General features: G+C 68.2%; 54 protein-coding genes (2 of these 54 running past the window's edge). 24 read left to right on the top strand and 30 right to left on the bottom strand.

What is annotated here, in order from left to right:
• Together H0B43_RS18505 and H0B43_RS18500 are read right to left on the bottom strand one after the other, a co-directional pair.
• A protein-coding gene (locus H0B43_RS18505) for an MBL fold metallo-hydrolase (RefSeq protein WP_185726601.1) crosses the window boundary here: on the bottom strand, nt 1-655 show its 5' portion. Its footprint begins 308 nt before the window's first position; 655 of the gene's 963 nt are visible here — the first part of the coding sequence; it begins with the start codon at nt 653-655; its stop codon lies beyond the left edge, outside the window.
• A 186-nt stretch (nt 656-841) separates the two neighbouring features.
• Nucleotides 842-1897, bottom strand: a complete 1056-nt coding sequence (locus H0B43_RS18500; protein WP_185726602.1) for a YeiH family protein — start codon at nt 1895-1897, stop codon at nt 842-844.
• Between the two features lie 101 nt (nt 1898-1998).
• Here H0B43_RS18500 and H0B43_RS18495 point away from each other — a divergent pair, with 101 nt between their 5' ends.
• Complete coding sequence (locus H0B43_RS18495; RefSeq protein ID WP_185726603.1) at nt 1999-2904, top strand: LysR family transcriptional regulator; 906 nt, start codon at nt 1999-2001, stop codon at nt 2902-2904.
• A 10-nt stretch (nt 2905-2914) separates the two neighbouring features.
• Here the strand turns inward: H0B43_RS18495 and H0B43_RS18490 are convergent, their stop codons facing one another.
• The 3 genes from H0B43_RS18490 to H0B43_RS18480 form a co-directional block, all read right to left on the bottom strand.
• The gene (locus H0B43_RS18490; protein ID WP_185729908.1) at nt 2915-3646 is read right to left on the bottom strand and encodes a sulfite exporter TauE/SafE family protein; all 732 of its coding nucleotides are present in this window, start codon (nt 3644-3646) and stop codon (nt 2915-2917) included.
• A gap of 46 nt (nt 3647-3692) precedes the next feature.
• Entirely contained in the window at nt 3693-4736 is a 1044-nt protein-coding gene (locus H0B43_RS18485; RefSeq protein ID WP_185726604.1) for a phosphotransacetylase, read from the bottom strand.
• 88 nt (nt 4737-4824) lie between these two features.
• Complete coding sequence (locus H0B43_RS18480) at nt 4825-6195, bottom strand: aspartate aminotransferase family protein (RefSeq protein WP_185726605.1); 1371 nt, start codon at nt 6193-6195, stop codon at nt 4825-4827.
• Between the two features lie 218 nt (nt 6196-6413).
• Between H0B43_RS18480 and ald the strand changes: the two genes are divergently transcribed.
• Together ald and H0B43_RS18470 are read left to right on the top strand one after the other, a co-directional pair.
• Complete coding sequence (gene ald, locus H0B43_RS18475) at nt 6414-7535, top strand: alanine dehydrogenase (protein ID WP_185726606.1); 1122 nt, start codon at nt 6414-6416, stop codon at nt 7533-7535.
• A 103-nt stretch (nt 7536-7638) separates the two neighbouring features.
• Nucleotides 7639-9102 (top strand): PLP-dependent aminotransferase family protein, encoded by a 1464-nt coding sequence (locus tag H0B43_RS18470; protein ID WP_185726607.1) that lies wholly within the window; start codon nt 7639-7641, stop codon nt 9100-9102.
• Here the strand turns inward: H0B43_RS18470 and H0B43_RS18465 are convergent.
• The 5 genes from H0B43_RS18465 to xsc all read right to left on the bottom strand — a co-directional run bounded on the left by H0B43_RS18465 (nt 9072) and on the right by xsc (nt 15244).
• Nucleotides 9072-10514 (bottom strand): sodium:solute symporter, encoded by a 1443-nt coding sequence (locus tag H0B43_RS18465; protein ID WP_185726608.1) that lies wholly within the window; start codon nt 10512-10514, stop codon nt 9072-9074. The genes H0B43_RS18470 and H0B43_RS18465 overlap by 31 nt on opposite strands.
• Complete coding sequence (locus H0B43_RS18460) at nt 10511-10732, bottom strand: DUF3311 domain-containing protein (protein ID WP_185726609.1); 222 nt, start codon at nt 10730-10732, stop codon at nt 10511-10513. The genes H0B43_RS18465 and H0B43_RS18460 overlap by 4 nt, the downstream gene beginning before the upstream one ends.
• A complete protein-coding gene (locus H0B43_RS18455; RefSeq protein ID WP_185726610.1) occupies nt 10729-12402 on the bottom strand; it encodes an amidohydrolase in 1674 nt (557 codons plus the stop codon). The genes H0B43_RS18460 and H0B43_RS18455 overlap by 4 nt, the downstream gene beginning before the upstream one ends.
• Before the next feature lie 123 nt (nt 12403-12525).
• The gene (locus H0B43_RS18450; protein WP_185726611.1) at nt 12526-13281 is read right to left on the bottom strand and encodes a sulfite exporter TauE/SafE family protein; all 756 of its coding nucleotides are present in this window, start codon (nt 13279-13281) and stop codon (nt 12526-12528) included.
• A gap of 154 nt (nt 13282-13435) precedes the next feature.
• Nucleotides 13436-15244 (bottom strand): sulfoacetaldehyde acetyltransferase, encoded by a 1809-nt coding sequence (gene xsc, locus H0B43_RS18445; RefSeq protein ID WP_185726612.1) that lies wholly within the window; start codon nt 15242-15244, stop codon nt 13436-13438.
• Between the two features lie 198 nt (nt 15245-15442).
• On the opposite strand from xsc, the gene H0B43_RS18440 reads away from it, so the two are divergent.
• Genes H0B43_RS18440 through H0B43_RS18430 form a run of 3 tightly spaced genes read left to right on the top strand, consistent with a single transcriptional unit; the run spans nt 15443 to nt 18977 of the window.
• Entirely contained in the window at nt 15443-16270 is an 828-nt protein-coding gene (locus H0B43_RS18440; protein WP_185726613.1) for an IclR family transcriptional regulator, read from the top strand.
• A 15-nt stretch (nt 16271-16285) separates the two neighbouring features.
• Entirely contained in the window at nt 16286-17254 is a 969-nt protein-coding gene (locus H0B43_RS18435) for an AAA family ATPase (RefSeq protein WP_185726614.1), read from the top strand.
• A 10-nt stretch (nt 17255-17264) separates the two neighbouring features.
• Entirely contained in the window at nt 17265-18977 is a 1713-nt protein-coding gene (locus tag H0B43_RS18430) for a cobaltochelatase CobT-related protein (protein WP_185726615.1), read from the top strand.
• Between the two features lie 88 nt (nt 18978-19065).
• Here H0B43_RS18430 and H0B43_RS18425 read toward each other — a convergent pair whose 3' ends face one another.
• Together H0B43_RS18425 and H0B43_RS18420 are read right to left on the bottom strand one after the other, a co-directional pair.
• Nucleotides 19066-20100 (bottom strand): glutamate ABC transporter substrate-binding protein, encoded by a 1035-nt coding sequence (locus H0B43_RS18425; protein ID WP_213015174.1) that lies wholly within the window; start codon nt 20098-20100, stop codon nt 19066-19068.
• Between the two features lie 36 nt (nt 20101-20136).
• The gene (locus H0B43_RS18420; protein WP_185726616.1) at nt 20137-20865 is read right to left on the bottom strand and encodes a GntR family transcriptional regulator; all 729 of its coding nucleotides are present in this window, start codon (nt 20863-20865) and stop codon (nt 20137-20139) included.
• Nucleotides 20866-21224: 359 nt separating this feature from the next.
• Between H0B43_RS18420 and uvrA the strand changes: the two genes are divergently transcribed.
• Entirely contained in the window at nt 21225-23765 is a 2541-nt protein-coding gene (uvrA, locus tag H0B43_RS18415; protein ID WP_185950070.1) for an excinuclease ABC subunit UvrA, read from the top strand.
• On the opposite strand, the gene H0B43_RS18410 is transcribed toward uvrA, so the two are convergent.
• The 5 genes from H0B43_RS18410 to H0B43_RS18390 form a co-directional block, all read right to left on the bottom strand.
• Entirely contained in the window at nt 23752-25248 is a 1497-nt protein-coding gene (locus tag H0B43_RS18410) for an amino acid permease (protein ID WP_312033704.1), read from the bottom strand. The genes uvrA and H0B43_RS18410 overlap by 14 nt on opposite strands.
• A gap of 154 nt (nt 25249-25402) precedes the next feature.
• On the bottom strand, nt 25403-26065 hold the full coding sequence (locus tag H0B43_RS18405; RefSeq protein ID WP_185726617.1) for a class I SAM-dependent methyltransferase: 663 nt from the start codon (nt 26063-26065) through the stop codon (nt 25403-25405).
• A gap of 68 nt (nt 26066-26133) precedes the next feature.
• Complete coding sequence (locus H0B43_RS18400; protein WP_185726618.1) at nt 26134-26571, bottom strand: VOC family protein; 438 nt, start codon at nt 26569-26571, stop codon at nt 26134-26136.
• A 90-nt stretch (nt 26572-26661) separates the two neighbouring features.
• Complete coding sequence (locus tag H0B43_RS18395) at nt 26662-28248, bottom strand: MFS transporter (protein WP_185726619.1); 1587 nt, start codon at nt 28246-28248, stop codon at nt 26662-26664.
• A 162-nt stretch (nt 28249-28410) separates the two neighbouring features.
• On the bottom strand, nt 28411-29424 hold the full coding sequence (locus H0B43_RS18390; RefSeq protein WP_185950069.1) for an alcohol dehydrogenase catalytic domain-containing protein: 1014 nt from the start codon (nt 29422-29424) through the stop codon (nt 28411-28413).
• 526 nt (nt 29425-29950) lie between these two features.
• Here H0B43_RS18390 and H0B43_RS18385 point away from each other — a divergent pair.
• The 7 genes from H0B43_RS18385 to H0B43_RS18355 all read left to right on the top strand — a co-directional run bounded on the left by H0B43_RS18385 (nt 29951) and on the right by H0B43_RS18355 (nt 37916).
• Nucleotides 29951-30106, top strand: coding sequence for a hypothetical protein (locus tag H0B43_RS18385; protein ID WP_185726620.1), 156 nt, complete (start codon nt 29951-29953; stop codon nt 30104-30106).
• A 330-nt stretch (nt 30107-30436) separates the two neighbouring features.
• Nucleotides 30437-30745, top strand: a complete 309-nt coding sequence (locus H0B43_RS18380) for a WhiB family transcriptional regulator (RefSeq protein ID WP_312033705.1) — start codon at nt 30437-30439, stop codon at nt 30743-30745.
• A gap of 22 nt (nt 30746-30767) precedes the next feature.
• Entirely contained in the window at nt 30768-31445 is a 678-nt protein-coding gene (locus tag H0B43_RS18375; RefSeq protein WP_185729911.1) for a GntR family transcriptional regulator, read from the top strand.
• Nucleotides 31446-31640: 195 nt separating this feature from the next.
• The gene (locus H0B43_RS18370) at nt 31641-32456 is read left to right on the top strand and encodes a hypothetical protein (RefSeq protein ID WP_185726621.1); all 816 of its coding nucleotides are present in this window, start codon (nt 31641-31643) and stop codon (nt 32454-32456) included.
• Between the two features lie 332 nt (nt 32457-32788).
• The gene (locus H0B43_RS18365; RefSeq protein WP_252190122.1) at nt 32789-34210 is read left to right on the top strand and encodes an amino acid permease; all 1422 of its coding nucleotides are present in this window, start codon (nt 32789-32791) and stop codon (nt 34208-34210) included.
• Nucleotides 34211-34351: 141 nt separating this feature from the next.
• Nucleotides 34352-35680 (top strand): hypothetical protein, encoded by a 1329-nt coding sequence (locus tag H0B43_RS18360; protein WP_312033706.1) that lies wholly within the window; start codon nt 34352-34354, stop codon nt 35678-35680.
• A 67-nt stretch (nt 35681-35747) separates the two neighbouring features.
• On the top strand, nt 35748-37916 hold the full coding sequence (locus tag H0B43_RS18355; protein ID WP_185729912.1) for a serine/threonine-protein kinase: 2169 nt from the start codon (nt 35748-35750) through the stop codon (nt 37914-37916).
• A gap of 3 nt (nt 37917-37919) precedes the next feature.
• Here the strand turns inward: H0B43_RS18355 and H0B43_RS18350 are convergent, their stop codons facing one another.
• Complete coding sequence (locus H0B43_RS18350; RefSeq protein ID WP_185726624.1) at nt 37920-38135, bottom strand: hypothetical protein; 216 nt, start codon at nt 38133-38135, stop codon at nt 37920-37922.
• 204 nt (nt 38136-38339) lie between these two features.
• On the opposite strand from H0B43_RS18350, the gene thiS reads away from it, so the two are divergent.
• From thiS to H0B43_RS18335, 3 genes are read left to right on the top strand one after another with little or no spacing between them, the layout of a single operon-like run.
• Nucleotides 38340-38537 carry a sulfur carrier protein ThiS gene (gene thiS / locus H0B43_RS18345; protein ID WP_185726625.1) on the top strand — a complete coding sequence of 66 codons (198 nt, stop codon included), beginning with the start codon at nt 38340-38342 and terminating at the stop codon, nt 38535-38537.
• Nucleotides 38530-39300, top strand: a complete 771-nt coding sequence (locus H0B43_RS18340) for a thiazole synthase (RefSeq protein WP_185726626.1) — start codon at nt 38530-38532, stop codon at nt 39298-39300. The genes thiS and H0B43_RS18340 overlap by 8 nt, the downstream gene beginning before the upstream one ends.
• A 42-nt stretch (nt 39301-39342) precedes the next feature.
• Nucleotides 39343-40152 carry an MBL fold metallo-hydrolase gene (locus tag H0B43_RS18335; protein WP_185726627.1) on the top strand — a complete coding sequence of 270 codons (810 nt, stop codon included), beginning with the start codon at nt 39343-39345 and terminating at the stop codon, nt 40150-40152.
• A 2-nt stretch (nt 40153-40154) separates the two neighbouring features.
• Here the strand turns inward: H0B43_RS18335 and H0B43_RS18330 are convergent, their stop codons facing one another.
• Nucleotides 40155-41030, bottom strand: coding sequence for an alpha/beta fold hydrolase (locus H0B43_RS18330; RefSeq protein ID WP_185726628.1), 876 nt, complete (start codon nt 41028-41030; stop codon nt 40155-40157).
• Nucleotides 41031-41113: 83 nt separating this feature from the next.
• Between H0B43_RS18330 and H0B43_RS18325 the strand changes: the two genes are divergently transcribed.
• On the top strand, nt 41114-43036 hold the full coding sequence (locus H0B43_RS18325) for a BTAD domain-containing putative transcriptional regulator (RefSeq protein WP_185726629.1): 1923 nt from the start codon (nt 41114-41116) through the stop codon (nt 43034-43036).
• Between the two features lie 33 nt (nt 43037-43069).
• On the opposite strand, the gene H0B43_RS18320 is transcribed toward H0B43_RS18325, so the two are convergent.
• Nucleotides 43070-44068 (bottom strand): PHP domain-containing protein, encoded by a 999-nt coding sequence (locus H0B43_RS18320; RefSeq protein ID WP_185729913.1) that lies wholly within the window; start codon nt 44066-44068, stop codon nt 43070-43072.
• A 45-nt stretch (nt 44069-44113) separates the two neighbouring features.
• Entirely contained in the window at nt 44114-44989 is an 876-nt protein-coding gene (locus tag H0B43_RS18315) for a LysR family transcriptional regulator ArgP (protein ID WP_185726630.1), read from the bottom strand.
• Nucleotides 44990-45061: 72 nt separating this feature from the next.
• Here H0B43_RS18315 and H0B43_RS18310 point away from each other — a divergent pair, with 72 nt between their 5' ends.
• The 5 genes from H0B43_RS18310 to H0B43_RS18290 all read left to right on the top strand — a co-directional run bounded on the left by H0B43_RS18310 (nt 45062) and on the right by H0B43_RS18290 (nt 47909).
• Nucleotides 45062-45682, top strand: a complete 621-nt coding sequence (locus H0B43_RS18310) for a LysE/ArgO family amino acid transporter (RefSeq protein ID WP_185726631.1) — start codon at nt 45062-45064, stop codon at nt 45680-45682.
• A 47-nt stretch (nt 45683-45729) separates the two neighbouring features.
• Nucleotides 45730-46311 carry a hypothetical protein gene (locus tag H0B43_RS18305; RefSeq protein ID WP_185726632.1) on the top strand — a complete coding sequence of 194 codons (582 nt, stop codon included), beginning with the start codon at nt 45730-45732 and terminating at the stop codon, nt 46309-46311.
• On the top strand, nt 46311-46721 hold the full coding sequence (locus tag H0B43_RS18300) for a TIGR03668 family PPOX class F420-dependent oxidoreductase (protein ID WP_185726633.1): 411 nt from the start codon (nt 46311-46313) through the stop codon (nt 46719-46721). The genes H0B43_RS18305 and H0B43_RS18300 overlap by 1 nt, the downstream gene beginning before the upstream one ends.
• A 24-nt stretch (nt 46722-46745) precedes the next feature.
• Complete coding sequence (locus H0B43_RS18295; RefSeq protein WP_185726634.1) at nt 46746-47414, top strand: SDR family oxidoreductase; 669 nt, start codon at nt 46746-46748, stop codon at nt 47412-47414.
• A 153-nt stretch (nt 47415-47567) separates the two neighbouring features.
• The gene (locus tag H0B43_RS18290) at nt 47568-47909 is read left to right on the top strand and encodes a hypothetical protein (RefSeq protein WP_185726635.1); all 342 of its coding nucleotides are present in this window, start codon (nt 47568-47570) and stop codon (nt 47907-47909) included.
• Between the two features lie 3 nt (nt 47910-47912).
• Here H0B43_RS18290 and H0B43_RS18285 read toward each other — a convergent pair whose 3' ends face one another.
• A complete protein-coding gene (locus H0B43_RS18285; protein WP_185726636.1) occupies nt 47913-48560 on the bottom strand; it encodes a maleylpyruvate isomerase family mycothiol-dependent enzyme in 648 nt (215 codons plus the stop codon).
• A 175-nt stretch (nt 48561-48735) separates the two neighbouring features.
• Complete coding sequence (locus H0B43_RS18280) at nt 48736-49695, bottom strand: alpha/beta fold hydrolase (RefSeq protein WP_185726637.1); 960 nt, start codon at nt 49693-49695, stop codon at nt 48736-48738.
• 115 nt (nt 49696-49810) lie between these two features.
• Between H0B43_RS18280 and H0B43_RS18275 the strand changes: the two genes are divergently transcribed.
• Nucleotides 49811-50566, top strand: a complete 756-nt coding sequence (locus H0B43_RS18275) for a GntR family transcriptional regulator (protein WP_185726638.1) — start codon at nt 49811-49813, stop codon at nt 50564-50566.
• A gap of 19 nt (nt 50567-50585) precedes the next feature.
• Here H0B43_RS18275 and H0B43_RS18270 read toward each other — a convergent pair whose 3' ends face one another.
• The 7 genes from H0B43_RS18270 to H0B43_RS18240 all read right to left on the bottom strand — a co-directional run.
• Nucleotides 50586-51287 carry a phosphonatase-like hydrolase gene (locus H0B43_RS18270; RefSeq protein WP_185726639.1) on the bottom strand — a complete coding sequence of 234 codons (702 nt, stop codon included), beginning with the start codon at nt 51285-51287 and terminating at the stop codon, nt 50586-50588.
• 49 nt (nt 51288-51336) lie between these two features.
• On the bottom strand, nt 51337-52464 hold the full coding sequence (locus H0B43_RS18265; protein WP_185726640.1) for a TIGR03364 family FAD-dependent oxidoreductase: 1128 nt from the start codon (nt 52462-52464) through the stop codon (nt 51337-51339).
• Nucleotides 52465-52714: 250 nt separating this feature from the next.
• A complete protein-coding gene (locus H0B43_RS18260; protein WP_185726641.1) occupies nt 52715-53806 on the bottom strand; it encodes a DUF6777 domain-containing protein in 1092 nt (363 codons plus the stop codon).
• 71 nt (nt 53807-53877) lie between these two features.
• Complete coding sequence (locus H0B43_RS18255) at nt 53878-54252, bottom strand: nuclear transport factor 2 family protein (RefSeq protein WP_185726642.1); 375 nt, start codon at nt 54250-54252, stop codon at nt 53878-53880.
• A 170-nt stretch (nt 54253-54422) separates the two neighbouring features.
• Nucleotides 54423-55832: an MFS transporter gene (locus H0B43_RS18250; protein ID WP_185726643.1), complete on the bottom strand. Its 1410-nt coding sequence runs from the start codon at nt 55830-55832 to the stop codon at nt 54423-54425.
• A gap of 74 nt (nt 55833-55906) precedes the next feature.
• Nucleotides 55907-56635, bottom strand: a complete 729-nt coding sequence (locus tag H0B43_RS18245; protein WP_185726644.1) for an enoyl-CoA hydratase/isomerase family protein — start codon at nt 56633-56635, stop codon at nt 55907-55909.
• A 4-nt stretch (nt 56636-56639) separates the two neighbouring features.
• Nucleotides 56640-56953, bottom strand: the final stretch of a protein-coding gene (locus H0B43_RS18240; RefSeq protein ID WP_185726645.1) for an acyl-CoA dehydrogenase family protein. The gene runs 886 nt beyond the window's last position; the window shows 314 of its 1200 coding nt (coding positions 887-1200); the start codon falls outside the window, past its right edge; the stop codon is at nt 56640-56642.

Genomic DNA, 56953 nt, shown 5'->3' with positions numbered 1-56953 from the left:
GGACCTCGGCGCCGAGCGCCTTGATCGCGTCGAGGGTGCCGGTGGACCAGTCGCGGTGGAAGGCGTCGCCGGTGTACAGCGCGGCCTGCGCCTCGACGAGGTCGCCGGCGAAGAGGATCTTCTGCTTCGGCAGCCACGCGACGACGTCGCCTTCGGTGTGCCCGCGGCCGAAGTGCTGCAGCACCAGGTCGCCGCGTCCGCCGCCGAGGTCGATGGTGAGCTTGTCGGCGAACGTCAGGGTGGGCCAGGTGAGTCCGGGAACCGAGTCGGCGCCCTTCGCGAGCCGCGGCATGCGCCCGAATTCGCTGGCCCAGTCTTCCTTTCCACGCTCCTCGATGAGGGCGCGGGTGGTCTCGTGCGCCACGATCGTCTCGGCGTCGAACGCGGACGCACCGAGCACGCGGACGGCGTGGTAATGCGAGAGCACCAGGTAGCGGACCGGCTTGTCGGTGTGCTCCCGCAGCTTGCGCAGCCAGTCCTGGGCCGCGACAGGGGTGGCGAGAGCCTCGAAGCAGATGACGAAGTCTTCACCCTCGATGGCGCCGATGTTGGGATCCCCCTCGGCGGTGAGGGCGTACACGCCGTCGGCGAGGACCTCGAGGGTCTGCTCTTTCTCACCGAGGTCGGCTGACGAAGCGAAGCTCGTGGGGCTCATGCGATCCACCTAACTAATCAAAGGTTTGACTGATGGGTGCCACAGTAACCGGGATCACAGAATAATGAAAGCCTTGATTAAAATTTGTCCGGGATTTCTCCGTCCCCGGCCCACCCACCGCGACGAACGGGACGCTCGTTGCATCTGACGCAACGAGCGTCCCGTTCGTTCGGGAGAGGAGGGTGGTCACCCGGCCAACAGGACCCCGACCAGCGCAATCGACGCCACCCAGATGGTGGAGATGGTCGCGAGGACGAAGGGGCGGGCGCCGACCTTCTTGATGGTGGAGACGTGGACGCCGGCGCCGAGGGCGAACATGGCGGCGGTGAGGAGGGCGGTCTGGACGATCTTCGCGTCGGCGAGGAGGCCTGCGGGCAGCATGCCGGTGGACCGCAGGCCGACGCAGGCCAGGAACGCGAGGACGAACAGCGGGATCAGCGGGGGACGCTTCACGTCGGCGTCGCTGCCGGCGAGGGTGCGCTGCCGCACGCTGAGCACCGCCATGACCGGGGCGAGCATGAGCACGCGGGCGAGTTTCACCACTGCCGCCACACCGAGGGCGGCACCACCGATCGCGCCACCTGCGGCGACCACCTGCGCGACCTCGTGGATCGACCCGCCCGCCCACAGGCCGGCGTCGGTGTCGGACAGTCCCAGGGCCCGCGCGAGGAGGGGGATCGCGGGGATCATGAGGGTGCCGAAGATGACGACGAGCGCGACCGCGGTGATCACCTCTTCCTCCTCTGCGTCCACCACCCCGTCCACCGCCGCGACCGCGGCTGCACCGCAGATCGAGAAGCCGCACGCGATGAGCAGGCGCTGCGTCCAGCTGAGGCCGAGGAGCTTGCCCGCGAACATCGTTCCGACGATCCCGAGACAGACGATCGAGACCACCACGACGATGACGCCCCAGCCGAGTCCGAGGATGTCGCTGAGCATCAACTGGAGTCCGAGGAGGGCGATGCCCACCCGCAGCAGTTTCTTGGCGGAGAACTGCAGTCCGGGACGAAGCCGCTCGGGCAGACGCACGAGGTTCGACAGGACGGCGCCGAGCACGATGGCGATCAGCAGCGGGCTGACCGTCGGAAGGAACCGTCCGACACCCATGGCGACGGTGGTGGCCACGACGCACAGCGCCAGACCCGGCAGGAGAGTGGCCGTGGCGTTCTGCAGTCGCGGCAACGCTCCCGGGCTCTCGACGCGCTGGTCCTCGGACTTCGATTCGCTCAGTTCGGTGCTCATGTTTCTACGGTCCGTCAGTGCGGCACTTTGCGATAGCCGTCATTTCGGCATGAACACATATCATTTCGATATGTCTTGCGCCGTGGTCATATACTCGGCGTATGTCCCGCAAATGGCCGGAGTTTCCCGTGCTCGAGTTACTCGTCGGCGTCGACGACCACGGAAGCCTCAGCGCCGCTGCCAGACTCGCGGGAATGGCGCAGCCGAATGCGAGTCGCGCCATCAAACAACTCGAGCGCCAGTTCGGCATGACGCTGTTGCAGCGCAGCCCGACGGGCTCGATCCTCACGCCCCAGGGAACCGTCATCGCGCACTGGGCGCGCCGGGTGCTGTCCGATACGCGCCGACTGCTCGACGTAGCCGAGGGGCTGCGCGCGGAGCGTACCGCCGAGTTGACGGTGGGCGCCAGCATGACGGTGGCGGAACACCTGATGCCGGGCTGGCTGGGGCAGTTCCGCCGATTGCACTCCGACGTGACCATTCACCTGCAGGTGCACAATTCGACTCAGGTGTTCGAACGGATCAACAGCAGGACCTGCGACGTCGGATTCGTCGAATCGCCGACGGTACCGCGCCCGTTGAAGAGTCTGACCGTCGCCCGCGACCGGTTGGTCGTCGTCGTTCATCCCACCCATCCGTGGGCGCGGCGGCGGAAGGCCCTGTCCGTCAGCGAGTTGGCTCTGACACCGCTACTGGTCCGGGAACCGGGATCCGGCACCCGGACCACTCTCGACGTGGCGTTGCAGGAATACGACCGGGCGGCACCACTTCTCGAGCTCGGGAGCGCCGCGGCGATCCGCACCAGCGTGCTGGCCGGGGTCGGCCCCGCCGTGATGAGCACCCTCGCGGTCGCGGAACAGGTTGCCGCCGGCGAGCTGAAGGTGATCGACGTCGACGGCCTCGAACTCGACCGGGTGCTGCGGGCCGTGTGGCGGGGTGCACGTCAGCTCGACGGTCCCGCGGGCGAACTGGTGCGTCTGGTCCGCCGAGTCGGCACGGGAACCTGAGCTCTGCCGCTCATCCCAGGATGCAGGTGGTGGCACCGGCTGCGATGACGAGCACGATGACGGCGGAACGAAACACCCCGGGCGGGAGGCGGCGGGCGATCGCCAGTCCCGAGAGGTTGCCGACCAGCGCGGCCGCCACGAACACCGGGAGCCGTGGCCAGAACATCGACTCCGTGATCTCGTCGTGGAACCACAGGACGCCGAGGGCCATGACGTTGGCGACGATGAAATAGCCTGCGAGATCGGCGATGAACGCCAGCGGGGGCAGCCGCGCCCGCATCAGCAACAGAACCGGGGGCGGCCCGTTGAGGGAGGTCGTGGTTCCGAGGTAACCGCCGACCGACCCGGTGAGAACATGCGCGACCGTGGACGGCGCCCGGGCGGTCTCCGTCCGGTTCGGGAGTGCCATCGCCAGCCCGCACAGCATGACGACGGCCCCCGCGGCCGGTTTCAGATACTGCTCCGGCAGCAGTCCGAGGGTGACCGCACCCAGCCAGGCACCGGGCAGGCTGCCACCACCGAGCAGGGCCACCCGTCCCCAGCTGATGTGGTCTCGCAGCTGGTACGCCGCACCGATCCGCGTGATCAGCCCGGCCGTGAGATTGACGAATACCACTTCGGGAACGGCGAATCCGACCATCAGCATCACCGGCGTCGCGATCAGTGCCGTCCCGAACCCGGTGGCGCCGCCGATGACCGAGGCGATGCCGATGCACAGGGCACCGACGAGGAGCATCGTCAACGCGACTCCCTTCTCGATTCCGACGGCACGTTCCGTGTCCGACGCGTCAGGTGGCCAGGGATTGAACGGCACTCACGAGCGCCATCAGTTCGATGTCGCCGGCGGTGCATCCGCGGGAGAGGTCGTTCCACGGCGCGGCCAAGCCTTGCAGGATGGGCCCCAAGGCTATTGCACCTCCCAGCCGCTGGGCAATTTTGTACCCGATGTTGCCGGCGTCGAGATTCGGGAACACCAGGACGTTCGCCCGGCCCGCGACGCGTGAGTCGGGGGCCTTGGACGCGCCGATCTCGGCGACCAGCGCGGCGTCGAACTGCAGATCTCCGTCGACGTGCAGTTGCGGGTCCCGGACGCGGACCAGTTCCGCGGCCTCGCGTACCTTTTCCACGCGCGGATGCCGGGCGCTGCCCTGGGTGCTGAACGACAGCATCGCCACGATCGGTGTCTGCTCGGTGAGGTGGAAGTGGGTGGCGCCGGCCGCCAGTGCGATGTCGACCAGTTCGCCGACCGTGGGATCGGGCACGACGGCGCAGTCGGAGAACGTCAACTGCCGGCCGTCCGGCAGCAACATCAGGAACGAGCTCGACAGGATGCTCGACCCGGGGGCGAGACCCACGATCCGCAGTCCGGCCCGGAGCACGTCGGACGTCGGTCTGCCCGCACCGGCCACGCCGGCGTCGACCACTCCGGCGCGCAGCGCCGCCGCGGTGAGGCACACCGGGTCGGACATTGCCGAGTCGATCCGGTCGGGGTACCGCGCGAATCCCTCTTCGACGGCCCCGCGGATCGCGGGGTCCGCGGCCGCCTCGGCGATGTCGACGACCAATTCCTCGGCCAGCGGGATGCCCGACGTCTCGGCGACGCGGCGGATGACGTCCCTCCGCCCGAACAGGCGCGGCGAGACGACGCACTTGTGGTGCAGGGTGTGGGCGGCGCGGATCGCGCGTTCGTCTTCGCCGTCCGCGAGGCCGACGATCCGGTTCTGCCCCCGCAGGGCGGCGACCCAGCTGTCGATCAGCGACGAATCATTCTGTCGCACAGTGCCGGAAGGTGGTGCAGTGTAGGTAGGTGCAGCGGTGACTCCCGGGGCCATGGCCTCGCTCTCCCATCGATACGAAAAAGGGGTGGCGGCCGTCGATGGTCGACGACCGCCACCCGCTGGAATGAGGGAAGTCGAAACCCTACGGCTGGATTGCCTTCTCGATGTCGGTGAGCATGCTGTCGACGCCGTGGAGCAGTTCCGACAGCACCTCGTCGTCGGCGACGAGGGGCGGCGAGATCATCAGCATCGTCGCGCCGCGGTCGTCGCCGCGCAGGATCACCTTGGTGCGGGCGAACGCCTCGGGCAGCACCTTGCGCAGCACGGTGAGCGACTCCTGCTCGGTGAACTCGCGGCCGTTGTCGCTGTCGGCCATCAACTCGATCGCGTAGAAGTACCCGGTTCCGCGCACGTCCTTGACGCACCGGTGCGCACTCTTCAGCGAATCGAGTGCTGTCCGCAGCTTCGGGCCCCGGGCGGCGACGTTGCCCAGCACGTTCTCGTCCCGCATCGCGGTGATGTTCGCGACCGCGACCGCCGTCGACACCGGATGCCCACCCCACGTGGCGCCGTGGGTGAACACGCCGCCCTTGGGCGAATCGTAGAGCTCGCGCACCAGTTGCTCGCGCACGATGAGCCCGCCGAGCGGGGCATAGCCGGACGTCGAGCCCTTCGCGAAGGTGATCATGTCCGGAACCACACCGGTGAGCCCGTGCCCGAACCAGTGCCCGAGGCGACCGAACGAGCAGATCACCTCGTCGGAGACCAGGAGAATCCCGTGCTTGTCGCACAGCGCGCGCAGTGCCGGCCAGTATCCGTCCGGTGGGACCAGGGCTCCGCGGCCGTTCTGCACCGGCTCGGCGAAGACGGCGGCGATGGTCTCGGCGCCCTCTTCCTCGATGACGGCCTCGATCGCGGTGATGCAGTCGAGCTGGTCGGCAGGGCCGCAGTCGCCGAGGTAGCCGAGCGTGTTGGGTACCGACCGGACGCCAGGCAGTAGCGGGCCGAAGGGATCCTTGATCTTCGGCAGCTGCGTCACCGACAGCGCGCCGAGAGTGGTTCCGTGATAAGCCATCTCGCGGCTGATGATCTTGGTTCGCTGGGGGTTGCCCTGGCTGCGGTGGTACTGCCGGGCGAACTTGACCGCGGTCTCCACGGCCTCGGATCCCGAGTTGACGAAGAAGGTCGTCCCGAGGTCTCCGGGCGCCAGATCGGCGATGAGCGCGGACGCCTCGATCGCGGGAACGTGGGCGCTGCCCCAGTTCGAGGCGTACGCCAGCGTGCCGATCTGCTCGCTCGCCGCTTTCGCGATGTCGTCGCGGCCGTGACCGATGTTCACACAGAACAGGCCAGCCAGACCGTCGAGGAAACGGTCCCCCTCGGTGTCGATCAGATAGCTGCCCTCACCGCGAACGAACACCGGGAAGTCGCTCTCCCAGGTGTCCTTGCGGGTGAAATGAGGTCCGAGGTGCCGGCGGGCCCGTGCTCGCAATTCGGTGACGTCCACGACCATCTCCTTCGTTGTCGAATGGCTGTGACCCACAACATACCGACGGCGCAGAGCGCAGGTCAGGGCCAGAAGAGCGGTATTCGATGGGTCCAGACTGGTCCCCGTAGACGACGCCCAACTGGTCCTTCTGGTCCCATGCCAGTCTGATCCAGACTTCGGTATCGCCCGGACACCACGACGTGGCCGGAGCGGCCAACAGCCCCAGCTAACGGAGGTCTCAGATGAGGATCGGTATCCCCAAGGAAGTCAAGAACCACGAGTACCGGGTGGCGGCCACTCCCGCCGGCGTGCACGAACTGGTTGCCCACGGACACGACGTGTTCGTCGAACGCGGTGCGGGGGAAGGCTCCTCGATCGGCGACGACGCCTACGGTGCCGCAGGCGCGAAGATCCTCGACACGGCCGATGCGGTCTGGCAGAGCGCGGAACTGGTCCTCAAGGTCAAGGAGCCCATCGCGGAGGAATACCACCGGATGCGTTCGGACCTCACGCTGTTCACGTACCTGCACCTCGCCGCCGGCGAAGAGTGCACCCGGGCGCTGCTCGCCGCCGGCACGAATTCCGTTGCATACGAAACCGTTCAGCTTCCCGACGGGTCGCTGCCCCTGCTGTTCCCGATGAGTGAGGTGGCCGGCCGGCTCGCGCCCCTCGTCGGCGCACAGGCACTCATGCGCCCGGAGGGTGGCCGCGGCGTACTGATCGGCGGCGTGTCCGGGGTGTCCCCGGCTCGCGTCGTCGTGATCGGTGCGGGCGTCTCGGGCATGAATGCCGTCGCCGTAGCCGCAGGCACCTGGGCCGACGTCGTCCTGTTCGACAAGAACGTCGACAAGCTGCGCGCCGCCGACCGCATGTACCAGGGCCGGATCCGCACTCTCGCCGCCAACTCGTACTCGATCGAGCAGGAGGTCATGCAGGCGGACCTCGTCATCGGCGCCGTGCTGGTCCCGGGCGCGAAGGCACCGAAGATCATCTCGAACTCGCTCGTCGCACGGATGAAGCCGGGCAGCGTGCTCGTCGACATCGCGATCGACCAGGGCGGTTGCTTCGAGGATTCGCGCCCCACCACCCACGCGGAGCCCACGTTCAAGGTTCACGACTCGGTGTTCTACTGCGTGGCGAACATGCCGGGCGCGGTGCCCCACACGTCGACGTATGCGCTCACCAACGTCACCCTGCCGTACACCCTGCAGATCGCCGAGAAGGGCCTCGCCCGCGCGGCGAGGGAGAACGCGGCACTGCGCGCCGGGGTCAGCACGGTCGCGGGCCGCCTGACGAACGACGCCGTCGGCACCGCTCTGGGGATCGAGTCGATCAGCGTCGACGACGCGCTCCACCTCGTTTGATTTCACCGCCGGCCCGGCATACTGAGGAGTGCTCGTGCGAGGACTTCTCGGCGTGCCGGGTCGGCGTCCGTCCGGCCGCTGCGGGATCGACAGGAGGCGATGCGTGCCGAGAACGCTGATCGAGATCGATCGCAATTCCGCCGAGCCGCTGTACCGCCAGGTCCGGCGGGCGATCGAACACGGCATCGCGAACGGACTGTTCGATCCGCGCCATCGTCTGCCGAGTTCGCGCGAACTCGCGGTCGACCTCGCGATCTCCCGGAACACGATCAATCTGGCCTATCAGGAACTGATCGCCGAGGGGCTGGTACAGAGCCACCAGCGGTCCGGCATGTTCGTCAATCCCGACATGATCGAGACGCTGGCCTCGGATGCCCGCGCAACCATCCCGCGCATCGACTGGTCGTCCCGCATCCGGCGTTATCCCGACGCCGACGTTCCGCACATCGAGAAGAACCTCGACTGGCACAAGTATCCGTACCCGTTCCTGGCGGGGCAGATCGACATCCGCAGCTTCCCGGCCCGCGCCTGGGTGCGGTGTCTGCGCGACGCGTTGTATCAGCCCCACGCGTACGCCAGTCTGCAGGACAGCGTCGGTGCGGACGATCCGATGCTGATCGACATGATCCGCCAGCACCTGCTGCCGTCGCGCGGCATCGAGGCGGGTGCCGACGAAGTGCTCGTCACCGTCGGTTCCCAGCAGGGACTGGATCTGGTCGGCCGGGTCCTGCTCGGGCCCGAACACCGCGTGGCCATCGAGAATCCCGGTTACCTCGACGCACGACACATCTTCCTGCGCACCGGCGCCCAGGTGTATGGCATCGACGTCGACGCGCACGGACTGCGGCCACCGGAGACGCTGCGCGGCACCGACCTGATGTATCTGACACCGAGCCATCACCATCCGACCAACGCGACGCTCGGCATCGACCGCCGTCAGCGCCTGCTGCAGCTCGCCGCGGAGTCCGGCACCGTGATCGTCGAGGACGATTACGACAGCGAGTTCCGCTACCACGGCAGTCCCAGCCCGGCGCTCAAGGCGCTCGACTCCAGCGGCGACGCCGTGTATCTCGGGACGTTCTCGAAATTCCTGGCCCCGGGCCTGCGCCTGGGCTACCTCGTCGGACCCGCGGATCTGGTGCGTGAACTGCGCAAAGCCCGCCGCTACGTGCTGCGGCACCCACCCGGTCATCAGCAGCGAGCCCTGGCGATGCTCATCGACAGCGGCGAATACCACCGGGCGCTGCGTCACCACCGCACCCAGATGAAACACAAGTGGGAGCGGCTGTGCACCGCCGTCGACAAGTACCTCCCGTGGTCGCAGGAACCGTATCCGCCCGGCGGGGTGAGCCTGTGGATGACCGGGCCGGAAGAACTCGACTGCCGCGCCGTCGTCCGTGAGGCTGAGCAGCGCGGCGTCCTCGTCGAACGCGGCGACATCTTCTATACCCAGCCGGTACCGCCCCGCAACCACTTTCGCATCGGCTACGGGGCGATCCCATTGCGCTCCATCGAGGAAGGAACAGCCCTCCTCGGTCAGGCCTGCGCGGCGAGTATGCGGCGCTGAGGATCGTCCCGCCGGGCCCCGCGCGCCACCGGTTCCCGCTCGGGACCTGGAGCGAGCAGGCGCCACATGAGGACCACGAGCGCGTTCACGCCCGTCGAGATCACTCCACTGTTGATGCCGCCGAGAACCGACGGCCCCTGGAGGTACAGCACCACCGACAGCGCCACGCCCACGACCATTCCGGTGGTGATCGCCGCCGCGGGCACCCGCCGGGCGAACAGCACCACAAGGAATGCCGGGACCACCTGCGCCACGAGTCCGTAGAACAGGTTGAGGACGGTGAGCATGAGCGTCGAGGCGTACAACGTGAGCAGTGCACCGAGCACGAGGAAGGCGGCGACGAACACGGTGCTCCACCGTCGCTGCGCGTGCGCGCCCAGCCCGGACAGCAGGTTGCGCGACACCAAACCTCCGATGCCGAGTGCCGTCGCGGCGAGCACCAGCAGACCGGACAGCGCCGCGCCCGACGCCACGATTCCGACGAGCCAGTCCGGCAGCAGGCCGCGGGCGGTCACCATGAAGATCGTGTTGGGGTTGGAAACGCCCGGGTACTTCTGCAGGGCGTAGAACGAGGCGAGAACCAGCAGCGGGTAGATGAGCATGTACAGCGGCATCCACACCGTCGAGCCCTTCACCGCACGCTCCGATTTGGCGGGCAGGATGTACGACGCACCCAGCCCCAGGTAGAACACGAGCGCCTGGAAGACGATGGTGGTCATCGTGAACGTCATCGCCGAACCCGAGATGGTGCTCACGGCGGGGGTGAGGTGGATCGGCGTGGTCGCGGCCCCCGACCCGCGGGTGGCGAACAGCACCGCGATACCGACGGCCGCGACGGTGATGACCATCAGCGTGTCCTTGATGACCGATACGTATGCGGGAGAACGGATGCCCGACACCGCGACGTACAGGAACGCGAGGACGCCGGCGATCACCACCGCCTGCACCGGGGTGAGGCTGACCCCCAGTGAGGACAGCACCACCTGCAGACCGATGAACTGGTACTGCCCCCACGGCACGAGCCCGACGAGCAGCGTCAGGCATGTCACCAATTCCACTGCGCGGCTGGAGAAATGCCTGCCGAAGATGTCGGGGACGGTCATCGCGTCGTACCGTTTCGCGGCCCGCCACACCAGCGGTGCGAGGAAGTAGCCGAACACGTACGCGAGCAGGATGTATCCGATGAACCACACGCCGTAGCTCGCACCGTGGGCGTAGATGCCCGACGGGAATCCGAGCAGCGTGCCGATGCTGTACACCTCACCGACCGCGAGGAAGTACACGAGCCAGGCGGGGAACGAGCGTCCGCCGACGAGGAACTCCGAGATGCCCCCGTTGCGGCGGCCGTATCCGGCGTAGACGGCGACTCCCACCGAGATGGCGAGGACGACACAGAGGACGGCGACGATCATGCGGTTTTCTCCTCGTCCGGGTAGTGACTGCGATCGAAGAAGCGCCAACTGACCCACAGGCAGAGCGTGGTGAACGGGAAACAGACGAAGGTCCAGAGGAAGACGACGGGAAAGCCGAAGAGCACGGCGTGAATTCGCCCGAACGTGAAGATTCCGCCGAGTATCGCGAAGGTCGGGACGACGAACCCGATGACGACACTCGGCCAGCTGCGGATCATCGCACCACCGCCGGCGACGTGAATTCGTCGCTCGCGTGGACGACGTCGCCGCCGACCACGGTCGCGTCCACGGCGAGGGAACGGATCGTCTCGGGTGCCACCGAGGTGATGTCCGCCGACAGCACCGCGAGGTCGGCGAGCTTGCCCACCTCGAGGCTGCCCCGCGACGACTCCTCGCCGCCGAGGTACGCGGCGTCGATGGTGTACGCGCGCAGGGCCGCGTCGACGTCGATGGTTTGTTCCGGGCCGAGCACGTCGCCGTTGCGGGTGATCCGGTTGACGGCACACCAGATTCCCTCGAGCGGGGGCACCGGCGTGACGGGGGTGTCCGAGTGGAGGCCGAACGTCAGTCCCCGCGAGCGCGCCGAGGCCAGCGGACTGATGCGGCGTGCCCGCTCCGGACCGAGGAAGCGGTCCCGGTGGCGGTCGCCCCAGTAGTAGACGTGTTTGACGAAGAACGAGGCCAGCACGTCGTTCGCGGCCATGCGGTCGAGTTGGTCCTCCCGCACCGTCTGACAGTGCTCGATCCGGTGCCGCCGGCGGTGTCCGGGTTCGACCCCGAGCCGCTCGTACCCGTTGATGATCGCCTCGATGGCGGCGTCCCCGTTGCCGTGCACGGCCACCTGCCAGCCCGCCGCGTCCAGCGCGGCGATCCTGCGTCCGAGGTCGTCGGGGTCGAGCAGCATCATGCCGTGGTCTTCCGGCGCGCACGTGTACCCCTCTGCGAGGCAGCCGGTCAGTCCCTGGATGGACCCGTCAGCGACGATCTTCACGCCCGAGAGGGCGAAGCGGTCGTCGTCGGCGGCCGGATCCGGCGCCTCCGGTATGCCCTCGTCGAGGCCCGCCACGAGGTCGTGGAACAGGTAGCCGTGCACCCGGGTCGGGAGCCCGCCGGTCCGCGCGAGTGTGCGGTACGCGTCGAGTCCGGCGCGTCCGCCGATCAGTCCGATACCCGCATCGTGGACCGTCGTGACACCGTGCCGCGCGTACTCCGCGCCGGCGAGCCGCAGCGCCTCCACCGCTTCGTCACCGCCCCGGCTCGGCACGAGCGAATTCACCATGAACGCCGCGCCCTCGATCAGCAGCCCGGTCGGCTGCCCCGACGAGTCCCGTGCGATCCGTCCCCCGGGCGGATCGGGTGTCGTGGCATCGATGCCCGCAAACCGCAACGCCGCCGAGTTCGCCACACAGAAATGCCCCGACACGTGCGTCAGCAGAACCGGGTTGTCCGGCGACACCCGGTCGAGGTCGGTGAGGGTCGGATGCCGGTCGTCGGCGAGGAGTGAGTCGTCGTAGCGATAGCCGCGGATCCACGCGCCGGGTTCTTCATCCGCCACCGCCTGCTCGACCCGGTGCACGATGTCGGCGATGCAGTCGTTCGGCGGCGAACCCGCGTCGACCTGCGCGGCCAGGGTCATGCCGAAGAATTCCGGGTGATTGTGCGACTCGACGAATCCCGGGATGGCGGTGCGGCCGCCGAGATCGAGAACCCGGGTGTCGGGACCGATCCACTCGGCCACCGCGCGATCGGAATCGACGGCGACGATGCGGCCGCCGCGCGCCGCAAGTCCACTCGCCCGGCGGCCCAGCCCGTCCATCGTCAGGACCGTTCCGTTCAGGACGACGAGATCGGCCGATCGCGTGCTGTCCGCTCTTCTGGGAAAGTCCACTGCAGTGCCTGCCTTTCGTTACCGCGTCGAAGTAGTTCGAGCACTACCTTGCGCGCAGTGTGACGCGGGCAACAGGGCCAGAAGACGACCGCGGGACGGTACCAGCGCGGCCCGAGAGGGGCTCTACCGCAACGCCACCTGCACGAGGACGGCGGCGCCGAGGAAGCCGAGCAACCACAGCACGCGTTGGCGGACCTGCTGGGCGGTGGTGCGGTCGAACAGCCATTTCCCGGCGGCGGCGCCGAGCATGCACAGCGGTGCGAACAGGACGATCTGGGCGAGGACGGGAACGGTGAGAAGACCACCGGCAGCCGAACCGGCCGCGCCGAATGCATCGATGACGAGGAAGAACACGACGAGCGAGGCGCGTCCGGCGGCGACGTGGGAGGACGCGGAGAAGTACATCAGGACGGCGGGCGGACCACCGAGAGCGAAGCCGCCGTTGAGGAGACCGGACGCCACACCGGTCGCGGCGGTGGTCGCGGGGCCGGGCAGCGACTGCCGGTCGGGGACCGCGGCCATGGCGACGGCCGATCCGATGATCGCGACACCGAGCAGCACCCGCACCAGGTCGCCGGACAATTGCGTGAGCGCCCACATCCCCACCGGCATCCCGATCAGCGTGCCGGCGAACAACCAGCGCAACGACTTCCAGTGCACCTGCCGCCACACCTGGGGCAGCATCGCGGCGCTCGCCACGACCTCGAGGACGAAGACGGTGGGGATCACCGACGTCGGCGGGAGCAGGACGACGAGTCCCGCTACCCACACCATCGCGCCGCCGAAGCCACCGAAGCCGCGGACGACGCCGCCGGCCACGACGACGCCGAGCGCGAAGAGGAGGGCAGGCAGCGACAGATCCCACACCGTTGCCGCCATACTCTGTCACTCCGTTTCGCAGTCGTCTCCGGAAGAAGTGTGGGTGCCACGCCGCCGAAGCGACAGGTCCAGTCCGCGACGGATCGTCGGTACCAGGGCACGCGACGGTGGCCCCCGGCCGCATTCGCCGGGGACCACCTGGTGCGATGGGGAATTACACGTAGTCCTTGTACTTGTCGAGCAGGCGCACCGGCTTCGACAGCGCGTCGCGGCGGAAGGGGTCGCCGAGTTCACGGGTGCACATGATCTCGATGACCGTCGTCTTGCCCTCGTTCATCTGCGCGGCCACCGCGCGCTGCAGCGCCGGGCCCACCTCTTCGAGCTTGTCGACGACGATGCCCTCGGCGCCCATCGCCTGCGCGATCCCGGCGAACGACTCGCTCTCGAGCTCACCGGCGACGAAGCGGCGGTTGTAGAAGTCGACCTGGTTCTTCTTCTCCGCACCCCACTGCCGGTTGTGGAACACGACCGCGGTGACCGGGATGTCGTGGCGGACAGCCGTCATGACCTCACCGAGGCTCATTCCCCAGGCTCCGTCGCCGGCGTACGCGATGGCGGGACGCTCCGGCGCCGCCGCCTTCGCGCCGATGACGGTCGGCAGTGCGTAACCGCAGTTGCCGAAGCTCATCGGGGCGAGGAAGCTGCGCGGCTTCTCGAATCGGAGGTAGCTGTTGGCGACCGAGTTGATGTTGCCGATGTCGGTGGACACCATCACGTTCTCCGGCATCGCCTTCTCCAGCTCACGCAGCACCTGGCGCGGGTGCAGCCAGTTGCCCTCCTCGCCTTCCTGCTCGGCGATCATGTCGAGGCTGAACGGATCGCGCTCGTGGGTCCACTCGTCGAGTTCCTTCTCCCACGCGGCCTTCTCGGCGTCGATCTTCTTGCTGCGCTCCTCGCGGTTGGCATCGCACGCGAGCGCCTTGCCGTCGAGCCGCTCGGTGAGGGCCACGGCGGCGGCCTTCGCGTCGCCGCAGATCCCGACGGACACCTTCTTGACCAGGCCGAGCATCTTGTGGTCGGCGTCGATCTGGATGATCTTGGCGTTCTTGGGCCAGTAGTCCATGCCGTGCTGCGGCAGCGTGCCGAAGGGGCCGAGGCGGGTACCGAGTGCCAGCACCACGTCGGCCTGGCTGATCAGCTTCATCGCGGCCTTCGACCCCTGGTAGCCGAGCGGTCCGGTCCACAGCGGGTGGCTGGCGGGGAACGAGTCGTTGTGCAGGTAGCTGTTGACGACGGGGGCACCGAGACGCTCGGCGAGTGCCTTGCACTCCTCGACGCCGTCGGCCATGACCACGCCGCCGCCGGACACGATCACCGGGAACTCGGCCTGCGCCAGCAGTTCCGCGGCCTCGTTGAGGCTCTTCTCCCCGCCGGGCCCGCGGTCGAGCCGGGTGGGCTTCGGGATCTCGGTCTCGATCTCGCCGTAGAAGAAGTCGCGCGGGATGTTGAGCTGCGTCGGACCCATCTCGGACATCGCGCGGTCGAAGCAGCGTCCGGTGAACTCGGCCATGCGCTTCGGGTTGTTGACGTGGCCCTGGTACTTGGTGAATTCCTGGAACATCGGGAGCTGGTTGGCCTCCTGGAAGCCGCCCAGACCGGTGCCCATGGTGCCGGCTTCGGGGGTGACGATGACGACGGGGCTGTGCGCCCAGAAGGCGGCGGCGATCGCGGTGACGCAGTTGCTGATGCCCGGGCCGTTCTGCCCGATCACCATGCCGTGCCGCCCGCTGACCCGGGCGTATCCGTCGGCCATGTGTCCCGCGCCCTGCTCGTGGACCACGGGGACGAGCCGGATGCCTGCGGGAGCGAAGATGTCCATGGCATCCATGAAGGCGGACCCCATGATGCCGAACATGTCGGTCACGCCGTTGGCGACCATCGTCTCGACGAACGCCTCCGACGGGGTCATCTTCTGTACACCGGAGACCGCGGTGCGATCGGCACCGTTCTTCTTCTTGCTCATGTGTGATCCTCCTTCAGGGATGCGCCGGAAACGGCAGAGAATGTCAAAAATCGGAACGTTTTGTTCGTGATTTTGTGATGTGCAGTGACTGTAGGGCACGTCACACGCTTCGTCAACGAATGTTCCCAAAACTGGAACGGGATGTATGATTTTTCGAAACAGGCACATGAGCGCCGCCATTCCGGCCGAGGAGGAACCGTGGGTGAGATTCACCGGATCAACGAGTCGAACGGGCACCCGACCGCCGAACTGCCCGGAGACACCCCGACGCTCCGGCTCTTCGCCCTGCTCGAGATGATCGCGTCCAAGGATCAGCTGTTCACCCTGCAGGGACTCGTCGAGGAGACGGGCATGGCCAAACCGACGTTGCACCGCATGCTGCAGCAACTCGAGGGGGCCGGGCTCCTCACCCGGCAGAACAACGGCCGGCACTACGGCACCGGCGTCCGCCTGCGTCGCTTCGCCGAGAATCTGCTGCTCAACGACACCCATCACGGCGCCCGGCACGCGATCCTCCGGAACCTCGTCGCGGAACTCGGCGAGAGTTGCAACGTGACTACCCTGTCGGGCAGCGAGGTGGTATACCTCGACCGCGTGGAAACGCCTGAGCCCCTTAGGTTTACGCTCCACGCCGGATCCCGGGTTCCCGCGCACTGCTCGGCGAGCGGCAAGATGATCCTGTCGCAACTCAGTCCGGCGCAGCGCGGGCGACTGCTCGGGCGGATGCCGCTCGAGCGATACACCACCAAGACGGTCACCGACGTCGCTCTCATCGAGGCCGAACTCAAGCAGGTCCGCCGCGACGGCTACGCCATCGACGACGAGGAGTTCCTGCCCGGCCTCGTGTGCGCCGCGGTGCTCGTCCCATGCGCCACAGGCAATTCCAACCTCTGCATCGCAGTCCAGGCCCCGGTCATGCGACTCACCCCCGACAAGGCGCTCAAGCTCCTGCCGGCCCTGCGGCGGGCCGCCGACGCCATCGGTGAGATCGAGAACGAGGTCACGATCACCGAATCGACCGAATGAATTGAAGGAGGGCGTATGCCCGACATGACCACCTCGGCCCCCACCCACCCGGTGTCCGTCCGCGAACTGTTCGGTCTCGACACCGATCTGACGGTGCGCGCGTTCCGTGAACCCGTCGACCACGTCCCCGATATCGATCCCGCATACCGCTTCGATCACGCGGTGACGACGGCGCTGCTCGCCGGGTTCGGCCGCAACCGCCGGGTGATGGTGCAGGGTTTGCACGGCACCGGCAAGTCCACCCACATCGAACAGGTTGCGGCGCGGCTCAACTGGCCGTGCATCCGCGTCAATCTCGACGGACATCTCAGCCGTCTCGATCTGATCGGCAAGGACGCCGTCGTCCTCCGGGACGGCAAACAGGTCACCGAATTCCAGGAGGGCATCCTGCCGTGGGCACTGCAGCGGCCCGTCGCGCTGATCCTCGACGAATACGACGCCGGCCGCCCCGACGTCATGTTCGTCCTCCAGCGCATCCTCGAGCGCGACGGAAAGCTGACGCTGCTCGATCAGAACAGGGTGCTCACTCCCCATCCCGCGTTCCGCCTGTTCGCCACCGCCAACACCGTCGGCCTGGGCAATCTCAACGGCCTGTATCACGGGGCGCAGCGGCTCAATCACGCGCAGATCGATCGCTGGAACATCGTCGCGACCCTCGATCACCTTCCCGCCGAACAGGAACTCGAGATCGTGTCCGCGCGGGTGCCGTCACTGAACCGGGAACTCCTCGCGTCGATGGTCGCCGTGGCGAACCTGACCCGGAACGGTTTCCGGGTCGGTGACCTGTCCACCCTGATGTCCCCGCGCACGGTGATCACCTGGGCCGAGAACATCGAGATCTTCCACGACCCGGCACTGGCGTTCCGGCTGTCGTTCGTCAACAAGTGCGACGAGGCGGAGCGGCCCGTCGTCGCCGAGTACTACCAGCGCTGCTTCGACGCGGAACTGGACCGGTCGGCGATGCTCGCGACGAGCGTGGCCTGAGTCCGCGGCCATGGTCGAATTGTCCACGCGGGCAGACGCCGTCCGCCGGCGGCAGCACAGTTCCGAACTCTGCGCCGCCGCGATCCGCGCCCTCACCGGCCAGGGCGAGTTGCACTTTCGGGGGCCGGTGCTCCATCGCGGACACCGGCGGGTGCCGATGCCCGCCCCGCACCTGCACCCGTCCGCCACCCACGACGACGTCCCGAACGTGCGCGGCGCGGGTGACGGCATGGCCCTGCGACTGCTCCACACCGATCTGGCTCTGCATCGCAGCCTGTGCCCGGCCGACACGGCGGGCAGGCTGATCTTCGATACCCTCGAGCAGTTCCGCGTCGAGTCGCTGGCGGCGGACGCGATGGGCGGTGTGCGCGCGAATCTGGCCCACCGCTTCGCGCAGTGGTCGGAGGAGTTCGTGGCGTCCGGGCTGACGGAGACCGTACACGGGATGCTGCTGTTCACGGTGACGCAGATGTGCCGGGCCCGGATCACCGCCCAGCCGATACCCGAGACCACCGAGGACCTGATCGAATCGACCCGGTTCGCGCTGGCGTCCGTCCTCGGCGACCATCTGCCGCCCCTGCGCCGAACCCGATTCTCGCAACACAACTTCGGCATTCACGCGCGAGCCGTCGCCGAGGTGATCGGCGCCCGGCTGGAAACCGCCGCAGACCCGGACGAGCACGACGACACCCGGCGCGCCGAGCGGGCCGCCGCCTTCTCCCTGATCTTCGACGCCGATCCGGACGACCACGACGCGTTCGCGACAGCGGTGTCGGGGCACAGCCGCGCACTGGGCGACGGCGGCGACGGATACCGCGTGTTCACCCGCGCCTACGACGAGACACGGGATGTCGCGTCGCTCGTCCGGCCCGCACTGCTCCAGGAGTACCGCCGGCGGCTCGACCTCACCATCGACGACCGGCACATCAACGTCCGCAGACTCGGTCGGCAACTGAAGGCGCTGCTGTCGGAACCCGTCCGCGAAAGCTGGGAGGACGGCCGCGAAGAGGGATACATCGACGGTCGCCGACTGGCGCAACTCGTCACCTCACCCACCGAACGCAGACTCTTCAGAGCCGTACGCACCGAACCCCGGACCGACGCGACGGTGACCTTCCTCATCGACTGCTCGGGGTCCATGAAGGAGTTCGGCGAACCGGTTGCGGCGCTGGTCGACGTGTTCGCGCGGGCGCTCGAGCTGGCCGACGCCCGGTGCGAGATCCTGGGTTTCACGACCGCCGCCTGGAACGGTGGCCGAGCCCGCAAGGACTGGCTCCGGTCCGGACGCCCCGGCAATCCGGGGCGGCTCAACGAAGTGCGGCAGCTGGTGTTCAAGGATGCGGAAAGCACCTGGCGCCGAGCACGTCCCGCGATCGCGGGATTGCTGAAGAACGACCTGTTCAAAGAGGGCGTCGACGGCGAGGCCGTCGACTGGGCGTGCACACGGATGCGCGGCCACGCCCCGGGCAGGAGGCTCCTGTTCGTGATCTCGGACGGCAGCCCACTGGACGGCGCCACCGCGCTGGCCAACGACGAGTTCTACCTGGACCACCACCTGCAGGAGGTCGTCGAGCGGCACGAAGACGAACGGGACGTCGAGGTGTACGGGCTGGGGGTCGGGCTGGATCTGAGCCCGTACTACGACCGTTGCCGGACGCTCGATCTGTCGCACGGCACCAACAGCGACGTCATCGCCGACGTGCTGTCGATGATCGCCCACTGACACCCGCCACCTGCCGGTGGCTCGACGCTGAAGGAGTTCCACTCATGACCGAACACCGGATTTCGCGCTGACCGACCGGCAAACCCGTTCAGTCGCGGTAGCTCGGGGCGGGCGGACCGGTTGCCGGCCCCAGCAGGCTCAACCACTTGTCGTACAAGCGAATCCACGTTCCGTCCGTGCGTAGCCGTTCGAGTGTCCCGTTCACGAAGCGCACGAGATCGTCGTTGTTCTTGTTCGCGACGATGCCGTACGGCTCCAGTTCCAGGTTCGGACCGACGATCTCGAGGTTGGGATCCTGCGCCGCGAGGCCGGCGAGGATGGAGTTGTCGGTGCTGGCCGCGTCGGCCTGACCCAGCTGCAACGTGGTCAGGCAATCGTCCCAGTCGGGAACGCCCACGATCGTCGCGGTGGGTGCCACGCGCTGGATCGTCGCGAGGGAGGTGGTGTCGATAAAGGTGCACACCCGTTTGCCGGCCAGGTCCGCGGGCGAGGAGATGCCGGACCCTTCCGGGACGAGCAGTCGCTGATACGCCTCGAAGTACACGGTGGAGAATCCGACCCGTGCAGCGCGTTCGCACGTGATGGAGGTGGCGTGGATCACGAGGTCCACGTCGTTGCTCTCGAGCGCGTCGAAGCGGCCCGCAGACGTCAGCAGCCGGAATTCCACCTTGGACGGGTCGCCGAAGAGGTCGCGGGCAACTTCCCTCGCCAGGTCGATGTCGAACCCCTGCAGTGTGCCTGTCTTCGGATCCCGGAAACTGAACAGGTTCGTGTTCTGATCGGTTCCGACGATCAACCGCCCGCGCGCGCGGATCGCGGCCAGCGCCGAACCGGGTGAAGCCGTCTCCGGCCGGACGGCGGGATCGGGTCGCAGGCTCGACAGTGCGCCGCAGGAGGAGGGATCCGGCGGGGGCTGCGGGGCGCTGCTCGCGGGCGGCAGGATCTGGGCACCGTCCGGTAGTGAGTACCCGGAGTAGTCGCCGGCGAGGGGCGGGGGCAGGGCCGCCGGCGCCGCGCAGGCCGCACCGAGCGAGACTGCCGCGACGAGCGCCGCCCAGTACCGTCCACGCGCGCCGCCGCGGGATCGTCTCGCGTCCCGGGTTCGTCGACTGATGCTGGTCATCGGCTGCTGCTCGTTCCGTCAGGTCATTCGGTCAGGTCACGGGATGACCGCAGACCAGATCTCGTCCACGGACTGGGTGGATTCGGCTGTGCGGAGTGCCTGGGTGATCAGAAGCTTCCCCGTGTTCTCCAGATGCGTGCGCATGGCGGCCCCCGCTGCGACCGGATCACCGGCGATGATCGCGTCGATGATGGAGGCGTGTTCGGTGTCGATGTCGGCGAGGGTCCGGGTCTGTTCGGCGGTGGTGGCGCCGAGGAGCCGGGTGGTCTCGCGGAGGGTCTTGACGATCGCCCGGGCGCGGCCGTTGTCCGCGGCGTCGAGGATGAGGTCGTGCAGTCCGAGATCGTGACGGGCGAAGCCGTTTTCGTCGCCGACGGCGGCGGCATCCTGCATCAGACGCCGTTGCCGGAGCAGGGCGTCCGGGAGCGTGGCGCTCGCCGTGGTGGCGGCCTTGCGGACCGCGGGCAGTTCCAATGCCAGCCGGACGGCGAAGATCTCGGCGATCTCCTTGGGCTGGGGCAGCAGGATGCGGAATCCCTGACGGGCCTCGAACTTGATGAGGCCCACTTCTTCGAGCCGCAGGAGCGCGTCCCGCACCGGGGTGCGGGAGATGCCCAGGCCCTCGGCGAGTTGGTAGACCGAGTACTTCACGCCCGGCTTCATGCGGCCGTCGTCGATGGCGGCTCGGACGGCCGCGATCGCCTGTTCCATCCGTCGTCCCGCGAACGGGGCGAGCGGTTCGAGTTCGAGCACTTCGTCTGCCACTCGATCACTCTAACAACCCGAGGCTGGTCGTAGCATGCCAGGAACATGTAGCATGCTACGAAAGATCTCCGCTGAATCGCTGGCCGCCGAGCTGCGCAGATGTCCGAGCCTCCTGTCGGATCAGACCCATGTCGACATCTTCACCGAAAGCGTTGCACCGCAGAACCGTCACGGGGTTCCGAGCCGCATGATGAGCACGGAGGAAGCCCAAAAGATCTCGCCGTTGATCGGCACCGTGGTGTGCGCGGCCGGCGCCGGGTTTGCCGGGATCGGCGCGGGTGAAACGAACATCGTCCGACCACGGATCGCGCGACCGGGAGGTAGCCTGTCCGAGCACGAAATCGACGTCTGGAGTAGTGGTGCCCACCTTCGATCCCACGCGACCGGCCGAACCGAGACCGCACGTGGGGTTCGGCGGGGTCGAGGTATTCGATGCCAGCGAACACAACCTCGCCCACGTCGACGTGTTCATTCCCCGGGACGTGATCGTCGCTTTCACCGGTGTCTCGGGATCGGGCAAGTCGTCGCTGGCATTCGGCACCATCTACGCCGAGGCACAGCGACGCTTCCTCGAGTCGGTCACGCCGTACGCGCGCCGGTTGATGGATCAGATCGGCGCCCCCAAGGTCGGGGACATCACCGGGCTCCCACCGGCGGTCGCGTTGCAGCAGGCCCGCGGTCACACGTCCGTCCGATCGTCGGTCGGCACCCTCACCCACATCTCGAACGTGCTGCGCATGCTGTTCTCCCGCGCCGGGACGTACCCGCCGGGCGCCGCGGTCCTGGACTCGAACGCCTTCTCGCCCAACACCCCCGAGGGCGGCTGCCCGGCCTGCCACGGACTCGGCCGCACCCACGACGTCGACGTCGACGCACTGGTACCGGACCCGAGCCTGAGCATCCGCGACGGCGCGGTCGCGGCCTGGCCCGGCGCCTGGCTGGGAAAGAACTACCGCGACATCCTCGACACGCTCGGAATCGACGTGGACCGGCCCTGGTCCGAGCTTCCGGCCGATCAGCGGAACTGGATCCTCACCACCGACGAACAACCCACGGTCACCGTGTCGCCGGTGCGCGACCCCGGAAAGATGGTCCGCGACTACCAGGGAACGTTCTCGAGTGCGCGCACCTACGTCCTCCACACGTTCGCGACGACGAAGAGCGCGGCCCAGCGCACGAAGGTCGGCCGCTATTTACTGTCCCGCCCCTGCAGCGCGTGCGACGGCAAGCGGTTGCGGCCGGAGGCGCTGGCGGTGAGGTTCGCCGGCCTCGATGTGGCCGAGGCCACCGAGCTGTCCCTGTCGGATCTGGCCGCGGTCCTCGAAACCGCCGTCGGCCCTGGCGATTCCGGAGCCTCCGATGCGACGGAACAGGCGGCGGTGGCGTTGGTGGACAACCTTCTCGGACGCCTCGGCGGGCTGTCCGAGCTCGGGCTCGGATACCTGAGCCTCGGCCGATCGACCACGACGCTCTCGCCGGGGGAACTCCAGCGACTCCGGTTGGCAACCCAGCTGCAGTCGGGCCTGTTCGGGGTGCTGTACGTACTCGACGAACCGTCCGCGGGCCTGCATCCCGCCGACACCGAGGCGCTGGTCACCGCCGTGCGGCGACTGCGTGCGTCGGGGAACTCCGTCTTCGTCATCGAACACAACCTCGACGTCGTCCGGGCGGCCGACTGGATCGTCGACGTCGGTCCCGGTCCGGGAGAGCACGGCGGGCGGGTACTGTACAGCGGCGCGGTGGACGGTCTCGCACAGGTGGCCGAATCAGTCACTCGCCGTTACCTTTTCGATGCAGCCCCCCGCCATCGGTCACCGGACCGGCCGAGCGGGTGGATCGAGCTCGCCGGCATCACCATGCACAACCTGCGGGATCTGACCGTGCAGATACCGCTCGGGGTGCTCACCGCCGTCACCGGGGTGTCCGGTTCGGGAAAGTCCACCCTCGTCAGCCGGGTGCTCACCGATGTCGTCTCCCAGCACCTCGGCGTCGACACCGATCCCGGCACCGAGACCTCGGGGGAGGAATCCGAGGACTTCACGACCGCGGTCGCGGACGCCCGCGACAGCAACTCCGAGCCGACGGTCGTGGCCACGCACGGGCTCGGGCACCTCGACCGACTCGTGCGAGTGGACCAGACCCCCATCGGGCGGACGCCACGCTCCAATCTCGCGACCTACACGGGCCTGTTCGACGTGATCCGGAAACTGTTCGCCGCCGACCCCACGGCCCGCGAACGGGGTTACCGGCCCGGCCGATTCTCGTTCAATGTCGCCGGCGGCCGCTGCGAGGAGTGCGAGGGAGCCGGGTCGATCACCGTCGGCATGCTGTTCCTGCCCGAAGCATCCGCACCCTGCCCGACCTGCGGCGGCGCACGGTACAACGCGGATACCCTCGAGATCCTCGTCGACGGCCGCACGATCGCCGACGTGCTCGCGATGACGGTCGACGAGGCCCGCGCATTCCTCGCCCATGTTCCTGCGGCGACGAAGAGCCTCAGCATGCTGGTCGAGGTCGGTCTCGGATACCTGAGACTCGGCCAATCGGCCACCACCCTGTCGGGCGGTGAAGCGCAACGCGTCAAGCTCGCCACCGAACTGCAGCGCATCCGATCCGGCCACACCCTCTACGTACTCGACGAACCCACCACCGGGCTACATCCGGCCGACGTCGACCGCCTCATGGAGGTGCTCCGCCGTCTCGTCGACGCGGGCAACACCGTCGTGCTGGTCGAACACGACATGTCGGTGGTGTCGTCGGCCGACTGGATGATCGATCTCGGGCCCGGCGGTGGAGACGACGGCGGCCGCATCGTCGCCGCGGGACCTCCGGCGAGCGTCGCCGGGACCGCCGGTTCCGCCACCGCCGCCTATCTCGCCCGGCACCTCACCCCTGCATAGGGGTGCCGCGCCTCTCGGTCTCGGCGTCCGGCACGTCCGGCTCGTCCGACTCGGCCGACTCGGCCGACGAGCCGATCGGGGCCGCCGGGGACAGCGATTCGGCGTCGACGCCGGCCGTTCCCATCCACCGGCGCACCTCGTATGCGATCAGGATGGCGATCAACGTCAGACCACTCATGAGGAACTGCGAGCGGGTGGTCGGCAGGAAGGCCATCGCGAGGATGACCGTGGCCATCAGCGCGATGGTCGCGTAGCTCAGCCACGGGAACAACCACATCCGGAGTTGCAGTGCCGCAGGATCTTCGCGCTCGAGCCGCCGGCGGAGCACCACCTGGGAGATGGCGATAAGGAGGTACACGAAGAGCGCGACAGCACCGTAGGAGTTGACGAGGAAGTTGAAGACGATGTCGCCCCACACGTACGTGCAGGCGACGGAAACGTACCCGATGGTGGTGCCGAGCAGGATCGCACGACGCGGCACACCGTTGCGGGACAGCTTGGTGAAGAACGCGGGCGCGTCGCCGTTCCGGGTGAGCGCGAACAACATCCGGGACGTGGTGTACAGCGCGGAGTTCAGGCAGGACAGGACCGCGGTGAGGACGATGAAGTTCATGATCGTGGCCACACCGGGAATTCCGAGCACTTCGAGCACCGACGCGTACGGGCTCACACCGACACTCTCGGTGTCCCACGGCTGGATGGTGACGACCACGAAGATCGAACCGACGTAGAACGTCACGATCCGCGCGACGATCGACCGCATGGCCCGGGCAACAGCACGTTTCGGCTCTTCCGACTCGGCTGCCGCGATCGTCACGATCTCGGCGCCCGTGTAGAAGGCGACGCAGGGGACGACCGCGGCGAGCACCGCACCCCAGCCCAGCGGGGTGAACCCTCCGTGACTCACGAGGTTGCCCAGTCCCGGTGTGGAGTCGGGCCACAGTCCGGTGATCCACAGGGCACCCATCCCGAGGAACAGGACGATCGCGACCACCTTGATGGAGGAGAACCAGTATTCGAACTCGCCGTAGGAACGGGCGGAGACCATGTTGGTGGCCGTCAGCAGGAGCATCAGCCCCAGACTCAGGAGCCACAGCGGAACCATGGGCACCCAGAGTTGCAGGATCCGGCCGCCGGCGATGGCTTCGACCGCGACGACGATCACGAAGAAGTACCAGTACATCCACCCCGTGGCGAACCCGGCCCGACGCCCGAGCGCCTGGCGGGCGTAGACGTAGAAAGATCCGACTACCGGCCTGGCCACCGCCATCTCCGCCAGCATCCGCATGATCAGCAACGTGATGATGCCGGCGAGGAGAAACGAGACGATCGCGGCGGGACCCGCGCCACCGATGACGACTCCGCTGCCCACGAACAATCCGGCACCGATCACGCCCCCGAGGGCGATCAGGTTCATGTGCCGGCGTTTCAGGCCCTTACCGAGACCGGAACTGTCGGTGTCTTCGGGAACGGTACTGTCCACATTTCCTCCAGAAGGCGTTGACCGAATGCGTGTGATCCACGTCACTTGTTTGGTGGATCAACTCACCCTACGACTCGGAAACAGGGCACGCCCAGAGCCAGATCGAAGAGGAGCGGAGGGGCCAGCGGCCGCTGCGCGAATCCGGTTCCGCCGGCTAGATCCGGGTGATCGTCGCCAACCACGCCGGGACGCCGTCCGCGGCGAACGTCGTCTCGATCCGGCTCGGCTCGACGGCCGCGACGGTCCACCCGCTGCCCCGGTCGAACGCGGCATCCAACTCGTCCCGGCCGACGGGGTGCGGGCCGCTGTTCTCCGGGTCGATGTCGCTGAAGCACAACAAGTACAGGGTCGCGCCGCGCTCGGTAACGGACGCCAGGCTCGCCACGTAGTCGCGTCGCTCGTCGCCCTCGAGCGTGTGGAACAGACCGCAGTCCAGGACCGTCTCGAACGTGCGACCCAACCGGCCCAGTTCGAACGCATCGGCCACCACGAATTCGGCATCGATACCGCGCGCCCCGGCCTTGTCCCGTGCCATCGCGACCGCCGTCTCGGCGACGTCGACACCCAGAACCCGCAACCCCAGCGACGCCACCTGAAGAGCGTTGTCGCCGGTCCCGCAGCCCGCATCGAGAACCGCACCGGCGAACGCACCGGCCGAGGCCAGTTGCACGATCGCCGGCTGCGGTTGCCCGATGTCCCAAGGCGCGGGGCCGTCCTCGTACGACGCTTCCCAGGGCCTGCCGGACCGCCGCTCGTGACTGGTGGGCTGCCGGCCGCGGAACGGATCGTCAGCGGGGGTGCCTGACCGCTCGGACATCTGCGTCCCTTCCCACGGCGACTGCTGTCGGCACCCCATCGTCGCACGCGTCGGCGGCGTGCGGCGCGTCAATCGAGGCAGAATTCGTTGCCCTCGGGGTCGGTCAGCACGATGTGGCCGCCCTGCAGCGGCGGCGCGGGCTCGAACCGCGCAACCCGGGTCGCGCCGAGGTCGACCAGTCGGGTGCACTCCTCTTCCAGCGCCGCCATCCGTTCGTCGCCTACCGATCCCGGAGCCGCGCGCACGTCGAGGTGGACCCGATTCTTCGCGGTCTTGCCCTCCGGCACACGCTGGAAGAAGACCCGCGGTCCGGATCCGTCGGGGTCGATCAGCGCCGACGCGTCGTTGCGACGCTCTGGCGGAATTCCCATCGCCGCGAGCGCGGCGTCCCAGGTGTCGAACCCGGGTGGCGGCGCCTGGATCCGGTAGCCGAGGACCTCGCCCCAGAAGCTCGCCAACGCCGCCGGGTCGCCGCAATCGAAGGTCACCTGGATTTCGCGAGCCATGAGTGCCGTCCTTTCGAGGGTGCCGGTGCCGCCTCGGGACGATCGCCCGCGGCAGGTCGTGGACCACACCCTGCCACGCCCGTGGGACAGCTACTGTCCTCGATCCACATCCGCCTCGTCCGGGATGCGCATCATGCGGAACGAGTTGAGGAGCCCGAGGAAACCGGCCAGGATCGGAACGAGCAACGCCACCTGCAGGGCGAGGGGTCGCGCGTCGGTGTTGATGCGGATGATCTCGTCCTGAATTGCCGGAGGCTGGTCGGCCAGCAGACCTTCGAGTTGGGTGTTGCTCATGACTTCCGCGTCGTTCTCGAGCACCTGAGCCACGTGCTGTTGGTCTGCCGGCGGGAGGACCGTGCTCGATTGCGCCATCGCGGTGAACGTGAGGGACAGAGTGGCGAGCATGATGGCCCCGGCGAACGCCAGACCGAACGACAGCCCGAACGAGCCCGCCGCCGAATTGGTGCCGGCAGCCTCGCTCACCCGCTCGTCCGAGATCGGGGCGAGCGTGTAGTTGTTGAGTTGCGACACCAGCAATCCCAGCCCCGACCCCGCGACGATCAGCGGAACCACCAGCGCCCAGCCGAACTCCGCGCGCGGCACGATCGGGACCAGCGCCAGAACCCCGACCGTGAGCAGGACGAAACCCCACCGGACAATGCTGCTGGGGCGCCGATCGCCCGCCTTCTTCCCCGCGAGCAACGCCACCGCGAACATGCTGAGAGAGAGGGGCGCGAGAGACAGGCCCGCCTGCATCGCGTTGTACTCGAGCACCATCTGGAGGTAGATCGGCAGCGCAATCATGGTGCCGCCCAAGGCGATCTGCTGGAGCATCTGCTGGGTGATCCCCAGCCGGAAAACCTTGGACGCGAACAGGTCCGGATCCAGGAGGGTCGGTTGGCCGCGCCGCTTGCGCCGCACGAGCCAGTACGCCAGCCCGGTCAGTGCCAGGGCGCCGATCACCAGCAGCGCGGCCACGGCTTCGCCACCCTCCTGCCACACCAGGATTCCCAGCACGATGCCGCCCATGCCCAGCACCGAGAGCGACGCACCGACCACATCGACACCCCGCGGTCCGGTGTACGGCACATCCCGGACGAGTCTGATGCCGGACAACACGACCACGATGATGACGACCTCGAGCACGAACGCGATGCGCCAGGAGAGGTAGGTGGTGATGAACCCTCCGACCAGCGGTCCGACGGCCGCGGCGATCGCGGCCGCCGCGCCGACGAGGGCGTAGACCTTCTTCTGGGCGTCGCCTTCGAAGTTGCCGTGGATGAGCGACTGCATCGCGGGCAGGAGAAGTGATGCGCCGATTCCGCCGAGCACCGCCCAGAACACGATGATCGCCGTCAGGCTCTGCGCGAGCGCCATCGCCGACGCACCCACGGCGTAGCCGAGCAGACCCAGCACGTACGCGCGTTTGCGTCCGATGAGGTCGCCGACCTTACTGCCGATCAGGATGAACGCCGCCGACACCAGCGCCTCGAGGGCGATGGCCGCCTGGACACCGCTGACGGTCGTGTCGAGATCTCGAACCACCGACGAGATCGACACATTCATCAGAGAGGTGTCGACCACCAGGACGAACATGGCCATCGACAGGAGGAGCGCGAGCACGCGTTGCCCGCCCGCCGCCCGCTCGGAACCACTCGTAGCCGATTCCGCACTCATCGGACACCAGCGTGGACGTAAGACGGGTGCCAGGAAATCCGTGACATCACGGCCACCTCCTCGGGCGCACACCCGCCGTTCGCACGGCCGGCTCGACGTGAAGCGTATCGCGCCGTCAGGTGGTCGATGGCCCGTTTGGCCTGCGACATTCCACCTGGAGGTTCACATGGTGAGGACCATGCGATAACGGGCTTTTCCTCCGTCCATCGCAGCGTAGGCCTCCGCGGCCTGGGCCAGGGGCCGCTCCTCGATTCGCGCGCGCACCCCGGACAGGACCGCGAATTGCATCGTCTCCTCGACGTCGCGAGCGGTGCCGGACGGGTGACCGGTCACGCTGAGGCCGGGAGTGATCAGCTGCAGGGGACTGATCGGCAGGGGGTCGGGGGTGACCCCGACGACGGTGAGTTCTCCGTGCGGAAGCAACCCGCCGACCGTGTCACCCATGGCTTTCGAGTTCGCAGCGGTCGCCAGCACCACCGACACGCCACCGAGAGCCTGCAACGCCTCGCTGACGTCACCGGCGGTGGAGTCGATGTAGTGGTGGGCACCGAGTTCGCGGGCGTCGTCACCCTTGTGCGCGCCGCGTGCGATGGCGACCGTCTCGAAACCCATCGCCCGGGCGAACTGCACACCGAGATGGCCGAGTCCGCCGACACCGAGGATGGCGACGCGGTCACCCGGGACCGCGTTGGTCTTCCGGAGCGCGTCGTATGTGGTCACGCCGGCACAGCTCATGGGGGCGGCTTCGGCGAAGGACAGCTCGTCGGGAATGCGGGCGAGCGCATTGGCCGGCGCTGTCACCGACTCCGCGTATCCGCCGGGATACTGCCAGCTCGGAACCTGCAACTTTTCGCAATTGATGAAGAATCCTTTCCGGCAGGGGATGCACCTGTTGCAGTGACCACCGAACCAACCCACGGCCACGCGGTCGCCGACGGAGAAGTGGTCGACGCCGTCACCGACCTCGGCGATGGTTCCGGCAATTTCGTGTCCCGGGGTCAGCGGCCACGACATGTCGGGGAATCCGCCGTTGACGAACCCGTGGTCGGTGCCGCACACCCCGCACGCGGCGACGGCGATACGCACGTGGTCGCGGGGCGGCGACACGGTTTCGACGTCGACCAGCGTCAGCGGCTCGCCGGGGCCCTGGACGTGAACAGCCTGATGGGTAGGCATCTGCATCCTCACTGTCTCGGTGTTGTCACGGCCCGGTCACCCGAGCCGCCGTAGACCACATTCCAGTCAAACCCCTCGGCGGAACTCCTGACAAGAGTCGGGAGGTCCCCACCGCACCGATGTCGGACGATGGCCTTGTCTCTCAGGTCTCGCGCGCAGTCCACGATCGCCTGTTCGGGAGAGCGGGGCGCCCGGCGCCCGACAACGATCCGAGCAGTCACGACCTCATGGACTGAATCTCCGCCCACGACGACACGCACACCCAGATGTCGTCCAGCATCTATGTGATGACCCGGCAGGTGCTTCCCGCCCGCAACGGCTGGCCGCTCATGGCGCGGGGTGATCCGCGACGGCGTGGGCACGATTCCCGACGGCGCCGGAATCCAGGGACGGAAACACCGTCCTCGACGGCGTGATTGCTGCGTTTCACCCTGGACGGGCGAGGCGCGCAGCGCCTGACCGGGCCTACCGTCGAGGGTCGGACGGCCGTGTACCACCCGAGCCCACTCTCACGAAGGAATTGGCCATGATCGCAATCGGCGTGGTTCTCATCGTCATCGGCTTGATCGTCAAGATCTCGTCACTGTGGATCGCAGGCCTCATCGTCGGCGTCGTCGGTCTCGTCCTCCTGCTCCTCGGACTGCGCGGTCGCAAGGTCGGCGGACGGCAGTACTGGTACTGATCGAGTCGGCAGCTCAGCGAACGCAGTCCGCCCCCGGGATGTCGATCGTCTACATCAGCTCCCGCGGCGGCTGGTTCATGAACACCACCGGGGTGCAGCGCGCAGGCAGCTGGCGAACGGCCGCTCGCCGATTCCTGGGACCTGCTGGTCGTGATCACACCGGCCGCGTCTACGAACCGGGCTGACAACCACGCTCGAACCCGGCCGTCACGTGCCTAAGTAGGACTAGGTGAATGCCCGGGTTCTGCCGCGCGATCACCGACGACACTGAGCGAGAGGGCCGCGCACGCCGGTCCGCCATCCGCAGCGACGATTTAGCGAAGGACTCTCGTGCCGAACGACACCACTGCACCATCCGCCCGAGAATCCCGTGACTGGTGGCGTCGCGCCGCGTGCCGCGGAGCCGAGACGTCGATGTTCTTCTCGCCCGAGGGCGAACGCGGTTCTGCCCGCGTCCGGCGCGAGGCGCAGGCCCGGCGCATCTGCCAGGCCTGCCCCGTCGTCGAACCGTGCCGCCGGCACGCCCTGACCTCGGGTGAGCCGTATGGCGTGTGGGGCGGCACGACCGAATCCGACCGCAGGAAGAACTCCCGCCGCCGAGACTGGCCGCTTCGGGCCGGCGAGCCGTCTCGACCGTGACGCCTATATTTGAGCGGTGGCCATACCCAAGCGCGCCGACACCTCGCTGCTGACCGATCAGGTCTACGCGATGATCCACGAGTCGATCATGAACGGCGATCTGCCTGCGGGTTCACGCTTGCGTATCCGCGACATCGCCGCACAGGTCGGAACCAGCGTCATGCCGGTGCGCGAGGCCATCCGCCGACTCGAAGAAGCCGGATTGGCCGAACGGTCCCCGCACAAGGGAGCGGTGGTCAAGGGCCTGACCCTCGCCGAGTTGTTACATGTCTACGACGTGCGCCGGCTGCTCGAAGTGGAAGCTGCCCGGCTGGGCGCCGCCAAGATCAGCCCCGGTGACACTGCACGCATGCAGGACGAGTTCGATCTGATGCGGGCCGCCATCGCCGAGCGCCGTGTCGTGGCCTGCCTCGACCACGACGAGGCGCTGCTGAGCATTCTGTACGAGGCGTCCGAGAACCCCGTACTCGTCAACACGATCCGCATGCTGTGGGAGCAGTGCCGGGCGTACAAGATCGTCGGCGCCGCGGGCACGATGGATACCCCCGAGGACGATTCGTTGTGGACGTTCCAGCAGCGTCTCGTCGATGCCGCGCGTGATCACGACGCCGACGCCGCGGCCACCGTCAACAACGAATCGCTCCTCGACGCCACCGCGCGGATCAGAGTGCAACTCGCGGCGCAGCAGGATGCCGGCTAGGACCGGTACTTCCCACGTGTAGGAGGCGACGGCGCCCAGCGGGGTGACGGCCGGGTCGATCACGAACAGGACCTGGGTGGCTGCCTCCACCCCTTGGGGGACTATTCGAATACCCGGCGGGTGACGGACTCTGGGGAGGTCCGAATCCGAAAGCACGGAGAGAGAAGCATTCTCGACCGAAAGGAACCCGTCTTCATGCCCCGTATCCCCGACCCCACCGTTCCCGACGTCCACGAACACGACCCGCCGGGCGTGCCCGCACCCGTAACCGTCCCGACGACGGTCCAGCATCACTGGACCTTCGCCCGGATTTTCATGTATCTCACGCTCGCGGCCCTGCCGCTGCTGGCGATCTCGGCGCAGGTGTTCGGCATCGTGCCGATGAATACCACTGGCGCACTGGTGATCATCCCGCTGGCCGTCATCCTCGCCGTGCTGTGCGTGTTCGCTCCGCACCCGATCGACCGCATCGTCGGTCTCGGACTCGGCTGGGGAATGTTCGCGTGCCTGGCCTACGACGCCTTCCGCCTCGATACCGTCTACCTGCTCGGCCTGTGGGGTGACTTCATCCCGAAGATGGGCACCTGGCTCCACTCGGGCACCGACACAAGGACCGGCGCGATCGTCGGCTACGTGTGGCGTTACTTCGGCGACGGCGGGGGAATCGGTATCGGATCCTTCATCCTCGCCCTCGCCGTGGGACTCCAGCATCTGTCGCGTCGCGCAATACTTTTCGCCTTCGTCGGCTTCGCGGTGTTCCCGGTGTGGGCCGGGCTCATCGCCACGGTCGCCCTGTCGCCGAACGGGCAGCAGGAGATGTTTCCGCTCACGGCGACGACGCTGGCCCTGTCGCTGATCGGGCATCTGATCTTCGGACTCGTGCTCGGGCTCGGATTCGTGCGTGCGCGGCGCAGCCTCGGGCAGTACTGGCCCTGGCGGCCGCTGCTCCCGACAGCACGGACACCTGGTCGCGGTTCCCTCCGCGGGGAGGCCGACGGCACCGGCCGGTAGTCCCTCCGGCGCGCCCGCGTCGGGGTGGCGCGGGCGCACTCACCGCCCTTTCACCGATCTGGACCTCAGAGGCGCTCGAGAACTGGCACTGTGCTGCCCACTGCACCCTCCATACAGTGGTCTGCATCACACAACCAGTTCAGTTCGCGGTGGATCGTCTCCCCCTCTCCGCCGGCACTGTTCTCCGTTCCAACCGCCGACGATCCGACCGCGGATCGCGATGGCGACCTGACGATTGCCGTCAGCGCACAGTGGAGGAAAACGTGACTTCAACACCACCCCCGGCCCAATCCGAGGACTCCGGTCTCGGCAAGGGCCTGAAGAAGCGGCACATGAACCTGATCGCCCTGGGCGGGGTGATCGGCGCCGGACTGTTCGTCGGCAGCGGCGTCGTCATCGAGAGCGCAGGCCCAGCGGCGATCGTGTCGTTTCTGATCGCCGGGGTCATCACCCTCCTGATCATGCGGATGCTGGCGGAGATGGCGGTGGCCAGGCCGGTGGTCGGGTCGTTCTACGTCTACGCCCGGGAAGCGCTCGGCAACCGCGCCGGATTCTCGGTCGGATGGATGTACTGGTACTTCTTCGTCATCGTCGTCGCCGTCGAGGCCATCGCCGGCGGTCGCATCCTTCAGCTCTACCTGCCGTCGGCTCCGCTGTGGACTCTCAGCCTCGGCCTTCTCGTGATCCTGACCTGCACCAATCTCGTGTCGGCGCGGTCGTTCGGTGAGTTCGAGTACTGGTTCTCGTCGATCAAGGTGATCGCGATCGTCCTGTTCCTCGGTTTGGGCGCGCTCTGGATCACCGGACTGTGGCCGGACTCCACTCCCGGGGTGGCGAACCTCGTCGGCCACGGCGGGTTCGCTCCGCTCGGCTGGGGTGCGGTGCTCGCCGCGGTGGTTCCCTGCGTGGCGTTCTTCACCGGCGCCGAGATCGTGACCATCGCGGCCGCCGAATCCGCGGAACCCAAGAAGGCGGTCGCCCGGGCGATGCGCTCCATCGTGGTCCGGATCATCACGTTCTACGTCGGTTCCATCTTCGTGGTCGTCGCGGTGGTGCCGTGGAGCACCGAGGCGGTGGGCGTCAGCCCGTACGCGGCGGCCCTCGCGGCGCTGCACATTCCCGGGGTGGCCACGATCATGAACGTCGTCATCCTCACCGCGGTGCTGTCCTGCCTGAACTCGGCTCTGTACACGTCTTCGCGGATGCTGTTCGCCCTGACCCGCAACGGCGACGCCCCGCACATGTTCACGCGGCTGTCCGGTGGCGGCGTCCCCCGGCGAGCGATCCTCGCCGGAACGGTGATCGGATACGCGTCGGTGATCGCGGCGTTCGTCTCTCCGGATCTCGTGTTCTCGTTCCTGGTGAACTCGTACGGCGCCGTGGCACTCTTCGTCTACCTCATGATCGCCATCTCGCAGGTCGCGCTCCGCAGGAAACTGGAGGCGCAGGATCCGGAGTCACTCGGTCTGAAGATGTGGCTCTTTCCCTGGCTCAGCTACGCGACCATCGCGTTGATGGGCACGGTGATCGCCGCGATGGCCGTGCTGCCCACCACGCGCTCCCAATTCTGGCTGAGTGTCGTGACCCTGGCCTTCATCCTGATCGGCTACGAGTTCCGCCGGCGCGGCCGCACCCGTGCCGAACGCCTCGACACCGTCGACGCGCCCGCCGCGCAGCGCGCCGAGAGTGCAGAGAGTGCAGAGAGTGCCGAAGCGGAACAACTGGTCGGAATCGTGACGCGCGAGCAACACTGACGTATACCCGACAGCTCCGAGGGCAGGGACCGCCGCCGCGGTCCCTGCCCTTCTGCGTGTCTCTTCCCGACATGGCTTTTCCGCCCCGACGCGGCGCACATCGGGGCACACTTGCAGGAAACCTCGGCGGAGGAGGACACCGTGTTCCACCGCGGAGACGACACCGTCACCGAAGAACACTCGCTGGACGAGTCCCTCCTCGTCGAGCCCGAATCCCGGCGCCGGCCGTGGCGGGAATTCCTCGTCTCGACCCCGGGACGCCTGTCCGTGCTGGGGATCGCGCTCGTGACCGCCGCACTGGCGACCGGCGCCATCACGTCGGCGGCGATCGGCGCCCGGCAGCAGCGCATCGAGACGCTGCGGACCCACACCGAACCCCTGACCTATGCGGCCGAGCGGCTCTACAGTTCGTTGTCGATCGCCGACGCGGCCGCCGCAACGTCGTTCATCTCCGGCGGCGTCGAGTCGAACGCCGTGCGCAATCGGTACAACCAGGCCATCGGGGACGCGTCGAATGCGCTGGTCACCGCGTCGAACGGCGTCGCGTCGACGGACACCGCCGCCCTCGCACTGCTGTCCGAGGTGTCACGGCACCTCTCCGAATACACCACTCTGATCGCGACGGCCCGATCGAACAACCGGTCCGGCAATCCGGTCGGCGTCGCCTACCTCAGCGACGCGTCCACCCTGATGCAGGACACGATTCTGCCCGCAGCCGAGCGGCTCTACTCGGAGCAGTCGCGGTCCGTCGCCGACACCCAGGTGGTCACCGGCCGGATCCCGAGGGCAGCATTCGCCGTCGCCGTCGCCCTGCTCGTCGCGCTCGTTCTCGCGCAGGTGTATCTGGTGCGCAAGAGCAAACGACGCGTCAACCCGGGTCTGGTGCTCGCCTCCCTCCTCGCCGCCACCCTCCTGGTCTGGCTGGCCGTCGCAACCCTGGTCTCCACGGCGGCGACCGATCGGGCGAGAACCGAAGGGGCGCAACCACTCGCCACGATCACCCAGGCCCGGATCCTCGCCCAGCAGGCTCGCGCAGACGAGACCCTCGCGCTGCTCGAGCGCGGCTCCGACGAACAGTCCGAGATCGACTACGTCCGGCGCTCCGCCGCGCTGGCCGACATCCTCGCGCAACTCCGCGCGGGCGGCGACCCGATCGACGGCGCGGAGACCGCGCTCGACGGCTGGCGGCACGCGCACGAGATGGCGCAACAGCGGCTGGCGGTCGGGGATTACCCGGGAGCCACGGTCATCGCGATCGGGCCCGGAGACACGGCGTCCACCGCCACATTCGCGGCGCTCGACGAGGCGCTGCAGAACGGCATCGACAGCTTCCGCGGCGAGGAACTCGACGGCATGGCCGACGCATATCGGTCGTTGTCGCAGCTCGCCGTCGGTAGCATGGTAATCGGCGTGCTCTGCGGGTTCGCCGTCGGTGGGGGGATTTGGCCCAGACTGAACGAGTACCACTGATGACACGGGTGACGCGACCGGGATCGAGGTGTCAGCGACCGTGAGCGACGAGACCAGGCGAACACCGATGGACGACCCGGAATCCACCCGGGGTGTGAAGTTCGATCCCTTCGCGGACGACGACGAGACCGATGCGCCCTCGTCGCGCACGGTGCCGGACGCCGTCCACACCTCCGACCTGTCGATGCTGCTGACCAATCCCGTTCTGGCGGAGAACAAACGTTACTGCGACCGCTGCAAGCGCCCGGTCGGTCGTTCCACCGCCGCGCGCCCGGGCGACACGGAGGGCGTGTGCTCCCACTGCGGCACCGTCTTCTCCTTCGCCCCGCAACTCGAGGCGGGCGAGCTCGTGGCGGGTCAGTACGAGGTGCTGGGATGCCTCGCCCACGGCGGCGTCGGCTGGATCTACCTCGCGCTGGACCACAACGTCAGCGACCGCTGGGTGGTGCTCAAGGGGTTGCTCCACTCGGGCGATCCCGTGGCCCAGGAAGTCGCGCTCGCCGAACGGCGGTTCCTCGCCGAGGTGACGCACCCGAGCATCGTGAAGATCTACAACTTCGTCGAACACCCGGGCATGGACGGCAATCCCGTCGGCTACATCGTCATGGAATACGTGCGGGGCCGCACCCTGCGCGATCTGCTCACCGAGCTGAAGAACGAGGCCGAGCCGGACGACCCGAGGCCGATGCTGCCGGTGGAGCACGCCATCCGCTATCTCCGCGAGGTCACGCCCGCCCTCGGATATCTCCACTCCATGGGCCTGGTGTACAACGACCTCAAGCCCGAGAACATCATGATCGGCGACGACTACGAGCAGCTCAAGCTCATCGACATGGGCGCGGTCGCGCGAATCGGGGATCACGGGTACATCTACGGCACCCAGGGGTATCAGGCCCCCGAGATCGCTACCACCGGGCCGACCGTGGCCTCGGACATCTACACCGTCGGACGCACGCTCGCCGTGCTGACGCTCGACATGCCCACCGCCGGCGGGTGTTACGTCGACGGTCTGCCGACACCCGAGGAGGCGCCGCTGCTGGCGGAGTACGAGTTCTACCGTCGCCTGTTGCTCCGGGCCATCGATCCCGATCCGGCTCGACGGTTCAACTCGGCCGAGGAGATGTCGACGCAACTCGACGGCGTGCTGCGCGAGGTGCGCGCCCAGCAGACCGGAACCCCGTTCCCGGGGCTGTCGCACCGGTTCAGCCCGCAGCGCACGACGTTCGGCACCGACCTCACGATCAGCCGCACAGACGTCTACGTCGACGGGCACCGCCGGGACGAGTGCATCAGTGCGATGAGCATCGTTCGGGCACTGCCGATCCCGCTGGTGGACCCGGACGATCCCGCCGCACCCCTGTTGTCCGTCGTCCACAGCAGACCGCGGGAACTCCTCGATTCGCTGCACCGGGCGAAGGAGGCCGCCGACAACGATGCCGCGACCTCCAGCATCGAGATCCCGCTCGCCGAGGTGCGCGCGCACCTCGATCTCGGGCAGCCGCGTGACGCCGCAGTCATCCTCGAATCCCTCGACCACGAACGGGAGGACACGTGGCGCGTCGACTGGCACACCGGACTGTGTGCGCTCGTCGGCGGCGACTTCGAGGCGGCGTTCGCCCGTTTCGATTCCGTCCTGAGCGCGTTGCCGGGTGAGGAGGCCCCGAAGCTGGCTCTCGCGGCGACCGCCGAGATGTGGTGCGAGTACCGGGCGGGCGATCGCATCGAGCACTGGCGGCAGACCGCCGAGAAGTACTACCGCACGGTGTGGCGCACGGACCACGGCGCGGTCAGCGCCGCGTTCGGGCTGGCGCGGCAACTCGAGCACCGCGACGACCGGGCGCACGCGGTCGAGGCACTCGACGAGGTGCCACCGACGTCACGGCACTACGCCGAGGCCCGGTTGACGAGTGTGCTGATGCTCGTCCACGATCGGCCGCTCGCCGAGGTGAGTGAACAGGACCTGCAGGAGGCGGCCCGGAGAGTCGAACTACTCGCCCACGACGAGCGTCGCGCGCTGCAGACCCGCGTTCTCGTACTCGGTGTGGCCGTGGACTGGCTGCACGCCGGCGGCACCCCGGAGGCGCCGCGAATTCTGAGCGTGCCGTTCACCGAGCGCGGCCTGCGTACCGGCGCGGAGTCGGCGTTGCGGGCGCTGGCGCGCAAGGCCCCCGAGCGCCGGCATCGGTACACGCTGGTCGATCTCGCGAACCTGATCCGGCCGACCACCTGGTTGTAGCCGTCACCGGCCGGCGAAACCGATCTGCGCCCGTCCCCATCGGGCATTCCACGCCAGCACCTGCAGGTGGTCGCTCAACGCGTCACGGCTTCGTGCTGTTTCGGCCAGCTGAGCCATGAGTTCGATGATGCGGCGCCGAGAGTCCTCCAATTCGTTGGCCAACCGCTCTTCCTCCCTCGACCTCGCGGGGCGGCGTCGGGTCGCGACAATGGCGCTCATCTCTACTCCGATCTGACAATTCGGCCCCACCGGGGCTCTCTCACCGACCACTGTGCTCCGACTGGTACGGGTCCAGAAGGTCCAGATGGGCGGCGCCGCAGGGGTCCAATCTGGACCCGTCACGCAGTGCGCAAGTGGTTCTGCCGACGGCCAAAATTCGACGGTACCGTTCGGGTGCTCGCAGAATCCCGTTCGGAGGTACCGATGCGCATCACGGTCAATGGCGACGTCCACGATCTACCCGACCCCTGCCCGGTCGAGGAACTCCTGGTCCGGCTGAGGCTTCCCGGCAGGGGAGTGGCGCTCGCGGTGAACGGCACCATGCTGCCCCGGTCGCAGTGGGCGACGTCGGTCGAGGACGGCTGGACCATCGAGGTGCTCACGGCGGTGCAGGGTGGTTGAGATCCGCACCGACCCACTCACGATTGCGGGCCGGGAGTTCTCGTCGCGGCTGATCATGGGCACGGGCGGTGCCGCCAACCTGTCCGTGCTGGAGGAGGCACTGATCGCCTCGGGTACCGAACTGACCACTGTGGCGATGCGCCGCGTGGATGCCGCGGGGAGAACCGGGCTGCTCGACTTGCTGGACCGGCTGGGAATCGCGTTGCTGCCGAACACGGCCGGCTGCCGCGGTGCCGCGGAGGCCGTGCTCACCGCTCGCCTCGCCCGTGAGGCTCTGGGCACGAACTGGGTCAAGCTCGAGGTGGTCGCCGACGAGCGCACGCTGCTCCCCGACGGAATCGAACTCGTCTCGGCAGCAGAACAACTCGTCGACGACGGTTTCGTGGTGCTGCCCTACACCAACGACGATCCGGTGCTCGCGCAGCGCCTCGTCGACGCCGGGTGCGCCGCGGTGATGCCGCTCGGTTCCCCCATCGGCACCGGTCTCGGCATCTCCAACCCCCGCAACATCGAGATGATCGTCGCCCGCACGTCCGTCCCGGTCGTTCTCGACGCCGGGATCGGCACCGCGAGCGACGCGGCGCTGGCGATGGAACTCGGCTGCGACGCCGTCCTGCTCGCCACGGCCGTCACCCGCGCCTCCGACCCTCCGCTCATGGCCGCAGCCATGGCCGGCGCGGTCATCGCAGGACGCCACGCCCGGACGGCGGGGCGCATACCGAAACGGTTCTGGGCGCAGGCGTCGTCACCGGTCGCGGTGTAATCGGGCCGCTTTCCACCGCGCGCTCCGCTACCGTCGACCTCCATGCGGGTACATCACCTCAACTGCGGCACGTTCTCGTCGGCGCTCATGGGCCGGTTGGTGTGCCACGTGCTGGCATGCGAAACCGACACCGGCATCGTGCTGGTCGACTCCGGCTTCGGCTTGGCGGATGTCGCCGACCCCACGCGCCGCGTCGGCAGGTACGCAAAGCTGACGGGTGCCCGGTTCCGCGAGTCGGAGACGGCGGTCCGCCGGCTCGAGAAGCTGGGGCTGGATCCGTCGGACGTCACCCACATCGTCGCGACGCACCTCGACTTCGACCACATCGGCGGGGTCGCCGACTTTCCGAACGCCACCCTGCACACCACGGCGGCGGAACACGCTGCCTCCGAGGGGCGTTCGACGTTCCGCGAGAGGGTTCGGTACCGGCCCGCCCAGCTGTCAGCCGTGCCCGCGGTCCGCACCTACTCGGGGCCGGGCGAATCCGTGCTCGGATTCGCCGGCACCCACCCGGTCGACGAACTCGGCGGCCGCATCGTCCTCGTCCCCATGCCCGGCCACACCCGGGGTCACGCGGCGGTCGCCGTCGACACCGGCGACCGGGGCTGGCTGCTGCACGCCGGCGACGCGTTCTACCACCGCAGCACCGTCGCCGCCCCTGGGCAGGTGTCGCCCGGAACCGCGGGTCGTGCCCTGCGCGTGATGGAGGAACTCATCGCGGTCGACCGATCGAAGATCCGCGACAACCACCGACGACTCCGGGAACTGAACAATCAGGCCTCCCCACGCGTCCGCGTCTTCTCCGCACACGACCCCACACTCTTCGACGAACTGGCCGGCGAGCGGGCCTAGTCCTACCTCTTCACGAGGGCACGCACCGCGTCGACCACCTCCCGGGGTGCTTCCTCGGCCATGAAGTGGCCCGCGGTGAGGGTCTCGTGCACGAGGTCGGGGGCCCAGGCCCGCCAGAGGCCCGCGGCGTCGTAGTCGAGCAGGCTGCCCCAGTCCTGTTGGATGACGGTGACAGGCATCCGCAGGCGGTGCCCGGTGGCCCGATCCGCCCGGTCGTGTTCGACGTCGATGCCCGCGGACGCCCGGTAGTCGGCGACGATGGACGGCACCGCTTCCCGGGACGCCCGGAGGTACTCGGCACGCACGTCGGCGGGAATCGCGCCGGGGTCGCGGGTCCAGACGTCGAGGAAATGGCCGAAGAAGGCGTCGGCGCTCGCGCCGATCATCTGCTCCGGCAGCCCGGGCGGCTGCGCCATCAGGTACAGGTGGAATGCGACCGCGGCGTTCCTGCCGTGCAGGATGTCCCACGTGTCCAGCGTCGGCAGCACGTCGAGCGACGCGAGATGGGTGATCGTCCCGGGGTGGTCGAGGCCCGCCCGGATGGCGACCAGCGCGCCGCGGTCGTGCCCGGCCAGCGCGAACCGCTCGTGGCCCAGTTCCCTCGCGAGTGCGACCACGTCCGCGGCCATCGTCCGCTTCGAGTAGACGGTGCCGTCCGTTTCGACCGGCTTGTCGCTCGCGCCGTAGCCGCGCAGGTCCGGGCAGATGACGGTGTGATCGGCGGCCAGTTCGGCGGCGACGTGCCGCCACATGAGGTGGGTCTGGGGGAAGCCGTGCAGCAGGACGATCGGGCTGCCGGAACCGCCCACCGCGACGTGCAGGTCCACGTCGTCGACGGTCACACGCTGGTGGTCGAATCCGGGAATGCCAGGGGTCACGGATGATCCTTTCGAGGTTCGGGGGTTCTCGTCCAGTCTCGGGGAGGTCGATGAGCATTCGATGAGCGCTATACCGTGGCGGGGTGACTCCTACGTTCGGTGTGCTCGGATCGGTGGTGGCATGGGACGAGGCGGGCGATCCCGTCGATCTGAAGGGCCCGCGTCACCGAGCGGTGCTCGCCCGCCTGATCGTCGCCCGGGGACGGGTCGTTCCCGTGCACGTCGTCGTCGACGATCTGTGGGCCGACCCGCCCGACGGGGCCAAGGGCGCGGTCCGCACGTTCGTCTCGGCTCTGCGCCGCGCACTCGAGCCGCAGCGCACCGCCCGTACCGCCGCGAGGCTGCTCGTCACCGACGGTCCGGGGTACGCGCTCCGCGTCGCTCCGGAGTCCGTGGACGCGTGGCGGTTCGAGCACGCGGTCGCGGCCGCGGCGACGGCCACGCCGAGGCAGGCACTCGATCTGCTGGAGGAATCGCTCGGGTGGTGGCGCGGCCCGGCATACGCGGAGTTCGCAGAGGAGTCGTGGGCCCGCCCCGAACGGGCGCGCCTCGAGGAGCTGCGGCTGTCCGCGGTCGAGCGGCAGGCGGAGGCGCGACTGGCTCTCGGGATCGCCGCCGAGGCCGTACCGGATCTCGATGCCCATGTGGCCGAACACCCTTGGCGGGAACGGGCGTGGCGGTTGCTGGTCCTCGCCCTCTACCGGTCCGGCCGCCAGGGCGATGCGCTGGCCGTATTGCGCCGGGCGTGTGAGCTTCTCGCCGAAGAACTGGGGATCGACCCGAGCGCACAGCTGACGACCCTCGAGACCGACATCCTGCGCCGCGACGACCGGCTCGAACTCGACCCCGGACGGATGTGGGAGCGGGCAGCCGCCGCCTACGACCGCACGGTGGCGTCCGGTGCCCGGGCGCGGCTCGAGTCGACGGTCGGGTTGCTGCGCAGTCTCGCCGTAACCGGCGGCAGCGGGCTCGAGGCGGCCCGGGAGCAACGGCTCGCGACGATCACCGCTGCCGAACAACTGGGCGACCCCGAACTCACCGCCCGCGTGATCGGGGCCTACGACGTCCCCGCCATCTGGACCCGCTCCGACGACCCGGAGCAGGCCGCCCGGATCGTCGACGCGGCCGAACGCGCCCTCGCGCAGCTTCCCCCGGGAATCCACGACACCGCCCGAGCCCGGCTGCTGGCCACGATCGCATTGGAATCACGCGGAACCCGCGGCGACCGCGGGTTGCAGGCCGCCCGCGAATCGGAGGAGATCGCCCGCGCACTCGACGATCCGGCACTGCTCGCGTCCGCGCTGAACGGCGTCTTCATGCACACCTTCTACCGCTCGGGCCTGGCCTCCGAGCGGGACGCGATCGGCCGGGAACTGATCGCGTTGTCGGCTCGGCACGGGTTCGTGAACTTCGAGGTACTCGGGCATCTCATCCGTCTTCAGGCGCTCGGAGCGCTCGGGGACTTCACCGGCGCCGACGAGCACGCTGCCGCAGTGGATGTTCTGGCCGCACGGCACGAGCGGCCGTTGGTGGCCGTGTTCACCACGTGGTACCGGGCGATGCGCGCCGCGGCGACGGGCGCGTCCGACGCGGACGCCGAGGCCGGCTATCGCTCCGCGGCGAAACTGCTCGCGGGCAGCGGGATGCCCGGACTCGAACGCGGAATCCTCCCGCTGGCGCTGCTGTGCCTGCGGGTGTCGCGGGGCCTGCCGGTGACATTCGGCGCCGACACCGACTGGGGACCGTACGAACCGTGGGCGCGGCCTCATCTCCTGCTGGCGGACAGCCGCGCGGACGAGGCGGCGGCTGCGCTGCGCCGGGTTCCCGAACCGCCGCGCGATCTGCTCGTCGAGGCGCTGTGGAGCCTGATCGCGCACGCCGCGGCCACTGTCGGCGATCACCGGCTGACGGAACGGGCACGAGCCGAATTAGCTCCCGCCGCAGGGGAAATCGCGGGGGCGGGCAGTGGGGTGCTCACGGTGGCCCCTCGGCCCGTGCGTGGTTGACGAGTCCCTGCGCTCCCCAACCACGCACGGGGGCTATTTGGCCCATTCCAGCAGGTCGTCGGCGGACCACGTGTTGACGACGCGGTCGGCGTCGACTCCGCATCGCATCGCCCGTTCGCACCCGTACCCCTGCCAGGCGAGTTGTCCGGGGGCGTGGGCGTCGGTGTCGATCGAGAACAGGCAGCCCAGGTCCATGGCCAGGTCGATGAGACGGCTCGGCGGGTCGCGGCGCTCGGGGCGGCTGTTGATCTCGATGGCGGTGTCGTTGTCGCGGCAGGCGGTGAACACCTGCTCCGCGTCGAACGTCGACTCCGGCCGGGTCCCGCGCCCGCCTTCGACGAGGCGGCCGGTGCAGTGCCCCAGCACGTCGACCCGCGGGTTCTCGACTGCCTTGACCATCCGCCGGGTCATGGCTCCGCGCTCGGCCCGCAACTTGGAGTGCACGCTGGCGACGACGATGTCGAGTTGGTCGAGCAGATCCGGATCCTGGTCGAGCGAACCGTCGTCGAGGATGTCGACCTCGATGCCGGTGAGGATGCGGAACGGCGCGAGTTCCTCGTTCAGCTGGGCGATCACCTCGAGCTGCGACCGCAGGCGTTCCGCGGACAGCCCGTTCGCGACGTTCAGACGCGGGGAATGGTCTGTCAGAGCGCAGTATTCGTGGCCGATGAGCGCCGCGCTGCGCATCATCTCGTCGATCGGACTGCCGCCGTCCGACCAGTCCGAGTGGGTGTGCAGATCACCCTTGAGCGCCTGACGCAGCGCGCCGCCGCCGATCGGCTCCGCATTCTCCCGCAGTTCCGCGAGATAGACGGGGACCCCGTCGAGCGCCTCCCGGATCACCGTCGCCGTCTTGGGTCCGATGCCCGGCAGATCCTTCCAGCTGTCGGTACGCCGGCGGACGTCCCGCTGCTCCTCCGTCAGTTCGGCCACTACGTCCGCTGCGCGCCGGTACGCCTTCACGCGGTGGGTCTCCGCCCGCGACCGTTCGAGCCAGAACGCTGTCTCACGCAGGGCCTGCACCGGGTCCATCGGGCTGTCGGCGTCCATGACTCCAGTGTTGCGCCCACCCGGACGTCACCGCAACGCTTCGCGCGCCCCGTCCCGGACCACGGCTGTGAGCGCAGCGAGAATGGGCGAATCCAACTTCCACCGCTGCCAGTACAGCGGGACGTCGACGGGCCGGGAGGGGTCGAGTTCGACGAGACCGTGGTCGTCGCCGGTGTGCAACTCCGGCAGCAGGCCCCAGCCCAATCCGTAGCGGACGGCGTCGGAGAACGCGGAAGACCCGGGGACGTAGTGCCGCGGCGGCTGCACCCGGCGTCGCGTGAACCCGCGCAGGAACCGGGACTGCAGTTCGTCCTTGCGGTCGAAGTCGAGCATCGGTGCCGCCGCGAGAGCGTCCGCCGTGGGGCCGTCGGGGAGCCAGCGTTCGGCGAACTCCCGGCTGCACAGCGCGCGGTACCGCATCGACCCCAGTTTCTCCACGGTGCAGCCCTGCACCGCCTCCGGGACGGACGTCACCGCGGCCATCACCGTGCCCTCCCGCAGCAGGGTGGTCGAGTGGAATTCGTCTTCCCGGTGCAGGTCGAACAGCGCGCGGTGTTCCGGCGCGAGACGGGCGAGGGCCGGAATCATCCATGTGGACAGCGAATCCGCGTTGACGACGAGAGACAGGGTGCTCGTCGTCGGCTCGTCGGGATTGAGGGACGACATGGCCTCGCGCTCGAGATGCGCCATCCGGCGGGCGAGCGTGAGCACGACGTGCCCGGATTCGGTGGCCCTCACCGGTTTCGTTCGCTGCACCAGGACGCGTCCGACCTGCTGCTCGAGCGCCTTGATGCGCTGGCTCACCGCGGACGGCGTGATGTGCAGGACGCGGGCGGCGGCGTCGAAGGTGCCCTCGTCGATCACGGCGGCGAACGTGCGGAGCGAGGCGAGGTCCAGATCCATATGAAGTGATGCTAATGGCAATGAAGGATATTTAGCTGGATTGATGATCGCCGCGTTCGTAGCGTTGTCGTCATGCACCTCACCCCTGCCCTGCTCACGGCCGCCGCCGGATTCGGCACCGGACTGTCGCTGATCGTCGCGATCGGCGCGCAGAACGCGTTCGTGCTGCGACAGGGCATCGTCCGCAGGCACGTCCTGCCGGTGGTCGCGCTCTGCGCGGTCTCGGACGCGGTACTCATTGCCGTCGGGATCAGCGGAATCGGCGCCGTCCTCGAACACGCCCCGGCCGCGATCACCGTGATCCGCTGGGCGGGAGCAGCATTTCTCGTCTCCTACGCGGCGCTCGCCGCTCGTCGCGCCCTGCGTCCCGGCGCCCTCGACGCCACACAGGATCTCGGGTCGGCGACCCTCGCGACGTCGGTCCTCACGTGCCTCGCACTCACCTGGCTCAACCCGCACGTCTACCTCGACACGGTGCTGATGCTCGGTTCGGTGGCCAACAACCAGGGCGAATCGGGGCGGTGGCTGTTCGGCTTCGGCGCCGCCACCGCAAGCGTCTTCTGGTTCGTCGCACTCGGGTACGGCGCCCAGTTCCTGCGCCGGGTGTTCGCCCGCCCCGCCGCGTGGCGCGTGCTCGACGGCGGGATCGCCGCGCTGATGCTCACCCTCGGCATCACCCTCGTCGCAGGCTAGTCAACATGTGGTTGACAGATACCTATTTGTCAACCAATACTTGACACATGCTGGAGTCCGCGCTCACCCAACTGCTGTCGGACGCCATTTCCCGCGCGGACCCCGACATCGACGCGCGACTCGACCACGACCCGGCCGCGTACCTGGACCTCGTCCAACTCACCTCACGGGCCCGGGAGTCGGTGGACGAACTGCTGGTCTCCGCCATCGCGGCCGCGCGGTCCGCCGGGCACAGTTGGGACACCATCGGCGCAGCCCTCGGAATGTCGCGGCAAGCAGCCCAACAACGCTTCGGCAAACGGATCGGCGACACCTCCGACGCAGACCCGGACGGCCGGACGCGCCAACTCACCCCGCTCACCGCGTTCAACGAGATGCGCATCCTCAACCACGCCGGCGCCTACGGCTGGCACTCCGTCGGATTCGGCACCCTCTTCCACACCGTCCGCAAATCCGAGGAGCAATGGGAGCACACCCGCGTGTCGGCGCTGGCGAGCCGCCAGAAGCTCGAGGCCGACGGCTGGCAGAAGGTCGGGACGCTGTGGTTCCCGTGGGCATATTTCAAGCGCCCACTGGGCGTTCCCGCCCTCCCCGAACCGGTGAGCGGCGACTACCTGATGGAGCCGTGATGGACGCCGTCGCACGATTCGCGGCCGCCCGGGTCGCCCGGCTCGCCACCGCCGGGGCGGACGGTGTGCCGCATCTGGTTCCGCTCGTCTTCGCGCTCGACTCCGACACCATCTACTCCTGCGTCGATCACAAACCGAAGCGCACCACAGCATTACGCCGCCTGGCGAACATCTCCGCCAACCCCGCGGTCACCCTGCTCGTGGATCACTACGACGAGAACTGGGACCACCTGTGGTGGGTGCGCGTCGACGGGCGAGCCGAGATCCTCGAACCCGGCTCCGCCGAGGGCACCACCGCGATCGACGCTCTCGCCGCGAAGTATCCGCAGTACCTCGACCGCCGCCCCGACGGGCCCGTCGTCGCCGTCCGCAACTTGTCCTGGCATCACTGGGCTGCCTCCGGCCTGTGAGTACTTGGCGCTAGCCTCTTCAGCATGCCCACAGCCCTGATCACCGGTGCGAGCCGTGGCCTCGGAGCCGCCGTCGCCCGGGAACTCGCACCGACCCACGACCTCCTGCTCGGCGCCCGGTCTGCGGAATCGCTGGACGGCATTCTCGCGGAGTTGCCCGCCGCCTCGCCGTGGCCCGTCGACGTGACCGACTACGACGCGGTGGCAGCCGCGTGCGCCCCGATCGAGCGACTCGACGTGTTGGTCCACAACGCCGGCGTCGCCGACCTCGCGACCGTCGAGGGGTCGACCGTCGAGCAGTGGCGGCACACCCTCGAGGCGAACGTGATCGCGGTGGCCGAACTGACGCGTCTGCTGCTGCCGGCCCTGCGCACGGCCGGTGGCCACGTCGTCCTGATCAACTCGGGTGCGGGGATCCGCGCGAACGCCGGCTGGGCGTCGTATGCGGCGAGCAAGTTCGCCCTCCGGGCATTCGGGGACGCCCTGCGACTCGAGGAACCGTTACTGCGCGTCACGTCAATTCATCCCGGCCGGATCGACACCGATATGCAGCGCGCCATCGTGGCCGGCGAGGGCGACGAGTACCGCCCGGAGAGGTATCTACAGCCGTCGACCGTCGCAAAAGCCGTGGTGAACGCCATCCAGACACCCGCGGACGCGCACCCCACAGAAGTCGTGCTGCGGGTGCGCTGACCGCGAAGAAACCTGCGTGAGATAGATCACAGATTGATCTCACAGAAAGGCTTTAAGCTGCTCACAATTAGTCGCCCTACAGTTCTTCTCATCAGCAGAGGTCGCAAACGCGAGTCAGGTTCTCCCAGCTGACTCCCAGGAGGTTGTCCCACGATGAACACCGATCAGCGCATGCCCAGCGACACCGTTGTCGCGGTCGACGGCGAACTCTTCGCGACGATGTTCACTCTCGATCTCGGTGACGGCGAGGTCGATCGCGAGGCAGTCGAGCGGATCTACGACGGTGACTTCGACGAGTGGATCGAGGCGGCAGCGCGATCCGGTCTGTTCACTCCCCACGCGGTCACGTCCCTCGTGCAGACGTGGCAGGAGAACCCGAAGTCGTTGTTCGACGCCCTGCTCGTCGACGCCGACGAGATGACCCACAAGCGCTACGCAATCATCTGGGACGCGCTCGACGACGCCGACACCTTCGAGAACATCGAGTACGCCTGACGATCAGAACGGCCACTCGGGAACGGGCGGCAGCCCCTTCCGCGTGGGACGTCCGATAACCCACGCCAGCAGTTCGGTGCGCGGCAGTTCCGGCACCGTGACGTCCGGATTCTGCTCCGTCAGCGCGGGCAGCTCCGATTCCAGCGTGTGCTCCACGAAGCCCTCCGGCCAGTCGGCCGTCGAGTAGTCGAGCCCCAGGTCGACGTGGTGGATCTCGAGTTCACGCCACCGCAGCACCGGCACCTGCCGCGCGGGCACCCGCTTGCGCCAGTTCACCGGCGTCTCGTAGCGATCCTCGGTGATCGTGCGCAGCGACTCGATCACCCGCCGTCCCGCGAAGCGGAAATCGGCGGCAAGCAGTTCCGCCGGACGTCCGGCCCCCTCCTCGATCGCCGAGGCCCGCGCCGCCGGACCACCCGGGTACATCTCGGGCGCGGCCTCGCCGGTGATCACCCCGACGGCGAACCGGTGGAGCGCATCCGCATTTCTCGCGAGGTGCGTGACCACGTGCCCCCGACTCCACCCGGGTAGCAGCGACGGCTCCCGCGCCCGATCGTCGGTCACCCCCTCGAGCGTCGCCTCGACCGCTGTCTGCGATCGGGCGACGGCGTCGAGCAGTTCGGCATACGACAGTGCTGCAGGCGACGTCATGCCGACGATGCTAGGCGATGCCCCCGACAGCCCGCCCGCGGACGTCCGTACCGCTACTGAGATCGACTGTCGAACAACGTGGTTGAAGAGTGGTGGGTGATGCGGACGCCGACGCGTTCACCGCGCATCTCGTGTCGATCGGCGAACTGCCCGCATCGAAGGGGAGGCGCCCTGTTCAGCCGGCGACGAAGTCGAGCAGCAACTCGTTGACCTCTTCGGACCGCTCCAGTTGGACGAAGTGCCCGGCCCCCTCGAGGAGGTGGACGCCGCGCAGGTCGGGAACGGTGTCACGCATCCGGTCGAGAGGCTGCCTACCGCTCATCGCGAGGACCGGATCGTTCTCTCCCGCCACGAACAACGTCGGGACCTCGAGTGGAACGGCGACGGCCCGGCCGCGTTCCCAGTTGGCGTCGTATGCCCGGTACCAGTTGAGACCGCCGGTGAACCCCGTGCGGGTGAAGACCTCGACGTAATGGTCCAACTCGTCTTCCGTCAGCCACGACCACGGCAGGGGCGGGGCCTCAGGCAGCACGTCCAGGTAGCCGTTGCCCTCCGAAGGATGCTGCCAGATGTCGAGGTAGCGGTAGTCGCCCGACAATGCGTAGAACACACGGTGCAGGAATCCGCGCGGGTCGGCGTCGAGTTCCCGGTCGGCGACGCCGGGTTCCTGGAAGTAGTGGATGTGCAGAAAGTGCTTGCGCGCCATCGATGCATAGAGTTCCGACGGTCGCAGCGGAAAGCGGTCGGGCATGTAGGGAACGGCCAGCAGCACCAGCCCCGCCACCCGCTCGCGGTGCCGGAGGGCGACGGTCCAGGCGACGGGCGCGCCGAAGTCGTGGCCGACAAACACCGCCCGCTCGTGGCCCAGCGCGTCGAGCAGGCGGATCAGCGCGTCCGACACCCGCTCGTTCGTGTAGTCGTCGATGTCGCGGGGAATGTCGGTGCCGCCGTACCCGGGCATGTCCGGGGCGATCGCGCGGTACCCGGAGTCCGCGAGCGCCTGCATCTGACGACGAAAGCTGTAGCCGAGGCCGGGGAATCCGTGGCACAAAACGACCGGCGGCCCGTCGCCCAGTTCGTTTATCTGCCAACGGAATCCGTTGACCGTGACCACCCGCTCCGTCGACGACGTCATGCTCCCCACCCCTCCGCCTGCCAGAACGCGTTCTCGCACTGTAGCGTAGCGGCGACACCATTAGAATGCACCTGACTCGCAGTGGCGACCGACCGGGGAAGTGGGGTGACGCGCAATGGTGGAGGCCCGATCCCGCCACGAGTTCGTCGCGCTCCAGCTCCGGCAGCGCATCATGCAACGGCGGTACGCGGTCGGGGAGTCGCTGCCCAGCGAGAGCATGCTCTGCGCGGAGTTCGAGGTGTCACGCGGTCCCGTGCGCCAGGCTCTCGCGACGTTGAAGAACGAGGGGCTCATTCAGCTGTCCCAGGGCAAACCGGCCGTGGTGCGCAGCCACGACATCACGCAGACCCTGGACACGTTCACCCCGTTCTCCCAGTGGGCCCGCCGCACCGGACGCACCGCAGGAAGCCGCACGCTCGAGATCTCTCGCCGCCGGGTGTCCGAACCTGCCGCCGTCGCATTGGGAGTGGGCGCGGACGACTTCGTCGTCGAGGTGCTCCGCGTCCGGTTGCTGGACGGCGAACCGACGATGCTCGAGCGGAGCACGTTCACCGACCGCGTCGGTTCCCTGCTGTTCGAGTTCGACATCGACTCCGGGTCGATCACCGACTACCTCACCTCCCGCGGCGTCAGGTTCGAATCGATGGAGCACGTGCTCGACGCCGTCGCCGCCGGCGAGGCCGACTCCGAACACCTCGGCATCGACCCCGGCAGCCCCCTGCTGCGGGAACGCCGGACGTCCCGCGATCAGCACGGCGACATCTTCGAGTACGCCGACGACCGGTACCGGCCCGACCTCGTCGCCTTCAGCATCGTGAACGCCCGCACCATCGACCCCCGGCTTCCGGCGGACGACGCCACCGGAGGCTAGCCAGGCGGAACCGGGCGGATCAGGCGCCGCGCAGTTCGGCCAGCAGACCGGGCAGCTCCGCGACACTGTCGAGGATGTGCGTGGCGCCGGCCTGCGACAACTGGACGGCGTCGTGGGCGCCGGTGAGCACGCCGACAGACGCGAGCGCTCCGGCGCGCAGGCCGGCGGTGACGTCCGACGCGGTGTCGCCGAGCACCACCATCGACTGCACGGACGGGGCGCCGGTGCGCATCAGCGCGGTCAGCGCCATGTCCGGATAGGGCCGGCCGCGGACACCGTCGCCCGGGCAGAGCACGACGTCAGCGACGTTCTCCCAGCCGAGGGCGCGGATGATCGACTGCTGCGTCTCGTGGGCGAATCCGGTGGTGAGCCCGATCTTGATGCCCTGCTCCCGCAGCGAGTCGAACAGCTCCTCGGTGCCCGGGACGGCGCTGCACCGGCCGTCGGCGACGAGTTGCGAGTAGCAGCGTTCGAATTCCTTGTTCGCGGCCTGCGCCTGCTCCTCGTTTCCCCCACTGAGATGGCGGAAGACGACGATCTTGGACTGCCCCATGGTGTCGGACACGTAGTCGAGCATCCGCCGGCGGTCGTCGTCCGTCTTCGACAGTCCTGCGTGCGCGTCCGCGGCGAGGAAGGACTGCTGCACCAGTCCGCTGTCCTCCACGGTGGTGCCTGCCATGTCGAAGACGACCAGACTGATGTCGCGGTCATGTGTTCCCATTGTCGTGTTCCTCTCGATGTTCGGTGAATGTTCTTGTGGGAGAGCGCTGTTACGCCAGCCCGAAAACGTGGTCGATCCGGTCCTTCGCCAGACCCAGGCCCGTCGTCATGCCGATCCCGGTGGTGACGGTGACGATGTGCACGCCGTCGATCGGCTCCTCGATCAGGAACTCCGATCCGGGGGCCGAGCTGTACACGCCCTGCCACCGCTCCGTGACCGTGACGTCCGGGACGCCGAACATCGCGGCCGCTTCACGGATCAGCACGTCGAATCCCTCCTCCGACTGGAACGGTTCCGCCGTGATCTCGTGTATGTGGGTGTCGCCCAGCAGAATCGACCCGTCGGGCTGCGGTGTGTACATCTGATGCAGATCGAGGTCGACGTAGTCGGGATACTCGTCGCGGAGCCTCGCCGCGAGCGTCGCCGTCGCGGAAAGATTCTCGAAACCGCTGTAGCGCACCAGCGACCATCCCGTGAACAACGGCGCGGGCAGCCGCCCGGACAGCGGCATCCGGGCTCGCATCATGTGCAGCCGGCACCGCTGAAGTCCGCCGCGCTCGGGCGGTTCCGGGAACAGCCGGTCGATGTCGCAGTTGACCGTGACGAACACCGTCCCGGCACGCAGGTCGCCCCGTGAGGTATGGACCACTCCGATGTCGAATCCGGATGCCGCGGTGCGCCAGAAGAATTCGATTCCCGATGCTTCCAGCCACCGCGCGACGGCGGGGGCCGCCTGCCGCGGGTCGACCTGCAGGTCGTCGGTCATGTACATGCCCCCGACGACGCGGTCGCCGGCAATCGGCAGCGCCGCGAGGATCCGATCACGCGACAGCAGTTCCACCTCGGACGGACCGCGCTCCTCCGCGAATTCGGTCAGGACCGCCAGTTCGTCGTCGTGCCTGGCCACGCAGTACGTCCCGGACTCGGACGACCAGAATCCGGCCTTACGCGACAGGTCCAGCCAGTGCTCCCGGCCCGTTCGCGCATACTCGCGGGCGATCCCCGACTGAGCCGTGAGGCAGACGTGGCCGAAGTTCTGAATCGAAGCGCCCGCAACCCGGTCGGCGTGATCGACCACCGCCACCGACAGACCCCGATTCAGTGCGTGATACGCGTGCCCGAGGCCGACGATTCCGGCACCGACAACCACCACGTCGTATCGACGTTGATTTGTCATGACACCCACTGTGAACTTCCGGACGCAACATGTCAATACAAGTTGATGGTTTCAACCGACATGTATATATACGTTATCCGCGCCGTTCATCGTCCGTTGCGCCGACTTCCCCTCCTGCAACGGGATCCCCACCGCGCTGTCGGTGGGGCAGTGGCCTCTGGCATGGGCCCCGGTCGCGGTCGGCTCGGTGTGTTCGGCGCCGTTCATCTGCAGATGAACGCCGCGCTCGTCGCCCTGTCGACGAGCTCGCTCAGTTGGGAATGGGGATGACGATGGGCGGCAGACCAGGTATCTGCACCTGAATCTGCTGCGGCGGCACGGGCACCGGCGCCGGGGCGGGGGCGGGCGCGGGCGGGTAGTTCACCTGCGGCTCGGGTGCGGGTGGCGGGGGAGGTGGGGGCGGCGGCGCGGGCGCCACGGGTTCCGGGGACGGAACGGGTGCGGGCCGGGGGGCGGCCTGCTGCACCACCACCGGCGGCGGCGGCGAATCCACCACCGGTGCCTGGGCTTCCACGGGAACCACCGGATTCGGCCGCTCCGCCGGTTGCTGCGGACCGGATCCGATCGGCACCGGCACCAGGCCACCGGTCATCAGATCCACCACGGTCACTTCGGTCATCGCCACGTTGGACGGCTGCACGACGTACAACCGATCCTGCTGGAAACCCGGCCACGGATCTCCCTGTATCTCCGCTTCCTGATTCACCACGGGGGACAGTAACGGGCTCCCTCGCACGCAGCGGACGCGGGGAACACCGTGATCGTCGATCAGCACGATGGTCCCGGCCTCGAGCACCGACTGGAACGCGGCCGCGTGACCGTCGTCGAAACCGTGATTGGTGACCCGGGTGTCCGCACGCAGCAGCACCGGAGTGAGGGTGCGGACGTAATTGCGCACGTCGTCGACGTGGAACACACTCGACCAGGCCTGCATCCTCGCCGGGTCCCCCTCGAGGTCGTCGACGAGACGCTGCCGGTCGCACAGCACCCGGTCGGGGCTTCCGCCGTAGAGACCGGCTCGATCGCCGATCACCCGGATCCCGGCGGCCCGCGGTTCGGCCGGCAGGTCGGTGCCGGGCGGACCGAACGGCACCGTCGTCGGCGTCTGCGGGGGAAGCAGGACTTCCGTCCAGGGAAGCTGGCCGCTGTCGGTGGCCGCGTCGAGGTCGACCGGATCGGGGTGGCCGCCCGGACCCGACGAACACGCGACGACCAGCGTGGCCGTCAGGGCGCCGACTACCGCCAGCCAGCTACGCGGTGCGCGCCCGGGGCGCGTACCGGCTCGCACGACTCGTCTGCGTCGGGCACGCCGTGCAGCCCGCCCGGCGACGTCGGTGGCCACCTCGCCATCGTAAGCACAGTCGCGGATCGGCCGGGCCGTATTGCGGTGTGGTTACCGGGCCCGGCAACCGGTCAGCTGGTGATCATGTCCTCCTGCGACCAGAACGCCCGCATCGACGTGATCTTGCCGTCGTCATCGAAGGTCATGACGTCGATCGGCGCGATTCCGAGTTTCTGCTCACCCAGGTCGGTAACGAGGGAGAAGTGGAACGCCGCCGAGTTGCCGGCGATCTTCAGCGTGAGGAGTTCACCGGTCTGCTTCAGCGGTTCGATCACTGCGTAGAACTCGCGCAGCGATTCCACCGAGGTCCGCGGTTCGGTACCCACCGGGTCTTCCACGGTGGCGCCCTCGGCGTACAGCGCGACGACGTCGTCGGCGGTCCCGGTGGCCACCGCCTCGATGTACCTCTCGACGGTCTTGCGGATGTCTTCTGCGGACGGTGCCATGATGCGAACTCCTCAGTCGAATAGAACGTGTTCTAGCGGTGAGACTAACGCAGCACCGGCCCGGTGGGGAGCCCCTTCTCCCAGGCAGCGGGACGTGGCACACAGGGCTCCGCCCCTGCCGGCGCGGCGGCAGGGGCGGACGGGACACGGTTCCTCAGGTTCGCGGTTTCTCAGGTTCGCGGCGCGGACGCCTTCTCCAACGTCTCCAGCCGGGGAGCACTCGTCCCGGCCGTCGGCGCAGCGGATACGGACGAGACCTCTTCGAGCGACTTCCCCTTCGTCTCCGGAGACATGAAGAAGCAGATCACGAAGGCGACCGCCGTCAGGACCGCACCGAAGAGCATCGTGGCGCCGGTGCCCAGCGAGGAGATACTCAGCGGCAGCAGGTACGTGCCGGTCGCGGCGCCGAACCGGCTGACGGCGGTGGCGATGCCCACCGCGGTGGCCCGGAACTCGGTGGGGAAGAGTTCGTTGGGGTAGATCCACACCAGGATGCTCGGGCCGCCCGAGATGAACGCGTATGCGCAGAATGCGGCGACGATGAACCAGAGAGGGCCGTCCGCCCACAGCCACAGTCCGGCCAGCGGAAGGACCATCAGCGCGAGCGGCACGACGGCGATCGGGCGCCTGCCCCACTTCTCCACGAGGAACAGTGCGGGAATGGACCCGGCGACGATGAGCCCGATGATGACCGTCTCGACGATGAGACCCGCCGAACCGTCGCCGGAGATCGAGAAGCCCGACAGGATGGTGGGCAGGAAGGTCAGCAGCGCGTAGAGCGGCGTCACGACCGCCAGGTACAGGGCACTGCACATGATCAGCCGGGCGAGGTACTGGCCCCGGAAGTAGATCTTGATGTCGGCTTTCGGCTGGTCGGCCGTGTCCTCGACGGTGACCTTGCTCAGGTCGAGTTTCTCCCCGTAAATCTTCTCGACGCCGGCTTCGGCGTCCGCCACCCGGCCGTTCTTCAGGAGCCACCGCGGCGACTCCGGAATTCCGCGGCGCACCAGGATCACGATCAAACCCAGTACTGCGCTTGACGCGAGCAGCAGGCGCCAGTGGTCGTTGCCGCCGGAGATGCCGACCACGAGGGCACCGACCACGTAGGCGGAGACCGCGCCCGCCGACCACGCGACGGCCGACATCCCGACCATCGCGCCGCGCTTCCTGGTGGGGGTGAACTCGGTGAGCAGGGAGGTTGCGATGGGGTAGTCGGCGCCGATGGCCGCGCCGATGACGAAGCGCAGGACGATGAGCTGCCACGGCAACTGGACGAACACCGACAGCACGCACGCGACGACCAGCACCACCAGGTCGAGGGCGTACATCTTTTCCCGGCCGATCCGGTCGGTGAGGAATCCGAACACGGTGGCGCCGAAGAAGATACCGATCAGCGAGGCCGCGCCGATCAATCCCGCCTCGGCCGTCGTGGGGTGCAGTTGCTCGGACACTCCGAGCAGGGCCACGCCGATGATGCTCATGACGTACCCGTCCAGGAATGGTCCGCCACAGCACGCGATCAGGAGCTTGGTGTGGAACCCGCGTTTGGCGGGTCTGTCCATCACGTCGAAGGAACTCATGTCGTCTCCACTACGTAGATTGGTGCCGTCACCCTGGGGGTGGCGGTCGAGTCGGCCACGCTCGGCCGGTACCGCTAAGGGGTTGTCTTGTTCAGCGCCGAGTAGGCGAGTTGCTCGAGCAGCAGCGAGGCGTGGTGCGGGGCATCGGCTCCGACGTCCAGCACCTGCTTGGTGATGCTCAGCGCGAGCGGCGAATACTCCGCGAGTTCGTGCGCGATGCTCAGTGCCTGCTTCACATGCTCTGCGGGAGGGGAGATCTCACTGACGATACCCCAGCGTTCGGCGTCGGTGTGATCGAAGCGCCGTCCGCGCAGGACGAGGTCCCGGGCACGACCCGCCCCGACGATGCGGATGGTGCGGGTGACTCCACCGGAGCTCGGGAGGATGCCGATTCCGATCTCCGGGAACCCGAAGACGGCGGCCGGATCCGCGACCCGGATGTCGGTGGCGAGCGCCAGCTCGAGCCCGCCGCCGAGGCAGTAGCCGGTGATCGCCGACACCGTGGGCTGCGGGAGGGCGGCGAGCACCTCGTACACCGACCCGGACGTCCGGTAGTACTCGGCGATCGCCTCCGGGGTCATCTCCCGCAGTTCGGTGATGTCCGCACCGGCCGAGAACACCGAGTCGCCCCCGGTGACAACCACTGCACGACTGGACTTCACGTCCGGTGATCTCAGTGCGTCGAGCAGCGCGGCCTCCATGTGCGTGGACAGGGCATTGCGCTTCTGTTCCCGCCGCAGGGTGACGACGGCAACGCTGCCGTCGCGCCGCACCTCGACGGTCCCGGTGTTCTCGGTCGGCATCGTGCTACTTCTCCCCGGCCGCGTAGCGGAACGACAGCAGATTCTCGAGACCCCGCTTGTTGGCCTCGTTCGCGATGACCAGGCGCTGGATCTCCGACGTGCCCTCCCAGATGCGGTCGACGCGCAGCTCGCGCCACAGCCGCTCGACGGGGTAGTCACGGATGTAGCCGCGGCCACCGAAGATCTGGACGGCCCGGTCCACCACCCGGTTGGACGCCTCGGATGCGGCGAGCTTCACCGTCGCAGCCTTGGCGTGCAGCGTCTTTCGCAGGTCGGCATCATTCGGGTCGGCCTGGTCGAACTCCCACGCCACCTGAT

The sequence above is a fragment of the Rhodococcus sp. 4CII genome, from assembly GCF_014256275.1.
Taxonomy (GTDB): Bacteria; Actinomycetota; Actinomycetes; order Mycobacteriales; family Mycobacteriaceae; genus Rhodococcus_F; species Rhodococcus_F wratislaviensis_A.
Note: the sequence above shows the minus strand (reverse complement) of the source record. Positions and strands in the feature narration are given on the sequence as shown.

Excerpts from the sequence above, each read along its gene's own strand:
- H0B43_RS18395 (WP_185726619.1), bottom strand. The coding sequence starts at position 28,248 with ATGAGTGCGGAATCGGCTACGAGTGGTTCCGAGCGGGCGGCGGGCGGG.
- H0B43_RS18285 (WP_185726636.1), bottom strand. The coding sequence starts at position 48,560 with ATGACGTCGCCTGCAGCACTGTCGTATGCCGAACTGCTCGACGCCGTC.
- H0B43_RS18275 (WP_185726638.1), top strand. The coding sequence starts at position 49,811 with ATGGTGGAGGCCCGATCCCGCCACGAGTTCGTCGCGCTCCAGCTCCGG.
- H0B43_RS18495 (WP_185726603.1), top strand. The coding sequence starts at position 1,999 with ATGTCCCGCAAATGGCCGGAGTTTCCCGTGCTCGAGTTACTCGTCGGC.
- H0B43_RS18280 (WP_185726637.1), bottom strand. The coding sequence starts at position 49,695 with ATGACGTCGTCGACGGAGCGGGTGGTCACGGTCAACGGATTCCGTTGG.
- H0B43_RS18405 (WP_185726617.1), bottom strand. The coding sequence starts at position 26,065 with ATGTCCGAGCGGTCAGGCACCCCCGCTGACGATCCGTTCCGCGGCCGG.
- H0B43_RS18300 (WP_185726633.1), top strand. The coding sequence starts at position 46,311 with ATGGACGCCGTCGCACGATTCGCGGCCGCCCGGGTCGCCCGGCTCGCC.
- H0B43_RS18425 (WP_213015174.1), bottom strand. The coding sequence starts at position 20,100 with ATGACCAGCATCAGTCGACGAACCCGGGACGCGAGACGATCCCGCGGC.
- thiS (WP_185726625.1), top strand. The coding sequence starts at position 38,340 with ATGCGCATCACGGTCAATGGCGACGTCCACGATCTACCCGACCCCTGC.
- H0B43_RS18320 (WP_185729913.1), bottom strand. The coding sequence starts at position 44,068 with ATGGACCCGGTGCAGGCCCTGCGTGAGACAGCGTTCTGGCTCGAACGG.
- H0B43_RS18465 (WP_185726608.1), bottom strand. The coding sequence starts at position 10,514 with ATGATCGTCGCCGTCCTCTGTGTCGTCCTCGCCATCTCGGTGGGAGTC.
- H0B43_RS18245 (WP_185726644.1), bottom strand. The coding sequence starts at position 56,635 with ATGCCGACCGAGAACACCGGGACCGTCGAGGTGCGGCGCGACGGCAGC.
- H0B43_RS18305 (WP_185726632.1), top strand. The coding sequence starts at position 45,730 with ATGCTGGAGTCCGCGCTCACCCAACTGCTGTCGGACGCCATTTCCCGC.
- H0B43_RS18500 (WP_185726602.1), bottom strand. The coding sequence starts at position 1,897 with ATGAGCACCGAACTGAGCGAATCGAAGTCCGAGGACCAGCGCGTCGAG.
- H0B43_RS18480 (WP_185726605.1), bottom strand. The coding sequence starts at position 6,195 with ATGGTCGTGGACGTCACCGAATTGCGAGCACGGGCCCGCCGGCACCTC.
- H0B43_RS18370 (WP_185726621.1), top strand. The coding sequence starts at position 31,641 with ATGCCCCGTATCCCCGACCCCACCGTTCCCGACGTCCACGAACACGAC.
- xsc (WP_185726612.1), bottom strand. The coding sequence starts at position 15,244 with ATGAGCAAGAAGAAGAACGGTGCCGATCGCACCGCGGTCTCCGGTGTA.
- H0B43_RS18350 (WP_185726624.1), bottom strand. The coding sequence starts at position 38,135 with ATGAGCGCCATTGTCGCGACCCGACGCCGCCCCGCGAGGTCGAGGGAG.
- H0B43_RS18265 (WP_185726640.1), bottom strand. The coding sequence starts at position 52,464 with ATGACAAATCAACGTCGATACGACGTGGTGGTTGTCGGTGCCGGAATC.
- H0B43_RS18365 (WP_252190122.1), top strand. The coding sequence starts at position 32,789 with ATGAACCTGATCGCCCTGGGCGGGGTGATCGGCGCCGGACTGTTCGTC.
- H0B43_RS18430 (WP_185726615.1), top strand. The coding sequence starts at position 17,265 with ATGGTCGAATTGTCCACGCGGGCAGACGCCGTCCGCCGGCGGCAGCAC.
- H0B43_RS18485 (WP_185726604.1), bottom strand. The coding sequence starts at position 4,736 with ATGGCCCCGGGAGTCACCGCTGCACCTACCTACACTGCACCACCTTCC.
- H0B43_RS18250 (WP_185726643.1), bottom strand. The coding sequence starts at position 55,832 with ATGAGTTCCTTCGACGTGATGGACAGACCCGCCAAACGCGGGTTCCAC.
- H0B43_RS18460 (WP_185726609.1), bottom strand. The coding sequence starts at position 10,732 with ATGATCCGCAGCTGGCCGAGTGTCGTCATCGGGTTCGTCGTCCCGACC.
- ald (WP_185726606.1), top strand. The coding sequence starts at position 6,414 with ATGAGGATCGGTATCCCCAAGGAAGTCAAGAACCACGAGTACCGGGTG.
- H0B43_RS18355 (WP_185729912.1), top strand. The coding sequence starts at position 35,748 with ATGGACGACCCGGAATCCACCCGGGGTGTGAAGTTCGATCCCTTCGCG.
- H0B43_RS18290 (WP_185726635.1), top strand. The coding sequence starts at position 47,568 with ATGAACACCGATCAGCGCATGCCCAGCGACACCGTTGTCGCGGTCGAC.
- H0B43_RS18435 (WP_185726614.1), top strand. The coding sequence starts at position 16,286 with ATGCCCGACATGACCACCTCGGCCCCCACCCACCCGGTGTCCGTCCGC.
- H0B43_RS18390 (WP_185950069.1), bottom strand. The coding sequence starts at position 29,424 with ATGCCTACCCATCAGGCTGTTCACGTCCAGGGCCCCGGCGAGCCGCTG.
- H0B43_RS18400 (WP_185726618.1), bottom strand. The coding sequence starts at position 26,571 with ATGGCTCGCGAAATCCAGGTGACCTTCGATTGCGGCGACCCGGCGGCG.
- H0B43_RS18295 (WP_185726634.1), top strand. The coding sequence starts at position 46,746 with ATGCCCACAGCCCTGATCACCGGTGCGAGCCGTGGCCTCGGAGCCGCC.
- H0B43_RS18310 (WP_185726631.1), top strand. The coding sequence starts at position 45,062 with ATGCACCTCACCCCTGCCCTGCTCACGGCCGCCGCCGGATTCGGCACC.
- H0B43_RS18315 (WP_185726630.1), bottom strand. The coding sequence starts at position 44,989 with ATGGATCTGGACCTCGCCTCGCTCCGCACGTTCGCCGCCGTGATCGAC.
- H0B43_RS18385 (WP_185726620.1), top strand. The coding sequence starts at position 29,951 with ATGATCGCAATCGGCGTGGTTCTCATCGTCATCGGCTTGATCGTCAAG.
- H0B43_RS18255 (WP_185726642.1), bottom strand. The coding sequence starts at position 54,252 with ATGGCACCGTCCGCAGAAGACATCCGCAAGACCGTCGAGAGGTACATC.
- H0B43_RS18450 (WP_185726611.1), bottom strand. The coding sequence starts at position 13,281 with ATGGCGGCAACGGTGTGGGATCTGTCGCTGCCTGCCCTCCTCTTCGCG.
- H0B43_RS18335 (WP_185726627.1), top strand. The coding sequence starts at position 39,343 with ATGCGGGTACATCACCTCAACTGCGGCACGTTCTCGTCGGCGCTCATG.
- H0B43_RS18270 (WP_185726639.1), bottom strand. The coding sequence starts at position 51,287 with ATGGGAACACATGACCGCGACATCAGTCTGGTCGTCTTCGACATGGCA.